General features: G+C 48.5%; 41 protein-coding genes. 36 read left to right on the top strand and 5 right to left on the bottom strand.

Annotated features, from left to right (window positions below; all coding sequences use genetic code 11):
• Positions 1 to 292: 292 nt before the first annotated feature.
• From AAIG11_RS16045 to AAIG11_RS15990, 12 genes are all read left to right on the top strand, one after another.
• Positions 293 to 2,086 carry a sigma-54-dependent Fis family transcriptional regulator gene (locus AAIG11_RS16045; protein ID WP_343187248.1) on the top strand — a complete coding sequence of 598 codons (1,794 nt, stop codon included), beginning with the start codon at positions 293 to 295 and terminating at the stop codon, positions 2,084 to 2,086.
• Positions 2,087 to 2,470: 384 nt separating this feature from the next.
• Positions 2,471 to 3,709, top strand: coding sequence for a saccharopine dehydrogenase family protein (locus tag AAIG11_RS16040; protein ID WP_343187247.1), 1,239 nt, complete (start codon positions 2,471 to 2,473; stop codon positions 3,707 to 3,709).
• 206 nt (positions 3,710 to 3,915) lie between these two features.
• Positions 3,916 to 4,317, top strand: coding sequence for a 4Fe-4S dicluster domain-containing protein (locus tag AAIG11_RS16035; RefSeq protein WP_343187246.1), 402 nt, complete (start codon positions 3,916 to 3,918; stop codon positions 4,315 to 4,317).
• On the top strand, positions 4,314 to 6,074 hold the full coding sequence (locus AAIG11_RS16030; RefSeq protein WP_343187245.1) for an aldehyde ferredoxin oxidoreductase family protein: 1,761 nt from the start codon (positions 4,314 to 4,316) through the stop codon (positions 6,072 to 6,074). Before AAIG11_RS16035 ends, AAIG11_RS16030 begins: the two co-directional genes overlap by 4 nt.
• Positions 6,075 to 6,077: 3 nt before the next feature.
• Entirely contained in the window at positions 6,078 to 6,308 is a 231-nt protein-coding gene (locus tag AAIG11_RS16025; protein WP_343187244.1) for a MoaD/ThiS family protein, read from the top strand.
• Between the two features lie 68 nt (positions 6,309 to 6,376).
• Positions 6,377 to 7,975, top strand: coding sequence for a sodium:solute symporter family transporter (locus AAIG11_RS16020; RefSeq protein ID WP_343187243.1), 1,599 nt, complete (start codon positions 6,377 to 6,379; stop codon positions 7,973 to 7,975).
• Positions 7,976 to 8,071: 96 nt separating this feature from the next.
• Positions 8,072 to 8,986 carry an agmatinase gene (gene speB, locus AAIG11_RS16015; RefSeq protein ID WP_343187242.1) on the top strand — a complete coding sequence of 305 codons (915 nt, stop codon included), beginning with the start codon at positions 8,072 to 8,074 and terminating at the stop codon, positions 8,984 to 8,986.
• 1 nt (position 8,987) lies between these two features.
• Positions 8,988 to 10,304: a copper amine oxidase N-terminal domain-containing protein gene (locus AAIG11_RS16010; protein WP_343187241.1), complete on the top strand. Its 1,317-nt coding sequence runs from the start codon at positions 8,988 to 8,990 to the stop codon at positions 10,302 to 10,304.
• A 424-nt stretch (positions 10,305 to 10,728) separates the two neighbouring features.
• Positions 10,729 to 12,327 carry a sodium:solute symporter family transporter gene (locus AAIG11_RS16005; RefSeq protein ID WP_343187240.1) on the top strand — a complete coding sequence of 533 codons (1,599 nt, stop codon included), beginning with the start codon at positions 10,729 to 10,731 and terminating at the stop codon, positions 12,325 to 12,327.
• A 74-nt stretch (positions 12,328 to 12,401) separates the two neighbouring features.
• Complete coding sequence (locus tag AAIG11_RS16000) at positions 12,402 to 12,977, top strand: pyridoxamine 5'-phosphate oxidase family protein (protein WP_343187239.1); 576 nt, start codon at positions 12,402 to 12,404, stop codon at positions 12,975 to 12,977.
• A gap of 50 nt (positions 12,978 to 13,027) precedes the next feature.
• On the top strand, positions 13,028 to 15,148 hold the full coding sequence (locus AAIG11_RS15995; protein ID WP_343187238.1) for a M28 family peptidase: 2,121 nt from the start codon (positions 13,028 to 13,030) through the stop codon (positions 15,146 to 15,148).
• 55 nt (positions 15,149 to 15,203) lie between these two features.
• A complete protein-coding gene (locus tag AAIG11_RS15990; RefSeq protein WP_343187237.1) occupies positions 15,204 to 16,439 on the top strand; it encodes a competence/damage-inducible protein A in 1,236 nt (411 codons plus the stop codon).
• Between the two features lie 40 nt (positions 16,440 to 16,479).
• On the opposite strand, the gene AAIG11_RS15985 is transcribed toward AAIG11_RS15990, so the two are convergent.
• Entirely contained in the window at positions 16,480 to 17,535 is a 1,056-nt protein-coding gene (locus AAIG11_RS15985) for a LacI family DNA-binding transcriptional regulator (protein WP_343187236.1), read from the bottom strand.
• A 378-nt stretch (positions 17,536 to 17,913) separates the two neighbouring features.
• Between AAIG11_RS15985 and iolG (AAIG11_RS15980) the strand changes: the two genes are divergently transcribed.
• The 14 genes from iolG (AAIG11_RS15980) to AAIG11_RS15915 all read left to right on the top strand — a co-directional run bounded on the left by iolG (AAIG11_RS15980) (position 17,914) and on the right by AAIG11_RS15915 (position 33,322).
• Complete coding sequence (iolG, locus tag AAIG11_RS15980; RefSeq protein WP_343187235.1) at positions 17,914 to 18,942, top strand: inositol 2-dehydrogenase; 1,029 nt, start codon at positions 17,914 to 17,916, stop codon at positions 18,940 to 18,942.
• Positions 18,943 to 19,089: 147 nt separating this feature from the next.
• On the top strand, positions 19,090 to 20,049 hold the full coding sequence (locus AAIG11_RS15975; protein WP_343187234.1) for a sugar ABC transporter substrate-binding protein: 960 nt from the start codon (positions 19,090 to 19,092) through the stop codon (positions 20,047 to 20,049).
• Between the two features lie 97 nt (positions 20,050 to 20,146).
• Positions 20,147 to 21,661: a sugar ABC transporter ATP-binding protein gene (locus tag AAIG11_RS15970; RefSeq protein WP_343187233.1), complete on the top strand. Its 1,515-nt coding sequence runs from the start codon at positions 20,147 to 20,149 to the stop codon at positions 21,659 to 21,661.
• Between the two features lie 21 nt (positions 21,662 to 21,682).
• Positions 21,683 to 22,711, top strand: a complete 1,029-nt coding sequence (locus AAIG11_RS15965) for an ABC transporter permease (RefSeq protein WP_343187232.1) — start codon at positions 21,683 to 21,685, stop codon at positions 22,709 to 22,711.
• A 127-nt stretch (positions 22,712 to 22,838) separates the two neighbouring features.
• Positions 22,839 to 23,873, top strand: a complete 1,035-nt coding sequence (iolG, locus tag AAIG11_RS15960; RefSeq protein WP_343187231.1) for an inositol 2-dehydrogenase — start codon at positions 22,839 to 22,841, stop codon at positions 23,871 to 23,873.
• A 16-nt stretch (positions 23,874 to 23,889) separates the two neighbouring features.
• Complete coding sequence (iolD, locus tag AAIG11_RS15955; RefSeq protein ID WP_343187230.1) at positions 23,890 to 25,752, top strand: 3D-(3,5/4)-trihydroxycyclohexane-1,2-dione acylhydrolase (decyclizing); 1,863 nt, start codon at positions 23,890 to 23,892, stop codon at positions 25,750 to 25,752.
• Positions 25,753 to 25,786: 34 nt separating this feature from the next.
• A complete protein-coding gene (gene iolE, locus AAIG11_RS15950) occupies positions 25,787 to 26,683 on the top strand; it encodes a myo-inosose-2 dehydratase (RefSeq protein ID WP_343187229.1) in 897 nt (298 codons plus the stop codon).
• A gap of 60 nt (positions 26,684 to 26,743) precedes the next feature.
• Positions 26,744 to 27,823, top strand: a complete 1,080-nt coding sequence (locus AAIG11_RS15945; protein ID WP_343187228.1) for a transaldolase family protein — start codon at positions 26,744 to 26,746, stop codon at positions 27,821 to 27,823.
• A 223-nt stretch (positions 27,824 to 28,046) separates the two neighbouring features.
• Positions 28,047 to 28,901: a hypothetical protein gene (locus tag AAIG11_RS15940; protein WP_343187227.1), complete on the top strand. Its 855-nt coding sequence runs from the start codon at positions 28,047 to 28,049 to the stop codon at positions 28,899 to 28,901.
• A 64-nt stretch (positions 28,902 to 28,965) separates the two neighbouring features.
• Entirely contained in the window at positions 28,966 to 29,772 is an 807-nt protein-coding gene (locus AAIG11_RS15935; RefSeq protein ID WP_343187226.1) for a 5-deoxy-glucuronate isomerase, read from the top strand.
• Between the two features lie 137 nt (positions 29,773 to 29,909).
• Positions 29,910 to 30,938: an inorganic phosphate transporter gene (locus AAIG11_RS15930; RefSeq protein ID WP_343187225.1), complete on the top strand. Its 1,029-nt coding sequence runs from the start codon at positions 29,910 to 29,912 to the stop codon at positions 30,936 to 30,938.
• Positions 30,939 to 31,075: 137 nt separating this feature from the next.
• A complete protein-coding gene (locus AAIG11_RS15925) occupies positions 31,076 to 31,903 on the top strand; it encodes a Cof-type HAD-IIB family hydrolase (RefSeq protein WP_343187224.1) in 828 nt (275 codons plus the stop codon).
• 115 nt (positions 31,904 to 32,018) lie between these two features.
• Positions 32,019 to 32,672 carry a CoA transferase subunit A gene (locus AAIG11_RS15920; protein ID WP_343187223.1) on the top strand — a complete coding sequence of 218 codons (654 nt, stop codon included), beginning with the start codon at positions 32,019 to 32,021 and terminating at the stop codon, positions 32,670 to 32,672.
• Positions 32,672 to 33,322 carry a CoA transferase subunit B gene (locus AAIG11_RS15915; protein WP_343187222.1) on the top strand — a complete coding sequence of 217 codons (651 nt, stop codon included), beginning with the start codon at positions 32,672 to 32,674 and terminating at the stop codon, positions 33,320 to 33,322. Before AAIG11_RS15920 ends, AAIG11_RS15915 begins: the two co-directional genes overlap by 1 nt.
• 181 nt (positions 33,323 to 33,503) lie before the next feature.
• On the opposite strand, the gene AAIG11_RS15910 is transcribed toward AAIG11_RS15915, so the two are convergent.
• Positions 33,504 to 34,361: a 2-oxoacid:ferredoxin oxidoreductase subunit beta gene (locus AAIG11_RS15910; protein WP_343187221.1), complete on the bottom strand. Its 858-nt coding sequence runs from the start codon at positions 34,359 to 34,361 to the stop codon at positions 33,504 to 33,506.
• Positions 34,362 to 36,047, bottom strand: coding sequence for a 2-oxoacid:acceptor oxidoreductase subunit alpha (locus AAIG11_RS15905; RefSeq protein ID WP_343187220.1), 1,686 nt, complete (start codon positions 36,045 to 36,047; stop codon positions 34,362 to 34,364).
• 277 nt (positions 36,048 to 36,324) lie between these two features.
• Between AAIG11_RS15905 and AAIG11_RS15900 the strand changes: the two genes are divergently transcribed.
• The 3 genes from AAIG11_RS15900 (at position 36,325) to AAIG11_RS15890 (ending at position 38,151) form a co-directional block, all read left to right on the top strand.
• The gene (locus AAIG11_RS15900; protein WP_343187219.1) at positions 36,325 to 37,044 is read left to right on the top strand and encodes an HAD family hydrolase; all 720 of its coding nucleotides are present in this window, start codon (positions 36,325 to 36,327) and stop codon (positions 37,042 to 37,044) included.
• 77 nt (positions 37,045 to 37,121) lie between these two features.
• Positions 37,122 to 37,844, top strand: a complete 723-nt coding sequence (locus AAIG11_RS15895; RefSeq protein ID WP_343187218.1) for a molybdenum cofactor guanylyltransferase — start codon at positions 37,122 to 37,124, stop codon at positions 37,842 to 37,844.
• Positions 37,786 to 38,151 carry an Asp23/Gls24 family envelope stress response protein gene (locus AAIG11_RS15890; RefSeq protein WP_343187217.1) on the top strand — a complete coding sequence of 122 codons (366 nt, stop codon included), beginning with the start codon at positions 37,786 to 37,788 and terminating at the stop codon, positions 38,149 to 38,151. The genes AAIG11_RS15895 and AAIG11_RS15890 overlap by 59 nt, the downstream gene beginning before the upstream one ends.
• A 46-nt stretch (positions 38,152 to 38,197) precedes the next feature.
• Here the strand turns inward: AAIG11_RS15890 and acpP are convergent, their stop codons facing one another.
• Positions 38,198 to 38,434, bottom strand: coding sequence for an acyl carrier protein (acpP, locus tag AAIG11_RS15885; RefSeq protein WP_283407880.1), 237 nt, complete (start codon positions 38,432 to 38,434; stop codon positions 38,198 to 38,200).
• A gap of 279 nt (positions 38,435 to 38,713) precedes the next feature.
• Here acpP and AAIG11_RS15880 point away from each other — a divergent pair, with 279 nt between their 5' ends.
• From AAIG11_RS15880 to AAIG11_RS15850, 7 genes are all read left to right on the top strand, one after another.
• Positions 38,714 to 40,330 carry a Na/Pi cotransporter family protein gene (locus AAIG11_RS15880; RefSeq protein WP_343187216.1) on the top strand — a complete coding sequence of 539 codons (1,617 nt, stop codon included), beginning with the start codon at positions 38,714 to 38,716 and terminating at the stop codon, positions 40,328 to 40,330.
• Positions 40,331 to 40,341: 11 nt separating this feature from the next.
• Complete coding sequence (locus AAIG11_RS15875) at positions 40,342 to 41,067, top strand: HAD-IB family hydrolase (protein ID WP_343187215.1); 726 nt, start codon at positions 40,342 to 40,344, stop codon at positions 41,065 to 41,067.
• 162 nt (positions 41,068 to 41,229) lie between these two features.
• Positions 41,230 to 41,598: an ArsR/SmtB family transcription factor gene (locus AAIG11_RS15870; RefSeq protein ID WP_343187214.1), complete on the top strand. Its 369-nt coding sequence runs from the start codon at positions 41,230 to 41,232 to the stop codon at positions 41,596 to 41,598.
• 37 nt (positions 41,599 to 41,635) lie between these two features.
• A complete protein-coding gene (arsB, locus tag AAIG11_RS15865; protein WP_425499432.1) occupies positions 41,636 to 42,697 on the top strand; it encodes an ACR3 family arsenite efflux transporter in 1,062 nt (353 codons plus the stop codon).
• 320 nt (positions 42,698 to 43,017) lie between these two features.
• Complete coding sequence (locus tag AAIG11_RS15860) at positions 43,018 to 45,039, top strand: alpha-amylase family glycosyl hydrolase (protein ID WP_343187212.1); 2,022 nt, start codon at positions 43,018 to 43,020, stop codon at positions 45,037 to 45,039.
• A 257-nt stretch (positions 45,040 to 45,296) separates the two neighbouring features.
• The gene (locus tag AAIG11_RS15855) at positions 45,297 to 45,527 is read left to right on the top strand and encodes a thioredoxin family protein (RefSeq protein ID WP_343187211.1); all 231 of its coding nucleotides are present in this window, start codon (positions 45,297 to 45,299) and stop codon (positions 45,525 to 45,527) included.
• 69 nt (positions 45,528 to 45,596) lie between these two features.
• Positions 45,597 to 46,772 carry a permease gene (locus AAIG11_RS15850; RefSeq protein WP_343187210.1) on the top strand — a complete coding sequence of 392 codons (1,176 nt, stop codon included), beginning with the start codon at positions 45,597 to 45,599 and terminating at the stop codon, positions 46,770 to 46,772.
• Positions 46,773 to 46,784: 12 nt separating this feature from the next.
• Here the strand turns inward: AAIG11_RS15850 and AAIG11_RS15845 are convergent, their stop codons facing one another.
• Positions 46,785 to 48,275 (bottom strand): IS1182 family transposase, encoded by a 1,491-nt coding sequence (locus AAIG11_RS15845; protein ID WP_343187209.1) that lies wholly within the window; start codon positions 48,273 to 48,275, stop codon positions 46,785 to 46,787.
• Between the last annotated feature and the right edge of the window lie 293 nt (positions 48,276 to 48,568).

The following is a 48,568-nucleotide window of genomic DNA, read 5'->3' as shown; positions in this document are numbered from 1 at the left end:
AAGAATGCTGGGAGAACGGCCTGGTGCTCCTCAGTGCCGGGGCCCGGGGCAATGTGATTCGCTTCCTGGTACCCCTGGTGATCACCGATGAACAGCTCCAGGCGGGGCTGGATATTCTGGAGGCGGCTTTGGAAAAATACGCTCGTTAATTTCATCACAGGCAGGAATTGGACACTTGTTTCGCGAAATAAACATAAGGGAGCGCATCGTGAATCGCCGTTGATCAACATGTTACCTGTCGAAGACCGGCGGCTTCTCCTGGGAAGCTGCCGGGGCAGGAAGGAGTGAGTACATGCCCAACTTAACAGAGATCCGTGAAACAACCCAGCAGGTGGCTGAAGCCATTTCGCTGGCGGTGGGTCTTGAAACGGAAATCGTCGATCACGAACTGACCATTGTTGGCGGAACAGGTCCTTATGAGGATCGCCTGGGAGAAAAAGAAGAGCTTGGGAAGTTGGAATCAAATTTTCTTTATGCACGGGTGCTGCGGGAGGGGAAAACCGTTTTTGTCAAAGAAGCCCTCAGTGACTTGACATACGATCCGCTGACCCGCCTTGGTAAGCGCCAGGAACTTGCAGAAATCTGCACACCCATCATCAGCGGTGGCAAAATCATCGGTGTGATAGGGTTGGTGGCCTTTACCAGGGAACAGCATCAGCATTTACTGATCGAAAAAGAGAAATTGAAGCTTTTTGTCGAACGAATGGCAGACTTGCTGGGTGCCAAAGCCTCTGAAACAATTATGATCTTGGAAATGAAGCGCACCCGGGAAGAAATGGCCACCATTTTGGAAACCATCCACGAAGGCATGTTGGCGGTGGATGACCGGGGGATGGTGGAATACTGTAATGCAAATGCAGCCCTGCTACTGAAAATAAATCGGGAAGAGCTCATTGGAAGTCATCTGGCAGCACTGATGCCCGGATCGCCGGCGCTGGAAGTTCTGAAATCCGGCGAGGGGTATACTGAACAGGAAGAAATCCTAAAAAATGGCAACCGGAACCTTCACTTCATTGTGACGGTCAAACCCATTGTGGATCAGGATCATATTCGTGGGCTGGTGGTCTCCTTCAGAGATATTGTGGAAGCTCGTAAGCTGGTATACAATCTGAGCGAAATGAGCATTACTTACACTTTTGAGGATATCATTGGTGACAGTGAGCGGATGCATCGGGCAAAAAACCGGGCCCGGCAGGTTGCAAAAGGTAACTCCACCGTACTGATTACAGGTGAAAGCGGCACAGGGAAAGAGCTGTTTGCCCGGGCCATCCATTATGCCAGCAGCCGCTGTCACGGCCCCTTCATCACGGTTAATTGCGGAGCCATTCCGGAGACGCTTCTTGAAAGTGAACTGTTTGGCTATGAAAAAGGTGCGTTTACTGGTGCCAGAGACAAGGGAAAAGTCGGTAAATTTGAGTTGGCAGATACAGGCACTATTTTTCTGGATGAAATTGGCGATATGCCCCTCCACTTGCAGGTGAAACTCCTTCATGTTCTTCAAAACCGGCGATTTGAGCGTGTGGGAGGCAATAAAACCATTCAGGTGGATGTGCGGGTGATCACGGCCACCAACCGGAATCTGGAAGAGATGATGCGGGACAAGATGTTTCGTGAAGATCTGTACTATCGCATCAGTGTCATTCCCTTGGTGTTGCCGCCTCTCAGGGAACGCAAAGAAGATATTTTACCCCTTGCCCGCTACTTTCTCCAAAAGTACAACGGTTTCATGAATAAAAAAATACTGGGTTTTTCCGACGATGTGCAGCAGCTTTTCACAGGTTATCAGTGGCCAGGGAATGTGAGAGAACTGGAAAATGCTGTGGAGTATGGTGTGAACATGACTTTTGGGGGATCTGTGGAAATGGATGCAGTACCGCCCAAACTGCAGCATCTTTTGGTGGAGCCGGGGCAGATGCTCAGGTATTCTTCCCTTCAGGAACAGTTGAAAAATATCGAAAAAGAAATTCTTCTGAATAAGATTCGGGAGCATGGGAGCACCCACGAGAGCAAGCTGATCATTGCCAAAGAACTGGGAGTCAGCCGTGCAACTTTGTACCGAAAATTGTCGGAGTATCGCATTTCTTAAAAATGAGAATTAAGACAATGAATATCAAATATGAGAATAAACTGAAAAGTAAGTTTTTGAGCCTTTTTGCATTATCGTGTATCATATTTGAGAAAAATGGGATCGAAGTGGGAAGTGTGCGGCGGGAAAATAAGAGTGAGAATTGGCCTATTTATCTAAATATTGAAGCAAAAGGCGGCGTTCTACTCTTTAATTCCATGGAAGAGGGATTATGGTATGAATTTTGCAATGTAAGAAGGTGCGTCACCAGACACTAAACACCAAAAGTGAAAGTGAGGGGTTGACATGTTTGACGCATACAGGGATTTACCTTGGGATTTCACCTAACACCGCGATCATCAGAGTGACCGGAGGAAAATGAACAAAAAAAAGGAGGATTTTCTGATGAAAGTACTTTTGATTGGCGTTGGCGGTGTGGGTGAAGCCATTGCGTCCATTGCAGACAAACGGGATTTTTTGGAAATGATGGTATTGGCCGATTACAATTTGAATCGTGCCAAGGAAGTACAGGCAAAACTTGGTAATCCGGAGAAATACCCGGTGGAGCAGGTGGATGCCCGTGATGGAAAGCAGATTCAAGAGCTGGTGAAGAAGTATGGCGTGAATATTGTTGTCAATGGATGCGAACCGGCCTTCAATGAATCCATTTTTGACGCTGCTTTTGAAGCAGGGTGCAACTATATGGACATGGCCATGACTTTGTCCCATCCTCATCCGGAAGCACCCTATGAAAAATCCCATGTCAAACTGGGCGATTATCAGTTTGAAAGAGCCCAAAAGTGGGAAGATAAGGGTTTGCTGGCATTAGTGGGATCAGGGGTTGAACCGGGAATGGCTGATGTTTTTGCCCGTTATGCCCACGATCATCTTTTTGATGAAATTGACGAGATTGGAATCCGGGATGGCAATAATCTTCAGGTGGAAGGCTACACGGTTCCCTTTGGATTCTCCATATGGACCACCATCGAAGAATGTCTCAACCCGCCGGTGATCTGGGAACGTGATAAAGGCTGGTATACCACAGAGCCCTTCTCCGGGGAAGAAATTTTTGATCTGCCGGAAGTTGGTCCGGTGGAAATGGTGAATGTGGAACACGAAGAGGTGTTGTTGGTACCTCGTTATCTTGACAAGGGACTAAAGCGCGTCACCTTTAAGTTTGGTCTGGGCAGAGATTTTATCACTATGCTGAAGAACCTCCAGGAACTGGGGCTGGCCAGTACAGAGAAGGTAAAGGTGAATGGGGTTGAGGTTTCGCCCCGGGATGTGGTGGCAGCTACAGCTCCCAACCCGGCGTACATCGGTCCCAAAATGACGGGCAAAACTGTTGCCGGCACCTGGGTAACCGGTCGAAAAGACGGTTTGGATCGGGAAATCTATCTGTATCAAGTGGCAGATAACCAGGAATGCATGAAAATTTACAACTCACAGGCGGTCGTGGCGCAAACAGCCTTCCCCCCTGTGCTGATGATGGAACTGTTGGCTAAAGGCCTCTGGAAAGCCACCGGCGTTCAGGGACCTGAATTTTTCCCGCCGGAACCCTTTATGGAACTGATGGCTGCCTATGACTTCCCCTACGGATTACAGGAGCGGGACTCTGCCTATAAAGAGGCACAAAAGGCGTAAGGCAGATTGCAGATACTACCTGAGCAAGGCCTTGGCACGGTATAAAATGATCTTTGGTGCAGGCGCCCCCGCCTGCTGAAAAATCCCTGCGTGTTGTGTGTGTGTGTGTGTCGATTTTAATGTTTGAGAGGGTGTCTGTGCCGGATCATTTTATCAATAGCATCGATGCAATAAAAGACGAACCTGAGACAAAGGAGGGAATCTGTGTGGGACTAAAATTTGTTCAGGAAAACTGTATTGGCTGTAAATTATGCGAGTTAGCCTGTTCGGCTTCTCATGAGGAAATGTTTAACCCGCGACTGGGCAGACTGCGGGTGGGCAGTCACTATGAAAACAAAGATCTGAAAATTGAAGGACATGTCTGTATACTTTGTGGCTCCTGTGTGCGTGCCTGTCCAACGGATGCCATTGCACTGGAAGGCGGCAGACTCCATTATACCAGAGAAGACTGCATCAACTGTGGTGTCTGTGTGGATGTCTGTCCTCAGTCCGTAATTGTACAGAAAGAGGAAGACGTTGGGATTTGTGATTTATGTGAAGGTGATCCCTGGTGTGTCAAATCATGTCCTCATGGAGCGTTGATGTTGAAAGGGGGCACCTCAGCATGATGGGATATCAAAATAAGGTGTTGCGCGTGAACCTGAGCAGCAAAAGCTGGAGCACAGAACCCCTGAACATGACATGGGCAAAAAAATATATTGGTGGCAAAGGTTTAGGAATTAAATACCTTTATGAAGAACTGACGCCCCAAACTGATCCATTTTCCCCTGAAAATAAACTGATTTTTATGACAGCGCCACTGACAGGCACCACTGTTCCCTGTTCTGGCAAGCTGGCCATCATTTCCCGTTCACCAGCCACCGGCACCATTCTGGACTGCTCCATCGGCGGCCACATTGCCTCTGAGATCAAATTTGCCGGCTACGATGCGGTGATTCTTGAAGGGGCACTGGATGAACCGGGCGTGCTGAAGATTGAAGACGATCACATTACATTTTTACCAGCAGATGATTTGTGGGGAAAAGGCTCCCATGAAACAGAAACCGCACTTATTGAAGCTCATGGCAAAGATATGAAAGTGATTTCCATCGGCCCTGCCGGAGAAAACCTTTCCACCATGGCCTGTATTAATTCTGACTACTATCGCCAGGCTGGCCGGGGCGGCATCGGCTCTGTCATGGGAAGTAAGAAACTGAAGGGATTCCTGGTGAAGGGAACTGGCGGTGTGCAGGTCCATTCTATTCAGGAGGCCATTACCCGGATCAACGAAATCATGCGTTCAGACACCCTGACAGATGACAACCTGTGGGCCTATACCGATGGAACGGCGATGTTGGTTGAAATGTCTCATAACACGGGTATTTTGCCAACCCATAACTTTCAGGACGGCACCTTTGGCGCTTATCAGGGCATCGACTCAGAAGCTATGAAAAAAGCCCGTTCCGGCAAAAAAGCCTGTGGAAGCTGTGCCCTTGGTTGCGGTAACTTTACTAAAACGGGGCGCGGTGCTGTGGAGGGGCCTGAGTATGAAACGTTGGCACTTTGCGGCTCCAGCTGTGGCATTGGCGAACTGGACGCAGTGGTGAAGTTCAATGACCTTTGTGATGATATGGGGTTGGATACCATCAGCGTTGGAAACACCACTGCTTTTGCCATGGAGTTGACAGAAAAAGGCATCAAGGATTTTGGCCTTCGATTTGGTGATGTGGAAAGCTACCTGAAGGTACCTGAGCTAATCGCCCGAAAAGAGGGTATTGGTGTGGAACTGGGGCTGGGCACCAGGGAACTTGCCAAGCGTTATGGCGGCGAAGATTTTGCAATGCAGGTGAAGGGGTTGGAGTTTCCTGGTTACGAACCCCGAGGCTCATGGGGAATGGGGCTGGCCTATGCCACATCTGATCGGGGTGCCTGTCATATGAGAGCCTGGCCTGTTGCTGTTGAAGCATATGGTGATGTGGATGCCTTTACTGTTGAAGGAAAAGCACAGTTGGTGATGGAAATGCAGAACTCCAATGCCGTTAAATTCTCCCTGATTCTCTGCGACTTTTGGGCGGCGGGAGAAGAAGCAATGGCAGAAGTGCTTAACCTGATCACCGGGGCCGACTACACCGCCGAAGAGCTGCTGGCGATTGGTGAGCGTGTCGTGAATATCGCCCGTGCCTTCAATATAAGAGAAGGTTTTACCGGCACCCATGATACACTGCCCAACCGCATTTTCAATGATGCTTTGAAATCAGGAGCCACTGCCGGTAAAAAGATTCCCAAAGAAGACTTTGACAGAATGCTGGCGGAGTATTATCATCTCCGGGGCTGGACGGCAGAGGGCATTATTTCTGATGAAAAAGCAGCAGTACTGGAGTTGTAACCCATGTTGATTCATGTGATTCTCGCAGGACCATTAAGCCGATATGGAAATGGCTGCCGCGAGTTGTCAGTGGAAGGTGAGAAGGGGTGGCAGGTGGCTGATCTCATCAGTCACCTGAAAATCCCTGAAATGTCATATAGCTTCGTCTCCATTGGAGGCAGAAAGGTGGAAGAGCACCGGCCACTTTCTGAAGGGGATGTGGTGACGGTGTTTCCGCCGGTGTCGGGGGGGTGATGAGTAAAACCGGATTGTGACAGCTGACGAATGGAAAGCAGTGACACTCACAAGGAGGTTATATCTTAATGGGAGAAGATGTTGTAAGTGTATTTCAATCAGCTAATTTAATCTTGATTTTTCTTGGATTGTTTGTGTTGGTGATTTTGTACATGGGAGTTCGATATTCCGGTAAAGTGGAAGAGTCGGATGACCTGGTGCTGGCAGGCAGGGGCTTGAGCCTCCCCTTTCTGGTACCATCCATTCTGGCTACATGGATTTGTGCCGGTGCCATGATGGGGGCTGCCGGAGAAGCCTATACCGGGGGTTTGCAGGCAGTTGTATGGGATCCCTTTGCTCCGGTAATGATGATGCTCATCGTCGGTGTTTTCTTTGCCCATCGGCTCAGGAAATCGGGTTATACCACTGTAATAGATTTTATGAACGACCGATTTGGTAAGCGAATGGGTATGCTGTACCTGGTGGTACAAATGCTGTCGGCCATTGGCTGGCTGGGTGGTCAGCTGGTAGCCCTGGGTGTGATTGTCTATCTGACCACCGGCTTCAGCATGATGACAGCCATTTTGATTGCTGCCATTGTCATGATTGTAGTGTCTTATATTGGCGGTTTGTGGGCGCTTTCGAGAGTTGACGCCATCGTGCTGGTACTGATCATTGTGGGTCTTCTCATTATGCTTCCCATCGTTATTGGTGAACTTGGCGGTTGGGATGTCTTCTTTGCAGAAGGCGATAACTGGCTGGAGGTACCCACTTTTGCCATTACACCTGTTGCTGCCGATGATGGCGGGTTCCTCTGGTACACAGGTTTTCTGGGATTGGCCTACTATCTTTCAGCCTGGGCAGCTTTGGGGCTTGGAGATGTTCCCAGTCAGGTAATCCTGCAGCGTGTCCTGGCAGCCAAGGATGAAAAAGTGGCGCGACAGGGTTTTATCATCAGTGGCGTGATGTACCTGTTTATTGGATTGATACCTGTGGCCATCGGGATAGCCATGTACACCTGGGGGCTGGACCTGCCGCTGGATAAGGTGGAGATGGTGCTTCCCTGGGTAGCAGACAACTTCCTGCCTCCCTGGGCTTCTGTCCTCTTTGTGGTTTCCCTTGCAGGAGCGATCATCAGTACCGTGGGAAATACCTGTCTGATTTGTGCCACCATGGCGGGTCACAACCTGTTCAAGTACTTTAAGCCTGATGCCACCCCCAAGGAAGAACTTCGAATGGTGCGAATCGCCATTCCAGTGACCATGTTCATGGCCCTGGTCATTGCTCTGTACTTTGAAACGGTGTATAAACTCATCGTGTTCTCGGGTGCATTGCAACTGTGTACCATTTTTGCTCCTTTTGTGCTGGGCTTCTTCTGGAAAAAAGCCAACGCAAAAGGTGCGATTGTCTCCTTCTTTACAGGGCTGATTTCATGGGTGGTCTTTTTCTTCATGATCTTCCCCTATACAAAGGAGTCCAATTTTGAAGAAGAAATCATTGAAGCCGGTCTGGCGATGGACTGGGCCATCTGGGATGCCCTCTATATGTCCATGGTGCCGGCAGCCATTTTGGCCTTCGTGGTCATGATTGTGGTGTCTCTCAAAACGCAGCAGTCTGATCCTCCCAAAGTCTTTACGGATTCCAAGGGGAACCCCATGACAGATGGCATCTTCTCTTGGTCTAAATAAGATACTCACCTGCTGAAGAACTCCGGGGCCCCTGTTTCAGGGTTTCCCGGGGCTCTCTATCACCACTGGTGAGATTGTTGGAAAGAGGTGACGAAAATGAAATACCCACATCCCTGGGGAGAAAATGCCACCGGTGAAATGGCGGCAGCGGATGTATTGTTGATGGCTGTTCCTTTTGATGGGGCAGTGAGCAATGCCAAAGGAGCAGCAGAGGCGCCTGACCGTATGCGGGAACTTTCCAGGATTTTGCCGCCGGTAACAGAAGAAGGTGACTGTTTTGGTGAGCTGAAGGTGTGTGACGTCGGTGATGTGGCGGTGATGCTGGATTGGCAACGATATTACAAAGCAGTGGAAAAGAAAGCTGGTGAACTGATCGCCACAGGAAAACCCTGTGTGTTTCTGGGAGGAGACCATTCTGTCACCATTCCACTGATCACTGCCTTTGCCAGTGCTTATCCTGATGAAAAGATAGGGATCATTCATTTTGATTCCCACCCGGACATCATTTCTGAGTATGACGGTCACGGCTGGTCCCACGCCTGTACTCAGCGCCGTGCGGTGGAACTGAACAATGTGGATCCTGAAGGGTTAAGCTTTGTTGGATTGCGCTCTTTCATGGAAGAAGAACTGGATTTTTTTGACGAGCACCCGGAAATCACCCTGTATAAGGCTCGTGATGTCTACCTTCAGGGGACGGCCTCTGTGGTGGAACAACTGGTGGAACGTTACCAGGGTTACCGGCGGATTTACCTGACACTGGACATTGATGTGCTGGATCCTGCTTATGCACCGGGTACGGGAACTCCGGAAGCAGGCGGGCTGTCATCCAGGGAGCTGATGGAAATGGTACGGGCGCTGATGACCCGCCTGCCCATTCAGGTGGTGGATCTGGTGGAGGTGTCGCCTCCGTTGGACCACTCCAATATCACCAGCTGGGCAGCGCTTAAAGTAATCTACGAAGTGTTTGGTGTGTTGTTTCGAAGGCAGCTCAATTCATTAAAGGAGGGGTAGCATGAAAAAAAAGATGGCAAAGTGGTTAGTGATGGTCCTTGCGTTGGTCATGGTGTTGAGCGGTACCGGGGCCTATGCCCAGGAACCGGTTGGTTTGATGTTGGACACTGAAGAGGCGGCGACAAGCCTTGTTCTGCAGGATGGCCGTGCCATGATTTCTGTGGATGATTTGGAGGAGCTCATGGGAGTCGGCGCCCAGTGGCAGGAGGATGAGCTGGTACTGACCTTTGCAGAAAAAACCATGGTGTTGACAGTTGGCGAATCAAAAGCATTGCTGGACGGCGAATCCATAATGCTGGACCAGCCTTTAACCATGGAAGCGGATAGGCTCTGGGCGCCGCTGGCATCGGTGGCCCGAGCCTTTGGACACGAAGTCGTCTGGAATGCTTCCGCTAAAAGCGTTGAAATCATCACCCGCACCAACCGTCTTTTTTCTGAATATGTCAAAGCCATCGCTGCTACCGGCTCCTTGATGTTAAATGGAGAAATGGGTGATCTTCATGAAGCCATCGTTGCTTCTGGCGAATGGGATACCCCTGAAAATGAAGCTTTTAGGGCAATTTTGAAGGAAATCAAGGAGGCCAATGGGGTCACTTACGTCTACACCCTTATTAAATCAGGTACTGATGAAGATCCGGCGCTGTTGATATCAGATTCAGATTCTCCTGACGAGTACGGTGACGCATATGACATGGAATCCCAGTTTCTGAAGGCTTTCGCAGGTGAGCCAGCCTATGCTGTCCATTTCTGGGATGATGAGGGTATCGTGATGAAGTCAGCCTTCGCACCCATCTACAATTCTGACGGACAGGTCGTGGCGATTTTGGGAATCGATACCGTGTACAATCCCATGAACCATGATGCCAATGCCCTCATCGGCACAAAGGTGAAAGCCATTGCGGCCACCGGTGCCTTAATGCTTAAGGGAGAAATGGGTGACCTGCACGAAGTCATTGTCGCTTCAGATGAATGGGATACCCCTGAAAATGAAGCTTTCCGGACCATTTTGAAAGAAATCAAGAAGGCTAATGGAGTCACTTATGTCTATACCCTTATTAAATCCGGGACCGATGAAGATCCTACGCTGTTGATTTCAGATTCGGATTCTCCAGAGGAGATGGGTGATGAATATGACATGGAGCCCCAGTTTCTGCTGGCCTTCAGCGGTACTCCGGCAGCAGCTCAACATATTTGGATAGATGACGAAGTGATGAAATCTGCCTTTGCCCCTATCTATAATACTGCCGGTGAAATTGTCGCCCTTTTGGGAATTGACACGGAAGCACCGGAACTGGCACATGTACCAGAACTTGAGTAATTAGATAGGAGCAGCTATTTCAACAGAGGGCTGAGTGGGTGTTTTGACAATACATTTCAGGAAAGTGCAGGTGGCCATAGGGCTGCCTGTATTTTCTTAATATTGCGCCAAAGTCTTGTTGGGTGTACAATAAAGAGGAACTGAAGGGATCCGTGTGTGCGGCTTGACAGCAACATACCACATATGGAGACAACAACAGGGGGAGGGATGCGTATATAGAAAAGTTGAATCGATGTAGATGAATGGGCAACAAGGTTCACTACAGCAATAACCACACGGGACGATACAGCCATTTCGCAAGACACTGCAGCCTGCTGCAGAGGCCGGGGAGACCCCTGTAACGACTGAAAGCCTTCGAAATACTGGAGCCACGCGATTGGTATGCTGCATAACCTAACCTGATACCATGACAGGAGGCGTTATGATGGAGCAATCGGTGATTACAGTTTTCGAATCTTCAAAATGGATTTTAGGTATTCTGGGTGTTTATGTCATTGCCATTCTTTATCTTGGATTCCGTTATTCTGGTCGTATTGAAGAGTCGGATGATTTAGCCCTGGCAGGTCGTAATTTGACACTGCCCTTTATGGTACCTTCCATCGTGGCCACCTGGATTTGTGCCGGTGCCATTATGGGAGCAGCTGCAGAATCATATAAGTGGGGATTTCAGGGTGTCATTTGGGACCCCTTCGCACCTGCACTGATGATGGTGCTGGTGGCTGTTTTCTTTGCCCGGCGACTGCGCCAGTCCCGGTTCAGCACCGTAGTGGACTTCATGCGCACCCGATACAGTGAACGCATGGGAGATCATTACCTGCTGATTCAGGTGCTGTCGGCCACCAGTTGGCTGGGTGGGCAGTTGGTGGCACTGGGAATTATTGTCAATCTGACCACGGGCGTGGGAATGCTTCCCGCCACCATGATTGCCACCATTGTTGTCGTTCTGGTGACCTACTTTGGTGGATTGTGGGCTTTGTCACGGGTGGATGCCATTGGATTTACCCTCATTATTGCAGGGCTTTTCGTCATGTTTCCGGTGGTTATTACCCAAGTGGGCGGGTGGAGTGAGTTCATCGCCAATGCCGCAAACTGGGGTGAGTTGCCACCCTTTGCCATGATTCCTGTTGCTCCTGATGACGGCGGATTCATTTGGTACACCGGCATTCTGGGGATTGTGTACTACCTGTCGGCTTGGGCATCACTGGGTATTGGAGACTTAAACAGCCAGGTACTGCTGCAGCGTGTGCTGGCTGCAAAAGACGAAAAAACAGCAGTGCGGGGTTTTATGATCAGTGGTGTGCTATACCTGGTGCTGGGGTTGATCCCGGTACTGATAGGTATTGCCATGTTCACCTATGGACTGGAGCTGCCTTTGGAACAGACAGAATATGTGCTTCCATGGGTGGCAGAAAACTTTTTGCCCAGCTGGGCAGGTGTGCTGTTCATTGTTGCACTGACAGCGGCGATCATCAGTACGGTGGGTGATAACTGTCTGATTGTTTCCACCATGATTGGAAATAACATCTATCCCAAATACGTGCCAGAAGCTACACAAAAGCAAAAATTGCGTGTGATGCGCATTGCCATTCCGGTGGTGGCGGTTGTGGCCATGGGGATTGCGCTGATGTTCAGCACGGTGTACAAACTCATTGTTTTCACTGGATCCATTTCGTTGGTTACCATCATTGTTCCTTATATTTGCGGCTTTTTCTGGAAAAAGGGAAATGCAAGAGGTGCGCTGGCTTCTTTCTACACAGGTGCCATAACCACAGCGATTTCTTTCTTTCTGTTCTTTCCCTTCACCCAGGAAGCCAATATGGGTGTGATGGTGGAAGGACAGGTCTATATGGATTGGGCCATCTGGGATGCCCTGTACATGGCATTGATTCCGGGAGCCATTGCAGGACTGGTGGCGATGATTGTGGTTTCGCTGAAAACCCAGCATTCTGACCCGCCGAAACCCTTCGTTAATGCCAAGGGAGAACCCATGGACAGCCGGGTATTTTTCTGGCAAAAATCCTGACTGCTTCATCAGAACTCAGAATGTATAAAGTGCTAGAGAATCAGAAAGCACTAAAACGTTTGACATGATTGCAAATGAACCAGCAACTCCATGAAACCAAAATAAAAGGGCTTAACCGTCATCGGGTGGTTAAGCCCTTTTCAGAACTGCTAACATGCAGTATCAATGACAATAATGAAAAGGAGGCTGTCAACATGAACCACTGGGAGACAAAACGGGAAGCTGTGGAAAAGCTGATGCAGGATGCAACGGTGGTACGACTGGCATTGTGTGACGGTGAACAGCCCTATGTGGTGCCGGTGAATTTTGGAGTGGGAGAAGGTAAGCTTTATTTTCATTCAGGAGCAAAAGGCACAAAAGTGGATATTTTAAGTCGAAACCCCCGGGTAGCCTTTGAAATGGACGCAGATGTGACTGTTGTGAGGCATCCTGAAGCATGTCACTGGAGCATGAAATACCGAAGCCTCGTGGGAACAGGTATTGCTCGGCTCCTTACAGATCCGGCGGAAAAGAAGGCGGGGCTGGACCGATTGATGGCGCATCATGCACCGGGAGAAGCCTTCCCATATGACGAAAAAATGATGACGGTCACCCATGTCTATGAAATTGCTGTCGAACATCTTCATTACAAGGAAGCAAAAGGATCTTAAACAGATCAATCGCAAGGCAGTGACCCACAATCCATCGGGGAGGGACAACCATGAGTCGTGACAACATTCATCTGCCACGTCACTGGCAGCATTATTTGAGCAAAGCCTCAGTGACATACGCCCACAGCGTTGCCATGAAACTTCATCCACTGGTGAACAGTCCGTTAGGTGGGCGGAATGCCGGTAGTCAGGCAGAACATGAAGCAGCCGAAATGCTGTTTCAGGAAATGAAAGCCATTGGATTAAAAGAAGTGAAGAAAGAGGCGTTTCCCGTTGTGAAATGGGAGTTCAGAAACGCCAGTCTGTATGCGGAAGGGCAGACCATCCGGCCCTACGCCTACCCTTCGGGGGGCACTGAGCCTGAAGGAGTGACAGCACCCCTTGTGCCCGTTGGCCGGGGAACACGTCAAGACTATGAAGGTTTGGATGTGACGGGAAAAATCGTGTTGATAGATATCGACATGCGCAACGATTGGTGGATCACTTATCCGGCGCTGGAAGCCGCCCATCGGGGAGCGGTGGCTTTGGTGTGCAGTTGCAGTGGTGGTTTTTCAATGGGAGATGAGCAAGCCTTAAACTGCCAGGATTTTGTTGGTCCTGTTACCATCCCTTGCGTAAGCATCAGCCGAAAAGACGCGTGTTGGTTGAAAAAAAGACATGCCGCCGGTGGTATCAATATCACGCTTCAGGTGGATAACCATATAGATCCGTCCGGTGTCAGCTACAATCTGACAGGGGTGATTCCCGGTAAAAACCGCCATGAACAAGTGTTGGTGGGCGACCACTATGACTGCCATTTCTGGGGTTTTCAGGATAACAATGCCGCAGTAGGACTCACTCTGGCCATTGCCAAAGGGATCGTAGATGCCGGCATTGTCCCTGACCGGGATCTGGTGTTTATTCTTCATGGAGCTGAAGAATCCGGTGCACTGGATACTCGCTATGACTGGTCGGTGGGTGCCTGGAATCAGGTTAACCGGGTGCGCCGGGAATGGACGGGAAAAACCCTCGCCTATCTGAACTTTGAGTTGCCTGCCTGTCACTTTCCCAATAGTCATTACACAGCAGCAGCACCAGAGCTTTTCACCATGCTGGAAAGCTTTCGGCACATTTTACCGGATGAACTGAAGACATTCCGGGGTGATCCCTATGAAACGGGATATCGGCAGTTTTCCTGGTCGGATGACTGGTCTTATACGGCAGCGGGGATTCCGGGGATGGTGAATGCCTTTCTCACCAATAAACAGGGAGAGGTGAATGATTTTTTCATTACCACTTACCACAGCCAGTTTGATAACCCGGATACCTATGATGAAGCAATGTTCCGTCACCATTTACAGCTCTATGGGCTGTTGGCGCTGTATCTGACTGATGCCCCCCTGATAATGCTGGATTTTTCCCATCAGGCAGTGCGGTTGAAGGAGAGTCTTCGCATCGAAACTGGTGAATGGTTTCAGGGAGAAGTGCTCAGCATTAGAAAAGCCATTGAAGAGATGGAAAGAAAAAGTAAAAACCTTATATTGAAGCTCGATAAGATAAACCGTCGGCTGTCCATCCATGAAAGTGATACACACAAGGAGAGATCAGATTGCCGTGAACAGTGTCGCAGAATAAACCAGTTCCTGCTGGAATGGTTTCGACGTTTTCAGGATCTTTTTCTCCGTCTGGACTGGTCTGATGTTCCCATTTTCGGACATGAACATTTCCAACAGAACATTCTCATGCTGGAGGCGGCCTTAGAGCATCTGAAGCTCCAGGAACCAGATAAAGCACTGGAGTTTCTTATTCAAATTGAAGATGAGTGGATCAGCGCCCATTTTTCCCGGGAGGTGGTGACTCACTTCACTCATCAGGTGATGGGGGAAGACCGGCAACATAACCAGTATTGGGGAACGGGTCGGGTGATGGGAGCCATTGATCTGTATCGCCCATTGGTTGCCATTCAGGAAAAGATACAGGTGCTCGATAAAGGCGGGGAAAATGTGGATTTTAATGGAGAGATGGAGCTTCTTCTGCATCAACGGCAGCAGCAGGGAGAAGCATTGCGACAATGCCTTCAAAGAGAGGTGAAGGGGCTTGAAGCAATGCTTCGTCAGTGGGAAGAAGATGATCTGGATGGTTTGGTGCAAGAGCTGATCCTCCACTTGACAGCGGATGAAGTTTTGATATGATCAGATAATGATGGCGTGAGAAATGAACTAAAACAAGCCATAAAGGAGAAAGACCATGCGAGCAGAAATTCTATCCATCGGAACGGAGCTGTTACTGGGAGATATTGTCAACACGAATGCCCAGTATTTATCCAGACGCCTGGCGGAGTTGGGAGTGTACGTTTACTTTCAGACAGTGGTGGGGGATAATCCGGAACGGATTCTGGAAGCCTATGCCCATGCCTATGGCCGGGCAGATCTGGTGGTGATTTCTGGCGGTCTGGGACCCACGGAGGATGACCTGACCAAGGAAACGGCTGCCAGTTATTTTGGCCGCACCATGGTGGATCACCCTGAAATATGGGAACCCATCCGCCGCTATTATGAAAAAAGGGGAACTGCACCCATTGAGAATGCCAGGAAACAGGCCGCATTCCCTGAAGGTGCTGTCATTCTGCCCAATCCGGCGGGAACGGCACCAGGCTGCTGGATTGAAGATCAGGGGCGCTATATGGCTATGATGCCCGGGCCACCCAGGGAAATGATTCCCATGTTTGAGGAACAGGTCATTCCCAGGCTGAAACCCCACTTAAGCCAGACGTTTCAGTCCCGGTTACTGCGGGTGTGCGGCACCGGCGAGAGCAATGTGGAAGAGGCGTTGAGGCACCTGATCACCGGGCAGTCCAATCCCACCGTTGCCACCTATGCAAAAGAAGGGGAAGTGCATGTGCGGATCACTGCCAGAGCCGACACGGAAGAAGCGGCGGAAATATTGTTGATACCAGCGGTGGAAGAATGCAGGGAAGCCTTGGGTGAGCTGGTCTATGGCCAGGGGAATACTTCTCTGGAAGAAAGCATCTACTTGCTGCTGCGGCAGCGGAATTTAACCATGGCCGTGGCGGAATCCCTGACGGGAGGACTGCTCACAGGAAGATTGGTGAATGTGCCGGGAATGTCCGCCTGTTTGCTGGAAGGGTTGGTACCTTACACAAATCAGGCGAAAATCAGACAGTTGGGGATTGAACCCGACAAACTGGAGGCTTTTGGTGCTGTCAGCAGTGAAATGGCAGCAGCAATGGCCCGGCGGGTGGCTGAAATCAGTGGTGCAGCGATCGGTCTAGCGGTCACCGGCTGGGCAGGGCCTTCTAAGGATCCTGCAGAACCGGCGGGACTTATCTGGATGGGCCTGCATCTGGCGGGAGAAACACTTACGCGCCGCATTTCTTTTGGAGGCGACCGCAACCGGATTCGTTTTTTTGCCGCCAATATGGCGTTGTGCTGGTTGTTGCGGGAACTGAAAAAAGCAGACTAAAAACAAATAAAATGAAAAGCACCGCCAACCGGCGGTGCTTTTAACTATGATTGACAACTTTGACAGCGTTAAAGGGAAACTTCAGTTTGCGGGTGGTTTTGCGAATCACCAGCTCAGGCTCAAGAATGGTCTTGCGAACGCCCCGGGTGGCACTGCCATTAATTTCATTGAGCAGCACCTCTGCCGCATATTTTCCCATGAGATACTTGGGCTGAGCAATGGTGGTCAACTGAATCTGGGGATAACCGGAAAAAATGATGTTGTCAAAGCCCACCACGCCGAAGTCTTCAGGAACGCGGATGCGATGGAGCTGAAGACACTCCAGCACTCCGAGAGCAATAATATCATTACCGGTAAAAACAGCGTCGGGCGGGTTGGGCAGTTTCAATAGTTCCTCCATCAGGGCAAAGCCGCTTTCGCTGTAGAAATCATGGTTAACAATTAGTTCATCGGTAAGCGGCATATCATAACTCTCCAAAGCCATTTGATAACCTTTGAGTCGTTCGGAGTTGGAATGCGAACTTTTTCTTCCGCCGATAAAGGCGATCCGTCGGTAGCCAGCCTCGATGAGATGCTTGGTGGCAATAAAACCGCCCCGCAGGTTATCGATCTCAATATAACTATGGCGCCCAGTGCTGGATTGTCCGCTGAAAATCACCACCGGCAGTTGGATATCTTCCAAATAGCTGTGGTCACCAGTGGTAGGACCGTCAAAATCAGAGGCAGGTTTAATGATAATGCCGTCCACCCGTTTTTCCTGAAGGGCTTTGAGATAAACCGTCTCTTTCTCCATATTCCAGTTGGTATTACATAGAAAAACGGTGTAGCCATGTTCGCTGGCAACATCCTCCACACCCCGGGCAATTTCAGGGAAAAAAGGGTTAACAATATCAGGAATGACCAGCCCGATGGTGTGTGTCCGCTGGGTTACCAGACCCCGGGCAATGGCATTGGGCTGATACCCCATTTCCTGCGCAACGGCCATGATGCGCTCCCGGGTTTGCTGATTGATCCCTGGCTTGTTATTAAGTGCTCTGGAAACGGTTGCATATGAACAATCAACCCTCCGGGCGATATCTTTTATGGTAACAGCCATCATGAACCACTCCTGTCATCGGGGACATGCTTTATCTATACGATACACGATTCTTTCAAAAAGTTCAATCAACAGTAAAAATCCTTGTGAATAGAATATCAAACGTTTGCATTGATTTCAAGCGATTTTCAAAAGAATATACAGTTAAAAAGAACGTTTTCCTCGATGGATTTGAAAAGAATATTTTTTTAAATGCTGCAATAGTTGGAAAAACTAGCCTTAAAATTTGTTAATAATTTAACGTGCGCAATATCTTAGTAAGCCTATTGACAATTTTCTCAAAATACAATACTATTTTCTTAGAAATCAATGCAAACGTTTACGATAATCTTGATTGTTTATAATGAAAACGGGTATTCAGAGAACGGAGGAAGATCATTGAAAAAAATCCGGACAGGTATTGTCGGACTGGGCCGCTTGGGCCGACAGCATGCTGAAAATGCGGCATTCCGCATACCCCACCTGGAACTGCAGGCGGTTTGTAGTGTCATTCCTGAAGAAGTCGAAGACTTTCAAAAAACCTGGCAAATTCCGGAAGGATATGTGGATTTTGATGAAATGATTGAGAAAAGCGATCTTCAAGCAGTGCTGATTGCGTCTCCTTCCGGGTATCACTGCCGTCAAATAGAAAAAGCGCTGGCTGCCGGACTTCATGTCTTTTGCGAAAAACCGCTGGGGATCAGCCTTGATGAGTGCCGGCAGGCCGAACGAGCAGTTGAGGCATATCCAGATCAGATTTTCATGCTTGGATTCATGCGGCGCTTTGACCCTTCCTATCAGTATGCGAAAAAGAAGCTGGAAGAAGGTGCCATTGGAAAACCCATTTTATTCAGAGGGTATAGCATTGACCCTGAATCAGCCATTGAAGGTGCCATACGGTTTGGTCCCACCAGTGGAGGCCAGTTTCTGGATATGGCGGTTCATGATATTGATCTGGCCAGGTGGTTTCTTCAAGCTGAAGCGCGAAGCGTGTATGCTGTCGGCGGCTGCTACCTCCACCCCGAGTTTGCTTCCTTTAATGACGGCGATAATGTATCTGCTTTAATGCAGTTTGAAAACGATGCCATGGCTTTCTTTGTCGCTGGAAGAACGGCACCGCATGGATATCATATTGAAACGGAAATTATCGGAACGCATGGAACCCTTCGAATCGGCGGAACACCCAGAGCCAACCAGGTGGAAATTCTTGACCAGCACGGTGTTCGACAGGAGTGTGCCCAGAACTTTCTGGAAAGATTTGAACAAGCCTATCTCAACGAACTGCAAACCTTTGCTCAATGCATCTTAACGGGAGAAAAGCCGGACGTGAGTGTTTATGACGGCACCCGGGCGACGATTATTGCTGAGGCGGCGACCCGGTCTTTCCGGGATCAGGAATTGGTTTGGATTGACGTACGCAACGCGTAAGCACTGGCAGTGTCGCCGTGTGAATAGAATTAGACCGGGTCCGCTGGAAGTACAAGATATATCTGTTAGCGATATTAACGGCATAGCTGTTAATATAAATGTGTCAGAGATCCACAATAAAAACCAAGAAAGAAGGGGGAAGAAAGAATGAAAAAGAAGTTAAGCTTGTTATTGGTGTTGGTACTTGCTGTAGGGCTGCTGGCAGCATGCGGCGGCGGAGGAGGTGGCGGTACTGAGGCACCTGCTGCTGAAGAAGGCGCCATGACCATCGGATATGCCAGCAGTAACCTGAACGACACCGGTCAGACTTTTGTGGCAGATGGAGCACGAACTTATGCTGAAGCCAATGGCCTGACCATTCAGGTTCAGGACGCTCAGGAAGATGTTGTGCGACAGCAGGACCAGGTAAAAACCATGATAGAGCAAGGTGTTGACGCACTGGTGGTTGTTCCTGTTGATACCAGCGCCATGGGTCCCATTACCGATGCTGCACAGGAAGCCGGTATCCCATTGGTGTATGTCAACCGCAACCCCTTTGGTGAAGATCAGCCGCCTGAAGGTGTCTACTATGTAGGTTCACAGGAAATTGTTGCTGGACGTATGCAAGGCGAAGCTTTGGTAGAAATGATGGGCGAAGAAGGAAACGTGGGAATTCTCATGGGAATCCTGAGTAATGAAGGTGCCATCAAGCGAACTGAAGGAAACGAAGAAATTCTTTCCCAGTATCCCGGCATCAATATTCTGGCAAAAGAGACCGGCAACTGGCAGCGTGACCAGGGAATGTCTTTGACAGAAAACTGGCTGACAGCTTATGGGGACGATCTGAACGCCATTTTGGCCAATAACGATGAAATGGCACTGGGTGCCGTTCAGGCACTTCAGGCAGCGGGTCGTGACGATGTGCTTGTCATGGGTGTTGATGCAACTCCCGATGCCAAAGAAGCTGTCAAGGGAGGCAGTCTGGCAGCTACGGTTCTCCAAGATCTCTTTGGTCAGGGAAACATGGGAACCGAGATTGCTCACCAGGCAGCTCAGGGCAACTCACCGTCTCAGTTAACCTGGATCGACTTTGTTCCGGTAACTATTGACAACGTTGACGAGTTTTAATCACCAAAAATAAATGATTGATTCTGAATGGGGAAAGGGAGGAAAACCCTTTCCCCATCTCAACATCAGATGAAAGATTAAGTTGGGGTGGTGCGAAATGACGGAACAACCGCATGTACTGGAAATGAAAAACATCATCAAAAACTTTCCTGGTGTCCAGGCACTGAAAAGTGCCGAGTTAACCGTGGGGCCTGGTGAAATTCATGCTCTCATGGGCGAAAACGGGGCAGGAAAATCGACGCTGATGAAGTGTCTGATTGGTATTCATCCACCGACTTCAGGTGAAATTTATTTTGATGGAAAACTGATAGAAAACTATTCGACGGCCGATGCTTTGAACATGGGAATCTCCATGATTCATCAGGAGTTGAATCCGGTGGAGCACCGGCCCATTATGGAGAACATATGGCTGGGGCGTGAACCCAAAAACCGGCTGGGTCTGGTGGATCACAAGAAGATGTATGAGATGAGCAAAGAAGTGCTGGAAATGATCGATCTTAAGGAAGATCCGAGAACAGAAATGCGCCATTTGACAGTGGCAAAAATGCAAATGATTGAGATTGCCAAGGCAATTTCATACAATGCAAAGCTGATCATTATGGATGAGCCCACATCGGCGCTTACCAACAAAGAAGTGGATCAACTGTTCAGCATCATGCGAAAACTGAAAGAAAATGGAAAAAGCATCATCTACATTTCACATAAACTGGATGAAATCTTTGCCATTACCGATAAAGTGACAGTGCTTCGGGACGGCCAGTATATTGCAACAGAGAAGACGGCTGACCTGACAGTGGAGCGAATGATCAAACTGATGGTGGGACGGGACATCACCGAAATGTTCCCCAAAGTCGCCTGTGAAATTGGAGATGTGAAGCTGGAAGTCAAAAATCTCTCCAACGGAAAACACTTTAAGAATGTGTCGTTTCAGGTGCGCAAAGGGGAGATTCTGGGCGTGGCCGGATTGGTGGGTGCCGGCAGAACAGAAGTGATTGAGGCTGTGTTCGGTATTCGTTCGGCTGAAGGTGAGATCTATATTGATGGTGAGCGAGTCAGCATTCATTCAGCTGAAGATGCCATCAATAATAAAATGGCCCTCCTGACGGAAGACCGACGAATGAACGGGATTTTTCCCATGCTGAATATACTTCAAAACATGACAATTTCCAACATGAAAAGTTATGTGAAGAAAAACAAGCTGGTAGATCATAAAAAAATGAAAACGGATGCCCATCGATTCATTGAAACGTTGTCGGTCAAAACACCGGGTATTTATCAAAAAATTGAAAATCTCAGCGGTGGAAACCAACAAAAAGTACTGGTGGCCAGGTGGCTCCTAACTGAGCCGGACATTCTTTTTTTGGATGAGCCTACCCGGGGAATTGATGTGGGGGCGAAAGCAGAAATACACAAGCTGATCACCAGTCTGGCAGGTCAGGGAAAAACCATCGTGATGATCTCTTCAGAACTCCCGGAAGTCATGGGAATGAGTGATCGGATTATGGTGATGCATGAAGGCCGGGTAACAGGTATTATTGAAAACCGTAAAGACCTGACCCAGGAAGAAATCATGCGGTATGCCACTGGAGAGGTGAAAGAAAAACTGGCCTAAGTGCTCATAGGGGGAAGGAAAATGTCAAAAGAAACGGCAGAACAGACAATGAATCAGAATGAAACAAATGGCAAAGCAAAACAGGCTGCCATTGAAATTCTCAAAAAATATGGGATTGTTTTTGTCCTGATTCTTATGATTATCGGAATTTCTATCTTAAGACCCAATTTTTTAACGCCTAATAATATTTTCAACGTTCTGACCCAAAGTGCTATTTTCGGAATTATGGCTTTGGGTATGACGCTGGTCATCACCTCAAAAGGAATCGACCTTTCTGTTGGATCTGTTTTGGCACTTACTGGTGTCGTAGCTGCCAGTCTGGGCCAGTCGGCATCAGCCACCAGCAAATTCTTTCCCGGACTGGGAGAAATGCCTCTCATCGTTCCTATTCTGGCGGCAGTTCTGTTGGGAGCACTTATTGGAGCCATCAATGGCGGATTACTGTCTTATACAGGCATCCCTCCGTTTATTGCGACCCTTGGGATGATGACCATTGCCCGTGGCTTTGCCCTGATTTACACTGGGGGCAGCCCCATCAGTTCACTGACCCCTGCCTTTACACGACTGGGGGGAAGGCTTGGTGTGGTGCCCATTCCTGTCATCATTTATGGCATCATGATTGTCATCACATGGATATTGCTGAACAATACCCAGTTTGGCAAAAATGTGTACGCCATTGGCGGGAACATAAAAGCAGCAGAAGTATCCGGCGTTAATGTAAAGAAGAACCTGATCTTAATTTATGCTTATTGCGGTATGCTGGCAGGGGTTGCAGCCATCGTTTTCGCAGGCCGTGTGGGCAGTGTGCATCCAGGTGCGGCCACCGGGTACGAACTGACAGCCATCGCAGCCACCACCATTGGGGGCACCAGTCATGCTGGAGGAATAGGAACCGTATGGGGCGCTGTTGTGGGGGCGCTGGTGCTGAGTGTACTGAGAAATGGACTGACACTGCTGGGTGTTCATGCCTACTGGCAGCAGATTATTGAAGGGATGATCATCGTTGTGGCGGTTATCATTGATATGCGTAAAAATGCCAGAAAGAAATAACCGCAACTCAAATCTGGCGTTGTGAAGACTGCAGGTGCGAAAGGCAAATGAAGCGATTATTGAAATGCCATAAAAAAATCTACAGAAAAGCTATGTTTTATATTCTATGAAAGACAGGTGATAAGTAATGAACAAAAAAGAAATCCGAGTGGCACTTATTGGAGCAGGTAGAATTGGCAAATTACATGGCGATAATATTTTAGCTCAGTTTCCAGGCGTTAAACTGGCAGGTGTGGCTTCTGTCCCCATGGAGGCAGCGCTGGAATGGACCAGGCAAAAAGGAATTGAACGCGTGACTGAAGATTACCGGGAACTGGTGAATGACCCGGAAATTGATGCCATACTCATTTGTTCATCCACGGATACACATGCAGAAATCATTATTGAAGCGGCAAAGGCTGGAAAACATATTTTCTGTGAGAAACCCATTGCATCCTCCGTTCCCAGAATTGTGGAAGCCTTGGAAGCGGCAAACAAAGCTGGGGTAAAACTACAGGTTGGGTTTAACCGTCGTTTTGATCCTCACTTTGCAAAAGCGCAGGAAATGGTGAAGGATGGCAAGATTGGAGATCTGCATTTGCTGCGCATCACATCCCGCGATCCGGAAGCGCCACCGGTGGAATACGTCAAGGTTTCAGGAGGTATGTTCCTGGATATGACCATTCATGATTTCGACATGGCACGGTTCCTTTCCGGCAGTGAAGTGGAAGAGGTCTACGCGTCAGGCGCGGTATTAGTTGATCCGGCCATTGGTGAAGCGGGCGATATTGATACGGCAGTGATTCAGTTGAAATTTGCCAACGGGGCCATTGGAACTATCGATAACAGCCGTCGTGCTGCCTATGGTTACGACCAGCGTATTGAAGCGTTTGGTTCCAAAGGACAGGTGGCAGTTGCCAATGTGCCTGAGAGCAATGCGGTTCTTAGCAACGGCGAGGCTGTTGTGGGTGAGAAACCTCAGTATTTCTTCCTGGAGCGTTACCAGCAGTCTTTCATCCGGGAACTGAGAGACTTCTTTGAAGCCATCGAAAAAGACACACCAACTCCAGTTACCGGGCAGGATGGTTTGGAACCGGTACTGATTGGGTTGGCAGCCGCACTTTCTGTCAAGGAAAACCGGCCGGTGAAGCTGGATGAAATCCGGCAGCAGTTTGGATTATAGCAGGGAGGTAGACCTTATGAAAACCATCAGACTCACCATGGCTCAGGCACTGGTGAAATTCCTTGAGAATCAGTATATTTCAGTGGATGGGGAAACCCATCGGTTTGTGAAAGGCGCTTTCGGTATTTTTGGCCACGGGAATGTCGTGGGGTTGGGAGAAGCATTGGAAAGCAGTGAGGAACTGACTTTTTTTCAGGGAAACAATGAGCAGGGCATGGCTCATGCCGCTGTTGCTTATGCAAAGCAGAAAAAACGTCAGGAAATCTTTGCAGTGACCACCTCCATCGGCCCGGGTGCCATGAACATGGTCACTGCTGCAGCAACGGCAACAGTGAACCGGATTCCGGTGTTGCTGCTGCCAGGAGACATTTTTGCTTCACGGCAGCCAGACCCGGTGCTGCAGCAGGTGGAAAATCCCACTGACCTGACCATCAGCGCCAACGATGCATTCAAGCCAGTCAGCCGTTACTGGGATCGTATTACCCGACCGGAGCAGATCATGACAGCGGCTCTCAATGCCATGCGGGTGCTTACCAATCCGGCAAACACCGGTGCAGTGACCCTTTGCCTGCCTCAGGATGTGCAGGCAGAAGCGTACGACTATCCCGTTGATTTCTTCAGAAAGCGGATTCATTACATGGATCGGTTGACACCAGAAACAGCTGCCGTCACAAGAGCGGCGGAACTTATTCAAAAAAGCCGAAAGCCACTGTTGATTTGTGGTGGCGGTGTTCGTTATTCTGAAGCCGGTGAAGCCTTTGCCGCCTTTGCTGAAGCTTTTCAGATTCCCTTTGGCGAAACCCAGGCGGGTAAAGGAACACTACCCTGGGATCATCCGCTGAACCTGGGTGGTATGGGAGTGACCGGTAATCAGGCAGCTAACCGCATTGCCCGGGAAGCTGATCTGGTCATTGCTGTAGGAACCCGGTTGGGTGATTTTACCACTGGATCCAAAACAGCTTTCGGTGAGGGAAGCATACCCATCATCGGATTAAATGTGCTGGACTTTGATGCCTGGAAAATGGACGGACTGCCACTGGTGGCAGATGCCAGGGAAGGGTTAAATGCCCTGCGCCAGGCTCTGGAAAAAACAGGCTATCAGGCCTCTCATGGTGACCGGATAGACACAGAGCAGGCCGCCTGGCGTCAGGAAGTGGCCCGCCTTTATGAAACTGACTGGGCAGAAGGGCTCTCCCAGACACGGGTGCTGGGCGAACTGAATGATCATCTGCTGGATGACAGCGCCATTGTGGTGGGTGCCTCCGGCAGTCTGCCAGGGTGCCTCCAACGACTCTGGAAGACAAAGAAAGCCGATGGCTATCACATGGAATATGGGTTCTCCTGCATGGGGTATGAAGTATCAGGAACACTGGGCGTGAAAATGGCGGCACCAGAGCGGGAAGTCTATGCCATGGTGGGTGACGGCAGTTTTGTCATGTTGCATTCGGAAATTCTCACTGCCCTGCAGGAAAAGATTAAGATCAACGTGCTTCTCTTTGACAATTCAGGTTATCAATGCATCCTGAACCTGCAGCGTTCCAAGGGAATCCATGATTTTGCCAATGAGTTCCGCTACCGGGGAGAAAATTCCGGCAGACTGGATGGAAACTACGTTCCCGTGGATTTTGCAGCCATCGGAGCCGGCTATGGCATGAAAACCTACCGGGTGAGTACCATTGAAGAACTGCGGGAAGCCGTAGAGGATGCTAAAAAGCAAACCGTGTCCACGCTGATTGATATCAAAGTGCTTCCTGGAAGCATGACCGGTGGCTATGATTCCTGGTGGCGTGTGGGGGTTCCGGAAGTGTCGCAAAATCCTGATGTTGTCAAAGCCCATGAAGAAATGACTGAACAGGTGAAGAAAGCACGTCCCTATTAAAACTAAACCACCTTTTCCACTGGAGGAATGAAACATGTATCCATTTAAAAATGTAAAGTTAGCGGTTGCTCCCATTGCCTGGACCAACGATGATATGCCGGAGCTGGGTGCCGAGTATACCTTTGAAAATTGTATTGACGAAATGGCGCTGGCCGGCTACGTTGGCAGCGAAGTGGGCAATAAATATCCAAAGGAACCAGCTGTGTTAAAGGCAGCTCTCGATGAACGGGGACTTCAAATCTGCAATGCCTGGTTCAGCAGCTTTTTAACCACAAAACCTCTGGAAGAAACCGTTGAAGCCTTCATCAAACAGCGTGATTTTCTCCACGCGCTGGGAGCCAAACGTATTGGTGTTGCTGAACAGGGACACAGCATTCAGGGACTAATGGATGTGCCGGTCATTGATCAGAAACCCGTGTTTTCAGAAGAAGAGTGGCACCGTCTCACCACCGGCCTTAACCGGTTGGGAGAGCTGGCAGCCGAAAAAGATATGAAGGTGGTGTATCATCATCATATGGGAACGGGCGTTCAGACCACTGCCGAAATCGACCGACTCATGGAGCAGACAGATCCCAATAAGGTGTTCCTGCTCTACGACACAGGTCACCTGGTTTTCTCCGGTGAAGATCATGTGATGATCCTGAAAAAATACATCAACCGCATTTTCCATGTACACCTGAAAGACGTGCGACAGGAGGTCATGGAAACGGTTAAACAGGAAAAACTGAGTTTTCTCCAGGGTGTGCGCCAGGGCGTATTCACTGTGCCGGGTGATGGCATGATCGATTTTGACCCTGTGTTCAAAGTGCTTTCAGATCACGGGTATGAAGGCTGGTTTGTAGTGGAAGCAGAGCAAGACCCGGCGTTGGCCAATCCTCTGGAGTACGCAAAAATGGCCCGCAGCTTTATTAAGGAAAAAACTGGTTTGTAAATCATCATATAAACAGCCTGTTGGTTCGTTATTAACTGTCGTTGCCCAAGGAGGTAAGAAATGGATTCCAAACAATATAAAAGTCCTTTGCACGAAATGGCTGAAACCATGTCCAATGATTTCTGGAATGATTCCTGCGCCATTGATGAGTTATCTTATGCACTCGAGTATGGTGCTGTGGGAGCCACTACCAATCCGGTGATCGTGGGGAATGTGTTAAAGCAAGACAAAGCACGGTACGATGAGCGTATCAAAGAAATGGTGGTCACCATGCCGGAAGCCACAGAAGACGACATCGCTTGGAAACTAAATGAAGAAATGGCCCAGGCGGGTGCCAAAATGCTAATGCCCATATTCGAAGCATCCAATGGGCAAAAAGGGCGCATTTCCATTCAAACCAACACCAAGTATTATCGAAACTGGAAACTGCTGCTGGAACAGACCATGCATTTCAGCACCCTGGCACCGAATATTCAGGTTAAAATGCCGGTGACCAAAGCCGGTGTTAAAGCAGTCGAAGAAGCTACCTATCAAGGTGTGAGCATTAATGCCACTGTGAGTTTTACAGTGCCCCAGGCACTGGCCATCGGAGCAGCTGTTGAACGTGGGTTGAAACGGCGGGAAGCAGAAGGCAAAGACATCAGCCAAATGCATCCGGTATGCACCATTATGGTGGGCCGAATTGATGACTGGTTGAAAGAAGTGGTGAAACGGGATGGCATTGAAGTAGATATGGAGTACCTGGATTGGGCTGGAGTTGCTGTTATGAAGAATGCCCATCGTATTTACAACGAAAGAGGGTACCGCACCCAATTACTGGCGGCGGCTTATCGCAATGATTACCAGTGGACGGAGTTTATGGGCAGTGACCTGGCCATGACCATTCCTCACAAATGGATTAAAAAGTTCAATGAGTCAGATGTGAAAGTGGAACCTCGCATGCAAATCCCGGTGGATCCGCAAATCATTGAAACCCTCGCAGCAAAAATTCCAGACTTTGTCAAAGCTTATGAGGCTGAAGGTATGTCTGAAGAAGAGTTTGATTCTTTTGGCGCCGTGAACACGACGCTGAAGCAGTTCCTTGGTGGATACGATGAACTGATAAGTATGATCCGGGAGTACATGGTCATCATTCGCTAATTCAATGAAGCCTGAAGCGCCGGAAACGGCGCTTTTCTGGCAAAACAGGATGCGGTGAACCAATGCAAATGATCCGGGATCATGGAAGCTGTCAACTGATAATTCAAAGGATCTCCGATAGGGCAGGCAGACATAAGCTGCGTATCATTGAGAGCAACGGGTATGAAACCTATAATTCAGCTTTATAAAGCCTTGTCAGCCCAACCTGAGAGGAGGAGGTATCGTGTCATCTTTAAAAACCATGAAAGCATGGGCAGTCAAAGTCAATTCAATAGATGAAGTGCCGGAAGTTTTCAGGGAGACAATTATCAATTCGCTTGAAGGGAACACGACATTGCCCCATATGGTGTATGCTCCCCAAAACAGTCGTACAGGCAAACCGTCGACAGATACTGTTATGGCAGCGACAATTGATCAGGTGATATTCTACACGCAAGAGGGGAACGGGATTCATACGCTGATCTACGATTTTGCTGAGTTGCAGGCAATACAGATCGGGACAGTGCTGCTTCAGTCTTGGATAAGGGTTTTTGGGCACACTGCTTCCGGGTATCACCAAACGACACTCTACTATGATACTGTGATGGAAGAATTGTTTCTTCCTGTGATTGAAAATGCCCGATTGAAAGCCCTGGGCCTGAAAAATGATGGAACTGAACCCGATGCAGGTGTGCTGGACCAATTAATGCAAGAAAGCATGAAATTCCTCAATTATGGGAAACAAAGCCTGTTAGCGGGTCAGCGAGTACGTTCAATGGTGTACCAGCCCCGGGCAAAGGGAGCGGCTGCCTCGGAGGAAACCCATGAGACAGCGCCCCACTTGACACTGCTGACAAGTGAAGAGTTAATTCTTATACAGGAAACAAAAAAAGACACTTCTGCCACCCAAAAATATAGTGGGATCTGGACTTACATTCCCCTTCATCAAATCGCCACAACAATGTTGGAAGAATCAAATGATGATGGCTGGGAAAAACTGACCATCCAACTGAAAGAGCAGAAGCCGGTGACCATTCTTTTTGATGCGGCCAATCGACAGGAAATTCAGACGCTGGCAGCGCAGCTGCCTCAGATGTGAAGACGATGTGATGTGGTGATGATTATTGTTGATAGAGATACTTATAATATGAGGAGGTATTTCATTGCTAAGGGAAGAACTGATTATCTCTGCTCCAAAGCCATTTGAAAAAGGATACAATGAAATCACTGCCATGGATGGAAGAGCCAGTGAGATGCTCATGGATTTTGGGATCTATTACCTGGACAAAGGCATGGAGATTAACAATGAAGAAGACCTGGAACGAGCCTATTTGTTATTGAAGGGAAAAATTGTTTATGAATGGGATGGGAAGACGCAGGAAGCTTCCAGAAACTCAGTCTTTGAAGAAAATCCCTGGTGCCTGCATGTGCCGGCAAAAACAAAAGTGATTATCAAGGCTCTGGCCTCCGGCACGGAGATCGCCGAGCAAAAAACAGATAACGAAAAGACTTTTCCTTCCAAACTGTATACACCTGAGGAATGCCTGAGTGAACAGTTTGGAGCAGGAACCCTTAATGAAACAGCGACCCGTACTGTGCGCACTATTTTTGATGACCGAAATGCACCTGATGCCAATCTGGTGATGGGAGAAGTGATCAATCATCCGGGCAAGTATTCCAGCTGGCCGCCTCACCATCATCCTCAGCCAGAAATCTATCATTACCGTTTTTACCCGGAAAAAGGGTATGGTCACTGTGAAATTGGTGATGATGTTTTCAAGGTGCAACATATGGATACATCAGTGCTGCCTGGTGGGTTGGTGCATCCCCAGACGGCTGTTCCCGGGTACGCCATGTACTATCTTTGGATGATTCGACATCTTGAAGGAGCCCGTTTTTCAGAGCGGATTTTTGTGGATGAACACAAATGGCTTCTGGATCCGGATGCGAAAATTTGGCCGAATAAGTAAAAGCATCAATAGTAAAGAGCCCCTTCAACCGGTCTGTGGGAGAAAATTTCTTCGACAGACCGGTTTTGTTTGGCGCTTTTCAAAGAATCATGTAAAATAAGAGCATCAAGCGCATGACAGATGCAGGGAGGTGCCCGATGGAAGAAGGACTAAAAACACTGATTTACCTTTCAGCCGGGTTGTTTATGGGCTGGTCGCTGGGTGCCAATGATGCTGCGAACATTTTTGGAACAGCAGTGGCTACACGGATGATTCGTTTCAAAACAGCCGCCCTACTCATGAGTCTCTTCATTGCCCTGGGAGCGGTGGTCAGCGGCAGTGGTCCGGCGGCAACCCTTGGAGCCCTGGGAGCGGTGACCAGAATCGAAGAAGCTTTTTTGGTATCGCTGACTGCAGCGGCAACGGTGATGGTGATGACCCGCCGGGGACTGCCTGTATCCACCTCTCAAGCCATTGTGGGAGCACTGGTGGGCTGGAATCTGCACAGTGGTGAAGCCATCGATATGAGCGTGCTGACAAAAATTGCGAGCACCTGGGTGGTTGCTCCACTGCTGGGGGCGCTGTTTGCCATGGGACTTTACCTGCTGATGAAGGTGTTTCATGAACGATCCCGCATTCACTTGGTTCAGATGGATCGCTTGATTCGTTTGGGGCTTGTTCTGTCCGGTATTTTTGGTGCCTATAGCCTGGGTGCCAGCAACATGGCCAATGTGATGGGCGTGTTTACCAATAGTTTTTCCATTGATTTGGTGATGGGAAGCGGCCGACAGATGATCACCTCCCAGCAACTGCTATTTTTACTGGGAGCAGCAGCGATTTCCCTGGGAGTCTATACCTATTCCCATCGGGTGATGCAAACCGTGGGCAGTCAGATCTACCGGTTGACGCCGCCGGCGGCCCTGGTGGTGGTACTATCCAGCGCCCTGGTATTGTTTTTATTTGCTTCCCAGGGACTGAAATCTTTGCTGATATCTGTCGGGTTACCTTCTCTGCCCCTGGTGCCTGTCTCTCAATCACAAACGGTGGTGGGAGCTGTCATCGGCATTGGCCTTATCAGAGGTGGTCGCAACCTGAATCTAAAGATGCTGGGAACCATCATAGCAGGCTGGGTGATCACCCCCCTGGCAGCCATGATCCTGGCTTTTTTCCTGCTTTCTTTTGTTTGAAAAAGCTTGAAAAGAGTCTGGGTTCGGTGGGGTGAATCTGAGAAGGTCGTTCAGAAAAGCTTTTTATTTTCAGTGTGGTCGATTTCTTGAACTTTGAAGCATTCAATATAGAAACAGATGAATAACAGGAGGTACATATGAAAAATACTCACATAAAACTGATTGTTTCAGATGTGGATGGAACTCTTTTTGAATCAGGAAATCAGGTGAACTCAACCACTGTCAAAATGGTTCATGATTATCAGAGGTCGGGGGGGATCTTTACCCTGGCCACCGGCAGATTGAAGAAAGCCATCGAACCCTTTATTCAGCAGTTGCATATTCGCTTTCCCGTTATTGTCTATAATGGGGCTCAAATTGTTGATTCAGTCACTGGTGAAGTGTTGGCGGCGCATACCCTTGACAGGGAACTGGCCTTGAAAGCTCTTGATTTACTGGCGCATTTTCCTTTGGATACCATCATGCATGTGAACCAGGTGCCCTACGTGAGAAGCCACACACCGGCTGTTTTGGAACACATGGAAAAAGATGGTATTGCGTGTCGTTGTCAGGAAAATCTGACGCCTCTGGCAGACAAGGATCCCACTAAAATGCTGATTATTGGAGACCCGTTTGAGTTGAAACAGTTTGCCAGTGAGTTGATTGTTTCTGCCGGCTATGATTTTGGGCCTGTTTATTCTGACTGGAATTATCTGGAAATCCTGCCTGCAGGGGCCTCAAAGGGAGCAGCACTGGAGCAGTTGGTGAAGTTGAAAGGCTTTGCCATGGAAGAAGTAGTGGCGGTGGGTGACGAAAGAAATGATCTTTCGATGATACGGGCGGCAGGCACAGGTGTGGCTGTGGCGAATGCCAATGAAGAACTGAAGGCAGCAGCCAACCGGATCACCCAGGGGCCCTGGAACCTGGGATTGGAAGAAATATTAGAGGAAGCCATACAAAGCTTGAAAGAAAACGATGCAGGATAATAAAGGCATAATCGCAAGAAAAGCCACCACATTTGGACATAGCGCTAAGAATCTGGTATGATAGACATGAAAACGCGGCATCAGACATAAAAACTGACGAGAAGGAGGTTTGTGCATGAACAAAATCATCTCACTGGAACAGGCAATGGATCTGGTACATGATGGTATGACAGTGATGATTCCCGGATTTATGGGCGTCGGAACCCCTGAAACACTGGTGGATGGGTTGGTGGAGAAGGGTCTCCAGGATCTGTTTGTTATCTGCACCGACACAGCCAGACCCAATGTGGGTATTGGCAAGCTGATTGTTAATGGACAGGTAAAAAAGCTATATGCTTCACACATTGGCACCAATCCTGAAACAGGCCGCATGATGAACGAAGGGCTCATTGATGTGACGCTGATTCCCCAAGGCACACTGGCGGAGCGGATTCGGGCCGGCGGTGCCGGGCTGGGCGGGTTTTTGACCCCCACCGGCGTAGGGACAGTAGTGGAAGAAGGCAAGCAGAAAATCGTTGTGGATGGAAAGGACTATCTGCTGGAGCTACCCCTGCGGGCAGACGTTGCCCTGATTCGGGGTTCGAAGGTTGATAAGAAGGGTAACATCTGGTACAATGCGGCCACTCGCAATTTCAATACGGTGATGGCAACAGCCGCCAAGACGGTTATTGTGGAAGCACAGGAGCTGGTTGAAGTGGGCGAAATCGACCCCAATAATGTGATGACTCCGGGAATTTTTGTGGACTACATCGTAAAGGGGGATGCCTGATGGATGTGCGCGAACGCATTGCAAGACGGGTTGCAAAAGAATTTAAAGACGGCGATATTGTGAATCTGGGCATTGGCATGCCTACACTGGTGGCTAATTACATACCTGAAGGTGTTGAAATTATTTTCCAGTCGGAAAACGGTTTCGTGGGAATGGGTCCTGCACCACTGGAAGGCAATGAAGATCCAGACATTGTGAATGCAGGGGGATTGCCCGTGAGTGTTCTGAAAGGAGCAGCTTACTTTGACAGCGCCACTTCTTTTGGAATTATTCGTGGGGGGCATGTGGATGCCACTGTACTGGGAGCTCTTCAGGTGGACGAAGTAGGAAATCTGGCCAACTGGATGATTCCCGGCAAGTTGGTGCCAGGCATGGGAGGTGCCATGGACTTGGTGGTGGGTGCCAAAAAAGTCATTTTGGCCATGGAACACACCGCTAAGGGACGCCCTAAAATCCTGAAGGAATGCACCTTACCCTTGACAGCACGAAAAGAAGTGAATTTGATTGTGACAGAAATGGGCGTCTTTGACATCACACCCGGTGGGATGTTTCTCCGGGAAATTGCACCTGATGTGACAGTAGAGCAGATTCGTGAAGCCACAGAGGCAGATTTCATTGTGTCTGAACACCTGAAAGTGATGGAAGAATAGTAACATTAAGTGAATCGAAGAAACTGAAACAGCTCCCTCGGAGAACGCCGGCATCAGCTGCCGGTCATTAACCGAAGGAGCTTTCCTTTTGTTTGCAAAAACAGGAACACATTATCAGTGAGCTAAAGAAGATCCGCGATTTCTGATGCAGCTGCCCTTCGTATTCAGTGGGAGAGAGCCACTAACGAAAGTCATCGAAGAAAGGGATGACCCGTTCTGGTGCCAGTCGGCGGTTCACCAGTGGTGGTCCTTCCCGCAGCACTTCATTTAACTGAGTATATGTTGGCCTTTCTTCGCGATAGAGAATCCCCAGGGGAATGCCCTCTTCCCATTCAAAGGCCTTTTGAAGCGCCTCCGTGCGATTACCAGGGTCGTAACTCTCGGGAAGTTGGTAGGTGTGTTCCTGATACCATTTGAAGGTATTAACTTTATTAAACACCACGCAGGGCTGGAAAATATCCACCAGAGCATAGCCGGGATGGGTGATAGCGGCTTTCATCAGTTCAACAAGCTGTTCCCGTTCACCGACAAATCCCCGCGCCACAAAAGTGGCTCCCATGGTGATGGCCAATGCCAGCGGTTTCAGGGGATGAAGCACCACACCTTCTGTTTGGATCCCCGTAGTATGACCGGGTCGGGTGGTGGGAGAGGCTTGCCCTTTGGTGAGGCCGTAAATCATATTATCATGGACAAAATGGGTCACATCCAGATTTCGTCGCATGTTGTGTATCAGGTGATTTCCACCCTCCCCGTAAGAATCGCCGTCCCCGGAGTTGATGATCACCGTTAGCTCCTTATTGGCTACTTTGGCACCAAAAGCCGGGGGTAACGATCGGCCATGAAGGCCATTGAACCCATTTGTTCGAATATAATGAGGGGTTTTAGCCGCCTGTCCAATGCCGGAGCAAACCAGTACCTCATGAGGGTTTTTATCCAACTGGGCCAGCGCTTCCTTCAAAGCAGCCAGCAAGGCGTGATTGCCGCAGCCAGGGCACCAGGCCGAGGGGTGTGAGGAGTTGAAGCATTTAGGATCAGTCACTTAAAGCACCTCCTTTTTAACAGCTGCCACAATTTCTTCCGGTGCCATTTGTCGGCCATCGAATTTCAGATAACTTCGCTGGCAGGCGATGCCGGTCTCCTGACGAATCAGGCGGGCCAGCTGGCCGGTATAGTTTTGTTCCACATTCATGAGCACGCGGGCTTTACCAGCAAGGGTGGTCAGCAAGTTCACCGGAAGAGGCCATAAATCCCCAAATATCAGGGCACCGATGGGGGGCAGATCTGTTTCTTTTTCCAGGAGCTGCAGTGCTTCCTGAAGAGGTCCTGCCACAGATCCCCATGCCAGCAGGAGAATCTCAGGTGATTCAGCTCCCAGATGCCAGGGTTCTTCCACTTCGGCTTTCAACAGTTCCAGTTTTCCCATTCGTTTTTCCATCATTCGAATACGCACCTCAGCAGATTCTGTGATATGGCCTTCTTCATCATGTTCATCGCTGTCAGCAAGGACAATCTGGCCGGAAATTTTTCCGGGAATCAACCGGGGTGACAAGCCGTCTTCAGTGAAGGTATAGCGCTGGTAAGGATTCTCTTCGGAATAAGTGGACCCGGCATCAAGATGCCGGTCAATGGAGACGCCTGCCACATTGAAAGGTGGTATGGTGACCGTATAATCGGCCAGATACTGATCACTGAGAAGGATCACCGGCAGCTGATATTTTTCGGCCAGGTTAAAAGCCCGCGCTGTTTGAGCAAAAGACTCTTGTGGATTCCTTAGAGCGGTAATCATTCGGGGAATTTCGCCGTGGGAAGCGGCGAGAATAAAACTTAAATCACTTTGCTCGGTGCGAGTGGGGAAGCCTGTGGCAGGTCCGGGACGCTGTACATTGGCCACCACCAGTGGTGTTTCGGTGATACCGGCAAGGCCCAGGGCCTCAGTCATTAGAGAAAAACCCCCGCCAGAGGTGCCTGTCATGGCCCTTATGCCTGCATAATTGGCACCGATAGCCATATTGATGGCAGCGATTTCGTCTTCTGCCTGTTCCACCACAACGCCGGCTTCTGTCTGCTTGGCTGCCAGGTAGTTCATAATGCTGGTGGAAGGAGTCATGGGATAGGCACTGTAAAATGTGATGCCTGCCGCCAGTGCACCCAGGGCGATGGCCTCGTTGCCGCTAATAAGCAGGCGGTCGTCGTCACTGCCGGAGGGCAGAGAGATATGGGGTTCTGTCAAATCAGCACCCAGTCGCAGGGCTTTCAAATTTGCCTCCGGCGAACGGGATTTGAAAGCCTCTGATATGAGGGCTTCAGTGAGTTCGAGGGGCAACCCGTACCACTGAAGCAGCAGTCCGAGAAAAACAGTGGTGAAAGTTTTGGCATTGCCGGCCTCTTTTGCCAGGGATTCCAACGGCCAGTGAAAAATCTGAGGATGATCTTGCTTCAGTTTTTCATCGCAAAGCAACGCCCCTTCTGGGTGCAATCGGGAAAGATGTTCTGTGATGGTGGTTTCATCAAAAGCAGCGATGAGGTCAAGGGAAAGCCGGTGAGAGGTTAACGGTCGGTCGCTGAAACGGATTTGGATAAAGTTGTGACCGCCCCGTACCCGTGACATATAATCCTTATGGACAAAAACATGGTAGCCATTACGTTTCAGGCTGCGTTCCAATAATCCTGACAGAGTGTCCATCCCCTGGCCGGCGGAGCCGCCAATCAATAAATTGTAGTCCAAACGATTCCCTCCTTTATGACACCATTACAGCGTCAGATAAATAAATCAGCCTGTCAAAGCTATACCCGTATCCGAGGTTACTGTAACAGCATTTCAAACGATAACAGCATTTCGAAAGGCAGGACTTTCATTGCGAGTACGAATGAATTACACTATAATGAAGAACAGAATGGCAATTCCAAATGGAAAACCGCAGCAACAATAGTTGTTGCTATGTTGAACTCTGGCAGGGATAAGTGCCAGGTAGCCTTATGGAGAAGAGACAAAGGAGATAAAAATGGAGATCAGGACAATTCTGTTTGACTTGGATGGGACGTTATTACCAATGGACCAAGAAAGATTTATGAAATATTATTTAAAAGCACTGACAGGGCACTTTCGTCAGTACATGCCGCCTGAAGTGTTTCAGAAGCTTCTCTGGAAAGGCACTCATGAAATGCTGAATAACCGGGGAGGGAGCGAAACGAACGAAGCAACCTTTTACCGTGCGTTTTTCGAAGCCTATAAAGAAAAACGATCAGAAATGATTCAGACCTTTGAGCAATTCTATGAAACTGATTTCGAACAGGCGAAAGAAGCAACGGGAACAGATAGCCAGATGATCAAAGCCGTTCATGTATTGCAGAACAAAGGATATCGAATGGCAGTGGCCACCAATCCACTGTTTCCATTGCAGGCTGTTGAAAAGCGGATCGGTTGGGCAGGATTGTCGCCGGATCAGTTCGAATTCATCACCAGCTTTGAAACCATGCACGCCTGCAAACCTCATGTGGCGTTTTATCAAGAGGTGCTGGATATTCTGCAAACAGAACCGGCGTCGACCATCATGGTAGGAAATGATGCTCACGAAGACTTGTCAGCCGGTAAACTGGGGATGCAAACCTATTTGGTGACTAACTGCCTGCTTCAGGCGGATAAACAGGCAATGACACCAGACTATCACGGCACCACGGAAGATTTTCTTGATTTTGTGGGAACACTTCCCAGCCTGCGGTGAAGTTGACTTAGATCCAGACAAGGCTGTTAAGGCGAATCTGATTATGATATAATGAATTCAGCGGGGTGAAATCAATGATGAAACACAGGATCACAGGCGTCATTTTAGCAGGTGGAGCCAGCAAAAGGATGGGGCGCAACAAGGCGCAGCTCCCCCTGGGAGACCGACGCATGATTGAATGGGTGGCGGGTGCCTTGGATTGTTTGTTTGATGAAGTGCTCATCGTGACCCATCATCCCCAGTCATTTCCCATGCTGGATAATGTCCGTATCGTTCAGGATCTTATGAACCCGGGTAGTCGAAGCTCTTTGATTGGATTATACACAGGTCTCTACCACGCAAAGAACGATCTCATTTTTGCAGTTCCCTGTGATATGCCGCTCCTTAACCGGGCAGTGATTGAACACATGATCGAACTGCTGGACGGTGAAGATGTCCGGGTGCCATTGATTGGCAGTCATTTTCAGCCCTTGCATGCATTTTATCAAAAAAGCTGCCTGCCCTACATGAGGCGTTACATTGATCGGGAGAATTATAAAGTTATCCGTTTTTATGAGGATGTGCTGGTACGCACGGTTGACGAAAAGGTGTTGAGACAGTTTGACCCTGAGTTGAACTGTTTTGTCAATGTGAATGGCAACAGAGAGTACGAAATGGTTCAGGAAATCTGGAAGGAAAGGGCACAACAGTGGTGCCATGAGTGGATGAAAAAGCCGCCTGTAAGAAGGAGGGAAATGACTGATGACAACCGCAGATCCATTGGTGATTCACAGCGATCGAGGCAAAATACGTATTTCTGAAGACATTATCATGACCATTGCGCGAAACGCCGTTTCTGAAATTGAAGGCATTGTTTCCATTAGTGGCGGGTTTCCGGGAAGCATGGCAAAAGTTTTTAGTCGAAATACCACCAGCAAAAGTGGTGTTCAACTGGAAAAAGAAGCAGATCATTTGATACTTAATTTATCACTTGAAGTCCTTTACGGAATCCCCATTCCTAAAATGGTGGAGCAAGCCCAGCAACAAGTGAAACAGGCAGTGGAAACAATGACTGAGATTCATGTGGAACAGGTGAATATTTATGTGAACCATTTAAAAACGACCTGATGGAGTCAGGTCGTCTGAGTTCGAGTGCTGATGTTCAGCACTTTTTTCATGCCGTTTTATGTTCTTCTACATATTCCACAATCTCGCCCACGGTACGCAGAGATTCTGCCATTTCATCGGGAATTTCCAAGCCGAACTCGTCCTCAATGGCCATGATGATCTCGACAGCATCAAGGGAATCTGCTTCCAGATCATCAAGCAAACTGGTTTCGGGAGTAATGACCGCAGGATTACCAATGCCCAGCTGGCTGGCAATCATTTTTTGAATCGTGGTTAACACCATGAAGATCCTCCTTTTATATAATCAGTTTCAGTTGAACGCTTTTCGTCCGTCAATAGGATACCATATTCACATCCGTTTGCCTATAGATTTATCATTGAAATCTGCGAACTTTTTCAGACGGGGTCTTTTTAAGATAAGGGCATCAAAAATGCGAAAAAATAGGATGAATCTGGATAGAAAACATGGCAAGTATTCAACAGTCGGTGTATAATGGTTATGATTTGCCTGTCCGGTGAAAAAGAGAACACCGAAGTGACAGATAGTTGGGGAGGATGAAGAATGGAGATTGCATTTGGTGTGCTGGGAGGATTAGGCCTGTTCCTGTACGGCATGCATGTGATGAGCAGCGGGCTTCAGAAAGTGGCCGGCAACAAACTGAAAGACATTATCAGCATGCTGACTTCCAACCGAATCATGGGAGTCATGGTAGGTGCCTTGGTGACTGCCGTTGTTCAGAGCAGTAGCGCCACGACAGTCATGGTGGTTGGTTTTGTCAATGCGGGGATGATGCAGCTGGCTCAGGCGGCCAGCCTGATTATGGGTGCCAATATTGGTACCACCATCACCGCCCAGATTATCACCTTTAAAATTGACCGGTTTGCTCCGGTGATCATTGGTATTGCGGTGGGGGTTTGGTTGTTCAGCAAAAATCGCAAAACCAAACAGATGGCAGAGGCTTTTATTGGCTTTGGCATGCTGTTCATCGGCATGAAAATGATGGGGGATGCGCTGCGCCCCATGCGAGAATTTGAAGCTTTCAGAAATATTTTGGTGAGTTTTGCCGAGCATCCCTTCCTGGGAATTCTGGCTGGCTTCGGAATCACTGTTATGGTCCAGAGCAGTACCGCATCCACAGGGATTCTGCTGGCTCTGGCCATGGAAGGGCTGATTCCCATCGAATCCGGACTGCCCATCCTTTTCGGAATCAACCTTGGAACGACGGTGACGGCCATTTTATCCAGTATTGGGGCCAATAAAACTGCAAAACGGGCGGCCGCCTTTCACTTTTTGTTTAACGTCATCGGCACAGTTCTCTTTGTGTTTTTATTACGGGAACCCACCTATCACCTGATCAAATACCTGAGTCCGGGAGATGTTCCCCGACAAATTGCCAATGCCCATACCATTTTCAACATTACCACCACGCTGGTACTCCTACCCTTTACCGGCTATCTCATTAAGGCTGCTTTCAGGATGGTGCCCGGAGGTGCAGATACCATTCAGGGAGTTAAGTACATTGATGAGCGGATTTTGAGCACTCCGGCGATTGCACTGGGCACTGCCATTAAAGAAACCCTGCATATGGGAAATGTGGCCGGTGGTTCGCTGCGTGACGCCATGGATGCCATCTTTGACCGGGATCAGAAAAAAATAGATGAAGTAATGTGTACCGAGAAAATCACCAATGAACTGGAACGGGAGATTGCTTCGTACCTGGTGAAGCTTTCCAACCAGAATCTGGCCGCTTCCAACCGTGAGACAGTGGATGGTCTCTTTAATACCATCAATGACATTGAGCGGGTGGGCGATCATGCAGAAAACCTGGCTGAGCTGGCACAGTTCAAACTTGATGGCAATCTCATTTTTTCAGAGTCAGCCATTGAAGAGCTCAGGGAAATTACCGATCTGACCATTGGAGCTTATGAGTCGGCGCTGACAGCCATGAAAGAACTCAATGAAAAGCTGATTGAAGAAGTGCTGGAGAAAGAAAAAGCTGTTGATAAGCTTGAAAAGCGTTTCCGGGCCAATCATATCGGGCGTCTTAATGCTCACCAGTGTGTTCCCAGTGCCGGAGTTATTTTCCTTGATATTATCAGTAATCTGGAACGGATCTCAGACCATGCTGCAAACATCGCTCTGTCTGCTCGGGACGAAATTAGGGGAAAACGCAAGTAAGGAGTTGACCGATGGGAGAAATTGCTGCTTTTTTCGATATCGATGGTACCTTACACCGGGACTCATTGATGATGGAACATTTTAAACGGCTGATTCGCTATGAAATCATCGACCCTCAATACTGGTACAGTCATGCCCAGAAAGCTTTCAGAAACTGGGATAAACGCATGGGCAACTATGAAGATTATCTGCTGGAAGTGGCAGAAATTTATTTAAACTCAATGAAGGGGCAAAACAAGCATTACATTGATTTCATCGTGCACCAGGTGATAGAAACCAAAGGTGACCGGGTGTATCGGTTCACCCGTGATCAGATTTACTGGCATAAGGAGCAGGGGCACCGGGTTATTTTTGTTTCCGGCAGCCCCGATTATCTGGTGGAACGCATGGCAGAAAAATATGGGGCAGATGACTTTCGGGCAACCGAGTACCAGGTGGATGAACAGAACAACTTTACCGGTGAAATCAAGCAAATGTGGGACTCTCACAGTAAATCGGAAGCATTGGCTGAACTGGTGGAGCAATATGATATCGATTTGGATCTAAGTTATGCCTATGGGGATACCAAAGGTGACCTGACCATGCTGCAATCGGTCAAATACCCGGTGGCCATCAACCCGGCAAAAGAACTGCTTTTGGAAATTAAAAAAGATGAAGCACTGGCCAAACGAACCAAAGTCATTATTGAGCGTAAAGATGTGATTTATCAATTCGATGCCAGTGTGGAAATTTTGTAAAGTGAAAGGAAACCACTTCAATGCTGGAGGGTTTCTTTTTTTATGCAGAAAGAGCTACTTGACATTGTCAACAATCAGGGGTATTATATGAGCGTAATCAAATATATAAATGTAATAATGTGATTATGTGTTCATACAACCAGCATGGTTAGGAGGTGTGAAATGGACGGTTTATTTAAAACACTTGGAGATCAAAATCGCCTGCGAATGCTTAATTTGTTGAGAAAGGACAAGCTGTGCGTTTGTGAAATGGAAGTTATCTTAAACACAACTCAATCGAATGTGTCCAGACACCTGGCACGGCTTCGCTCAGAAAATGTGATTTCATACGAAAAAAAAGCACAGTGGATATACTACTCAGTTCATGAGGATTTTATCAAAAAGCATCTGTTGCTGTTCAAATATCTTGAAGAGTTCATGGATCAGGAACCACTGTACCAGGATGACTTGAAACGGCTGCAGGCATATGAGTCCAGTGGCGAAAATTGTGAAACGCTGAAACGTCATGAAAAAAAGATCTTTGCCAGCTAGTTTCATAAGGCGGTATATATTATAGGAGGTGTCCAGCGTGGAAAAAGAAAATACTCAGGGAATTGGATTTTTTGAGCGTTACTTAACAATTTGGGTGGCGGCTTGCATCGTCATAGGAGTGGCCATCGGCCAATACCTGCCCGTGATTCCAGAAACACTCAGCCGCTTTGAATATGCCCAGGTGTCGATTCCGGTAGCCATTCTCATATGGCTGATGATTTATCCCATGATGCTGAAAATTGATTTTACCAGTATTGTGGCAGCGACCAAAAAACCCAGGGGGCTGGTGGTTACCTGTGTCACCAACTGGCTGATCAAGCCTTTTACCATGTATGTCATCGCCGCCTTTTTCCTGAAAATCCTATTTCAGAACTTCATCGCGCCTGATTTGGCCAACGAGTACCTGGCAGGGGCAGTGCTTTTGGGAGCGGCTCCCTGCACAGCCATGGTTTTTGTCTGGAGTCATTTAACAAAAGGGGACCCGGCCTACACATTGGTGCAAGTGGCGGTGAATGACTTGATTCTGTTGGTGGCTTTTACACCCATTGTGGCATTCCTGCTTGGCATCAGTGACGTCATCGTACCCTACGATACCCTGTTTCTGTCAGTGGTACTCTTTATCGTCATCCCCCTGGCAGGAGGGTATTTCTCGCGCAAACATATCATCAAAAATAAAGGCCTGGATTACTTTGAGAATGTTTTTCTGAGAAAATTTGACAATGTAACCATCGTCGGCTTGCTCTTGACGTTGATCATCATTTTCACCTTCCAGGGTGATGTGATCCTGTCCAACCCATTGCACGTTCTGTTAATTGCCATCCCCCTTACCATTCAGACTTTCTTCATTTTCGCCATCGCTTATGGCTGGTCACGTGCCTGGAAACTGCCCCATAACATAGCGTCACCGGCAGCCATGATAGGTGCCAGCAATTTCTTTGAACTGGCGGTGGCTGTCGCCATCACCCTCTTTGGGCTTACCTCCGGGGCAGCTTTGGCAACAGTTGTCGGGGTACTGGTGGAAGTGCCGGTGATGTTAACCTTGGTGCGTATCGCCAACAAAACACGGCACTGGTTTCCGGAAACAGCAAAAAGGGCCTAAAACATAAATGGTGAAATCGTGAAAACGAAGGATGTCAAATAAGCAGATGAAAGCAGTGAAAAGATGAACGCAGGATCATGGCTATCACAAACCAAGCATTATGGCAAGGCAAGGTTTTTAGGAAGCCAGAAACTTCATAATGATGCCAGGTGCCCAAAACATGTATAACTGATATAATAAGGGTGCATTGTCCGATGCAATGAAACGTTGTGTGGATGATGCGCCACTTTTTATCTGAAAGCAAGGGTTATTACCGGAAAATATGATCCGGGATTGCTGGTATACATGGCTGGAATGATGTGTGAAGGGAGTGACGTAAAATGAATGATCGAAACCACCCTCTGGAAAAACTGAAAATACTGGAGGTTGATCCCTGGCTGGGGACTTACGAACAGGATCTGGTACTGCGCATGAAACATTACCGTGAGATGAAAAGATCTCTTTTGGGAGATGAAAGCCAGTTCAAAGATTTTGCCAACGGGCACCAATACTTTGGCTTCAACCCCACTGATCATGGATGGGTGTACCGGGAATGGGCACCTGCCGCAGATGCGTTATTTCTCATGGGAGACTTTAATGGGTGGAACCGAAGCTCTCACCCGTTGACAGCAAGGGAAGCGGGAGTGTGGGAAATATTTCTTGAAGGCAGAGAAACACTATGTCATGAGTGCAGGGTGAAAGTGCATGTGGTAAGCAAGGGAACGGCCAGAGACCGGATTCCACTGTATATTCGACGCGTGGTGCAGGACACTGAAACCCATGATTTTTGCGGGCAAATCTGGCATCCTCCTGAGTCATTTCATTGGACAGACTCAGATTTTCAGCTACTCCCGCACCGCCCTCCCTTTATCTATGAATGTCATATTGGTATGGCACAGGAAGAGGGGAAAATCAGTTCTTACCGTGAATTTGAAGAAAACATACTGCCTCGGGTAAAGACGATGGGGTACAATACGATACAGCTGATGGCAGTGATGCAACATCCCTATTACGCTTCTTTTGGGTATCATGTGTCTAATTATTTTGCCGTTTCATCCTGGTTTGGAACACCGGAGGACTTGAAGTCACTGGTCAATACAGCTCACCAAATGGGAATTGCCGTGCTCATGGACATTGTCCATTCCCACGCAGTGAAGAATATTGCCGAAGGAATTAATCAGTTTGACGGCACTGTTCATCAGTTTTTTCACGAAGGTGAACGGGGAAACCACAGCGCCTGGGATTCGAAGCTTTTCAACTATGGAAAGCACGAAGTGATACACTTCCTGTTGTCCGGCATTAAGTTTTGGCTGGAAGAATACCATTTTGACGGGTTTCGCTTTGATGGCGTCACCTCCATGATATATCACGACCACGGACTGGGAACGGCCTTCGACAGCTATGATAAATATTTCAGCGCCAACACAGATCTGGAAGCGCTCACTTACCTTCAGTTTGCCAACGAGCTGACCAAGGAACTGCGGCCCGATGCCCTGAGTATTGCAGAAGATATGAGCGGCATGCCGGGTATGTGCCTGCCCATTGAAACCGGAGGCATCGGGTTCGATTACCGGCTGTCCATGGGAATGCCGGATTTTTGGGTAAAAACCCTGGAGAAGCCGGATGAAAACTGGCAAATGGGCCAAATGGTGCATGAGTTGTCCACCAGCCGGCCTCAGGAAAAACGCATTGCATATGTGGAATCCCATGATCAGGCATTGGTGGGAGACAAGACCATGATTTTCAGAATGGCAGACAAAGAAATGTATGCGCATATGCATCGTGGCAGTCAGAATCTGGAAGTGGAGCGGGCCGTCGCCTTGCATAAAATGGCCCGGCTCATCACCATTTCTTTGGGATCAGAAGGATACCTTACCTTCATGGGAAATGAATTCGGGCACCCGGATTGGATTGATTTTCCCCGGGAAGGCAACGGTTGGAGTTTTCAGTACTGCCGCCGCCTCTGGTCTCTGGCAGACAATCCAAATCTCCGCTACAAGGATCTGAAGCACTTTGATCAGGCCATGCTTCAGCTGATGCAAACCGCCAAACTGATGGGAGGCAGCCCCCTCACGCTGATGGTGGATGAAGAACGTAAAGTGATTGCTTACCGAAGTAACGACCATGTGTTTTTCTTTAATTTTCACCCCACTGTCTCTTGGGAACATTTGGAAATACCCCTCCATGATACCGGTGACTACCAGGTGATTCTGGATACTGATGAAAAACGCTTCGGCGGCCAGGGGCGTATTTCCCATGAGGTGGTTCATTCGACTTATTCTCTCAGACTGAACCCGGCATACAGTGGAATTGCCATCTACCTGCCCTGTCGAACGGGGATGGTGCTTGAAAAAAGTGAATGAGTGCCTTGTTAACGGAGGATGGCTGAGATTTTTAGTTCCTTAGATTGGCGTCAGCTGATCTGGCCAGATTTCTTTGCCTTCAATCTGAAAAGCTGAACAAGCAACTGTGTGAAAATATTAATTAACTGAGCCAAATTATGAAACTGTAACGATGTTGAGATGGTGGTTTCAGAGAAGTTAGGCTTGACAACAGCTGGAGGAAAGCGTACACTATATATAAAGATATATTTATATAATCATTGAAAAGGGGTGCTGAAATGAACATCAAGATTTTGGGTTCAGGATGCAAAAACTGCAAAACGCTGGAGTCCAATGCACGAGAGGCGGCAGAACAGTTGGGTTTGACTGCTACTTTTGAAAAAGTGGAAGACTTTAAAACCATTGCTTCCTATGGCGTGCTGAAAACTCCCGGCCTGGTGGTGGATGAAAAACTGGTGGCATCAGGCAAGGTTTTAAATGTTGACGAAATCAAGAGCAAACTTAAATAAGGCATTGTCACATTTGCCCATCGGTGATCAATTGATGGGCAAGATCTTTCTTTTTGGAGGCGCATTGGAATGAGTGAACTAAAGAAACTGGGTATAATTGTGGCGGTCTTTTTAGCGGCTTTTTTCATGCCGGTTGAAAATCCGGTGATGCAGGGAGCGCTTTTGGAATCATTTGCTTTATTAAATGAGTATGCCCGGGAACATGTTCTGCTGTGTCTGGTTCCTGCCTTCTTTATTGCCGGTGCTGTTGGTGTTTTTTTGTCTCAGGATTCAGTGATCAAATACCTGGGCCCCCAGGCTAAAAAAGCGGTTTCTTACGGGGTGGCCTCTGTTTCAGGGGTGATTCTGGCGGTGTGTTCCTGTACGGTATTACCGCTGTTTGCCGGTATTTACATGAAGGGTGCCGGCCTCGGACCTGCTGTCACATTTCTCTACTCCGGGCCGGCCATCAATATTCTGGCCATCACCATCACGGCACAGGTACTGGGGCTGGAGCTGGGAATTGCCCGTACTATTGGTGCCGTTGTTTTCAGTGTGGTGGTGGGGCTTCTGATGCATCTGATATTTCGCAAAGAAGAAACGGACCGCAATGAAAAAGATGCCGCTATGTTTGAAGGCCAGGATGAATCAGGAGAAGACAGACCCTTGTGGCAAACCATGGTCTTTTTCTTTTCAATGATAGGGGTACTGGTATTTGCTAATTTTGCCCGGCCTTCCGACCCATCAGGCGTGTGGGGTTTTCTTTTCTCCCTTAAATGGATTTTGGCAGGGTTATTCCTGGCCATTACCGTATATGCCACCGTGTTTTGGTTTAATCAGGAACAACGGAAAGAATGGATTGATGAAACCTGGGGATTTGCCAAGAAAATCCTTCCCCTGTTGTTTGGCGGCATTATGGTGGCAGGGGTTTTACTGGGACGACCGGGTCACAGTGGTCTGATTCCCGAAGCCTGGGTGGCGAGCCTGGTGGGGGGGAACTCGCTGGGAGCCAATCTTTTTGCTTCAGTGGCGGGTGCGTTCATGTATTTTGCAACGTTGACAGAAGTGCCCATTCTTCAGGGGCTCATTGGATCCGGTATGGGTAAAGGCCCCTCGCTGGCGTTGCTGTTGGCAGGTCCTGCGTTGTCTCTGCCCAACATGTTGGTCATTAGAAGCGTTATCGGAACCAAAAAGACAGTGGTGTTTGTCAGCCTTGTCGTTGTCATGGCCACCTTCACCGGATTAATTTACGGGAATCTGTTTTAGAAGTGTTTAAGACTACAGTAGAAAACGCACAAAACCCCCTGCTATTAGAGCAGGGGGCAGACTGTAGACAAAATGCTGGTTCCCCTGAGTGGGAGCCAGCATTTTGCGTAAGAAAAGAATTAATCGTTTGAAAGAAGACGGCCCAGGGCCCGTCATCCCCTTGCGCCACTTCCAAGTGGCCAGCTTTTTCAGGTTCATGGCAGCTGCCACAAGCATGGCTTCAGTGGCGACCCGTTTTATGCCTCGAAGGGTTGTCCACCGCATGCCATGCTTTTCTTTCATGTCTGCAAATACCCGCTCAATGGTTTCCTTGCGTTTTGCGTAGATGGTTTTGTTCTGTGTCGTGTGCCGCAGGTGTTCCGCTTCATCCAGGTAATCTTGCCATACATGACGCATGAGCCGTTTGGTATGGTCACGGCTTTCGGTACACTGGGCTAAATGAGGGCAGGTTCTGCAATCGACTGGATTGGAATGGTATTCCCGGTATCCTTCCCGGTTGGTGGTGCGATAGGTGAGGATCTTATCTTGTGGACACAGGTAACAGTTATGGTACTCATCATAGACGTATTCGTGCTTTCGGAAGAAGCCTTTCTTTGTCATGGGACGCTTGTAGGGCATCACAGGCCGGATATCCCGCTCAAGGAGAATTTTGCAGATAAAAGGGGTTTTGTATCCGGCGTCTACTGCTATTGACTGGGGTGCACCTACGCGCGCTGTTACTTGATTGAGAATTGCTTCCAGCATGGTGGAGTCATGGACATTGGCACCGGTAACGGCTAAACCCAGGATAAAGCCGTTGGGGTCGCAGGCGGTATGGTAGGAGTAGGCAAAGCACTTTTCCTTTTCACTTTTTCGCAGGATACCGCTTTCCGGGTCGGTGGTGCTGACTTTCTGTTCCTTCATTTCTACTTTTTTTTTACTTTCTTTCAACGGTCCTTTACCGTGATTTGCTCGGTCTTTGTCCACTTCGGCTTCCAATTGGTCTTGGTAGTGCCGCACACTCTTTTCAACCATTTCTTTTCGGTATTTGCCTTTGTTGGCACTGGCTTTCACATGGGTGGCGTCAATGAACACTTCTTCTGGCCTTAAAAATCCTGCTCTTATGACTTCTTCCAGAATTCGCTGAAATACTTGTTCAAAGATGTCGGTGTCTTTAAAACGTCGGACGTAGTTTTTGCCGAAGGTCGTAAAATGTGGGATTTCTTCATTCAGTCCATACCCGATGAACCAGCGGTAAGCCATGTTTGTCTGGATTTCCTGGATGGTCTGGCGCATGGACCGGATTCCAAAGAGGTACTGGACCAACACAATCTTGAACAAAGACACAGGATCAATGCTTGGTCTTCCCCGTTCTTCGGAGTACTTGTCTTTTACCAGATCATAGATAAAGGAAAAATCGATAGCAGCTTCCAGCTTTCGCACCAGGTGGTCCTTTGGGACCAGTTCATCCAGTGAAATCAGTTCGATCTGTGTCCGTTGTTTCTCTTTTTGCCGTGTGATCATGGGTCGTCCCTCCCTAGAGCCTTCTATCTGTTTCCTTACATGTATACTTCGACATAAAAAGGGAAATTCCTTTTTGATTTTCAAAGAAATTTCCCTTTTTTCATCTTTTTTATGTGGTTTTTGTGACTTTGTCTTCAGTCTGACCCCCTGCTATTAGAGCAGGGGGTTTGAGGTTGTTGAAAAAGTCTATGAAAATAGGCTTTTTTTCTTGCAATCAAAAAGGAGATTCGCCCCTTGATGTCGAATATAGATATAAGGGGTGATTCGAATGATGACAAAGAGAGACCATGTTC

It is taken from the genome of Anoxynatronum sibiricum (genome assembly GCF_039414295.1).
Taxonomy (GTDB): domain Bacteria; phylum Bacillota; class Clostridia; order Peptostreptococcales; family Tindalliaceae; genus Anoxynatronum; species Anoxynatronum sibiricum.
The sequence above is the reverse complement of the archived record's forward strand: the minus strand, read 5'-3'. Positions and strand labels throughout refer to the sequence as shown.

Excerpts from the sequence above, each read along its gene's own strand:
- AAIG11_RS16000 (WP_343187239.1), top strand. The coding sequence starts at position 12,402 with ATGAACCAGCAACTCCATGAAACCAAAATAAAAGGGCTTAACCGTCAT.
- iolG (WP_343187231.1), top strand. The coding sequence starts at position 22,839 with ATGAACAAAAAAGAAATCCGAGTGGCACTTATTGGAGCAGGTAGAATT.
- AAIG11_RS15990 (WP_343187237.1), top strand. The coding sequence starts at position 15,204 with ATGCGAGCAGAAATTCTATCCATCGGAACGGAGCTGTTACTGGGAGAT.
- AAIG11_RS15995 (WP_343187238.1), top strand. The coding sequence starts at position 13,028 with ATGAGTCGTGACAACATTCATCTGCCACGTCACTGGCAGCATTATTTG.
- AAIG11_RS15890 (WP_343187217.1), top strand. The coding sequence starts at position 37,786 with ATGACAACCGCAGATCCATTGGTGATTCACAGCGATCGAGGCAAAATA.
- AAIG11_RS16025 (WP_343187244.1), top strand. The coding sequence starts at position 6,078 with ATGTTGATTCATGTGATTCTCGCAGGACCATTAAGCCGATATGGAAAT.
- AAIG11_RS16030 (WP_343187245.1), top strand. The coding sequence starts at position 4,314 with ATGATGGGATATCAAAATAAGGTGTTGCGCGTGAACCTGAGCAGCAAA.
- AAIG11_RS15875 (WP_343187215.1), top strand. The coding sequence starts at position 40,342 with ATGGGAGAAATTGCTGCTTTTTTCGATATCGATGGTACCTTACACCGG.
- AAIG11_RS15945 (WP_343187228.1), top strand. The coding sequence starts at position 26,744 with ATGGATTCCAAACAATATAAAAGTCCTTTGCACGAAATGGCTGAAACC.
- AAIG11_RS15920 (WP_343187223.1), top strand. The coding sequence starts at position 32,019 with ATGAACAAAATCATCTCACTGGAACAGGCAATGGATCTGGTACATGAT.
- AAIG11_RS15850 (WP_343187210.1), top strand. The coding sequence starts at position 45,597 with ATGAGTGAACTAAAGAAACTGGGTATAATTGTGGCGGTCTTTTTAGCG.
- AAIG11_RS15855 (WP_343187211.1), top strand. The coding sequence starts at position 45,297 with ATGAACATCAAGATTTTGGGTTCAGGATGCAAAAACTGCAAAACGCTG.
- AAIG11_RS15900 (WP_343187219.1), top strand. The coding sequence starts at position 36,325 with ATGGAGATCAGGACAATTCTGTTTGACTTGGATGGGACGTTATTACCA.
- AAIG11_RS15985 (WP_343187236.1), bottom strand. The coding sequence starts at position 17,535 with ATGGCTGTTACCATAAAAGATATCGCCCGGAGGGTTGATTGTTCATAT.
- acpP (WP_283407880.1), bottom strand. The coding sequence starts at position 38,434 with ATGGTGTTAACCACGATTCAAAAAATGATTGCCAGCCAGCTGGGCATT.
- AAIG11_RS15845 (WP_343187209.1), bottom strand. The coding sequence starts at position 48,275 with ATGATCACACGGCAAAAAGAGAAACAACGGACACAGATCGAACTGATT.
- AAIG11_RS15860 (WP_343187212.1), top strand. The coding sequence starts at position 43,018 with ATGAATGATCGAAACCACCCTCTGGAAAAACTGAAAATACTGGAGGTT.
- iolD (WP_343187230.1), top strand. The coding sequence starts at position 23,890 with ATGAAAACCATCAGACTCACCATGGCTCAGGCACTGGTGAAATTCCTT.
- AAIG11_RS15975 (WP_343187234.1), top strand. The coding sequence starts at position 19,090 with ATGAAAAAGAAGTTAAGCTTGTTATTGGTGTTGGTACTTGCTGTAGGG.
- AAIG11_RS15930 (WP_343187225.1), top strand. The coding sequence starts at position 29,910 with ATGGAAGAAGGACTAAAAACACTGATTTACCTTTCAGCCGGGTTGTTT.
- AAIG11_RS16045 (WP_343187248.1), top strand. The coding sequence starts at position 293 with ATGCCCAACTTAACAGAGATCCGTGAAACAACCCAGCAGGTGGCTGAA.
- AAIG11_RS16010 (WP_343187241.1), top strand. The coding sequence starts at position 8,988 with ATGAAAAAAAAGATGGCAAAGTGGTTAGTGATGGTCCTTGCGTTGGTC.
- iolE (WP_343187229.1), top strand. The coding sequence starts at position 25,787 with ATGTATCCATTTAAAAATGTAAAGTTAGCGGTTGCTCCCATTGCCTGG.
- AAIG11_RS15915 (WP_343187222.1), top strand. The coding sequence starts at position 32,672 with ATGGATGTGCGCGAACGCATTGCAAGACGGGTTGCAAAAGAATTTAAA.
- AAIG11_RS16040 (WP_343187247.1), top strand. The coding sequence starts at position 2,471 with ATGAAAGTACTTTTGATTGGCGTTGGCGGTGTGGGTGAAGCCATTGCG.
- speB (WP_343187242.1), top strand. The coding sequence starts at position 8,072 with ATGAAATACCCACATCCCTGGGGAGAAAATGCCACCGGTGAAATGGCG.
- AAIG11_RS15970 (WP_343187233.1), top strand. The coding sequence starts at position 20,147 with ATGACGGAACAACCGCATGTACTGGAAATGAAAAACATCATCAAAAAC.
- AAIG11_RS16020 (WP_343187243.1), top strand. The coding sequence starts at position 6,377 with ATGGGAGAAGATGTTGTAAGTGTATTTCAATCAGCTAATTTAATCTTG.
- AAIG11_RS15895 (WP_343187218.1), top strand. The coding sequence starts at position 37,122 with ATGAAACACAGGATCACAGGCGTCATTTTAGCAGGTGGAGCCAGCAAA.
- AAIG11_RS16005 (WP_343187240.1), top strand. The coding sequence starts at position 10,729 with ATGGAGCAATCGGTGATTACAGTTTTCGAATCTTCAAAATGGATTTTA.
- AAIG11_RS15965 (WP_343187232.1), top strand. The coding sequence starts at position 21,683 with ATGTCAAAAGAAACGGCAGAACAGACAATGAATCAGAATGAAACAAAT.
- AAIG11_RS15870 (WP_343187214.1), top strand. The coding sequence starts at position 41,230 with ATGGACGGTTTATTTAAAACACTTGGAGATCAAAATCGCCTGCGAATG.
- AAIG11_RS15880 (WP_343187216.1), top strand. The coding sequence starts at position 38,714 with ATGGAGATTGCATTTGGTGTGCTGGGAGGATTAGGCCTGTTCCTGTAC.
- AAIG11_RS15925 (WP_343187224.1), top strand. The coding sequence starts at position 31,076 with ATGAAAAATACTCACATAAAACTGATTGTTTCAGATGTGGATGGAACT.